General features: G+C 61.1%; 37 protein-coding genes (1 of these 37 running past the window's edge). 19 read left to right on the forward strand and 18 right to left on the reverse strand.

Annotation, left to right across the window (positions count from 1 at the left end; translation table 11 throughout):
• Positions 1-139: 139 nt before the first annotated feature.
• The 4 genes from AC07VV_RS01195 to AC07VV_RS01210 all read right to left on the reverse strand — a co-directional run bounded on the left by AC07VV_RS01195 (position 140) and on the right by AC07VV_RS01210 (position 4,132).
• A complete protein-coding gene (locus tag AC07VV_RS01195) occupies positions 140-1,522 on the reverse strand; it encodes an LLM class flavin-dependent oxidoreductase (RefSeq protein WP_495034919.1) in 1,383 nt (460 codons plus the stop codon).
• 35 nt (positions 1,523-1,557) lie between these two features.
• Positions 1,558-2,403 (reverse strand): amino acid ABC transporter permease, encoded by an 846-nt coding sequence (locus tag AC07VV_RS01200; RefSeq protein ID WP_495034920.1) that lies wholly within the window; start codon positions 2,401-2,403, stop codon positions 1,558-1,560.
• Positions 2,400-3,221 (reverse strand): transporter substrate-binding domain-containing protein, encoded by an 822-nt coding sequence (locus tag AC07VV_RS01205; protein ID WP_495034921.1) that lies wholly within the window; start codon positions 3,219-3,221, stop codon positions 2,400-2,402. Before AC07VV_RS01205 ends, AC07VV_RS01200 begins: the two co-directional genes overlap by 4 nt.
• A 95-nt stretch (positions 3,222-3,316) precedes the next feature.
• On the reverse strand, positions 3,317-4,132 hold the full coding sequence (locus AC07VV_RS01210) for a helix-turn-helix transcriptional regulator (protein WP_495034922.1): 816 nt from the start codon (positions 4,130-4,132) through the stop codon (positions 3,317-3,319).
• Positions 4,133-4,226: 94 nt separating this feature from the next.
• On the opposite strand from AC07VV_RS01210, the gene AC07VV_RS01215 reads away from it, so the two are divergent.
• Complete coding sequence (locus tag AC07VV_RS01215) at positions 4,227-5,183, forward strand: threonine dehydratase (RefSeq protein ID WP_495034923.1); 957 nt, start codon at positions 4,227-4,229, stop codon at positions 5,181-5,183.
• Positions 5,184-5,286: 103 nt separating this feature from the next.
• A complete protein-coding gene (locus AC07VV_RS01220; protein ID WP_495034924.1) occupies positions 5,287-6,831 on the forward strand; it encodes a methyltransferase regulatory domain-containing protein in 1,545 nt (514 codons plus the stop codon).
• 52 nt (positions 6,832-6,883) lie between these two features.
• Here the strand turns inward: AC07VV_RS01220 and AC07VV_RS01225 are convergent, their stop codons facing one another.
• Positions 6,884-8,005 carry an alkene reductase gene (locus AC07VV_RS01225; protein ID WP_495034925.1) on the reverse strand — a complete coding sequence of 374 codons (1,122 nt, stop codon included), beginning with the start codon at positions 8,003-8,005 and terminating at the stop codon, positions 6,884-6,886.
• 113 nt (positions 8,006-8,118) lie between these two features.
• Positions 8,119-8,796, reverse strand: a complete 678-nt coding sequence (locus AC07VV_RS01230) for a type 1 glutamine amidotransferase domain-containing protein (RefSeq protein ID WP_495034926.1) — start codon at positions 8,794-8,796, stop codon at positions 8,119-8,121.
• Between the two features lie 211 nt (positions 8,797-9,007).
• Here AC07VV_RS01230 and curR point away from each other — a divergent pair, with 211 nt between their 5' ends.
• Complete coding sequence (gene curR, locus AC07VV_RS01235; protein ID WP_495034927.1) at positions 9,008-9,592, forward strand: TetR family transcriptional repressor CurR; 585 nt, start codon at positions 9,008-9,010, stop codon at positions 9,590-9,592.
• Between the two features lie 4 nt (positions 9,593-9,596).
• Here the strand turns inward: curR and AC07VV_RS01240 are convergent, their stop codons facing one another.
• A complete protein-coding gene (locus AC07VV_RS01240; protein WP_495034928.1) occupies positions 9,597-10,853 on the reverse strand; it encodes a PucR family transcriptional regulator in 1,257 nt (418 codons plus the stop codon).
• Positions 10,854-11,101: 248 nt separating this feature from the next.
• On the opposite strand from AC07VV_RS01240, the gene AC07VV_RS01245 reads away from it, so the two are divergent.
• Genes AC07VV_RS01245 through AC07VV_RS01255 form a run of 3 tightly spaced genes read left to right on the forward strand, consistent with a single transcriptional unit; the run spans position 11,102 to position 14,439 of the window.
• Positions 11,102-11,371, forward strand: a complete 270-nt coding sequence (locus AC07VV_RS01245; protein WP_495034929.1) for a YtcA family lipoprotein — start codon at positions 11,102-11,104, stop codon at positions 11,369-11,371.
• A 9-nt stretch (positions 11,372-11,380) separates the two neighbouring features.
• On the forward strand, positions 11,381-12,433 hold the full coding sequence (gene mdtN, locus AC07VV_RS01250) for a multidrug transporter subunit MdtN (RefSeq protein WP_495034930.1): 1,053 nt from the start codon (positions 11,381-11,383) through the stop codon (positions 12,431-12,433).
• Entirely contained in the window at positions 12,430-14,439 is a 2,010-nt protein-coding gene (locus tag AC07VV_RS01255) for an FUSC family protein (RefSeq protein ID WP_495034931.1), read from the forward strand. Before mdtN ends, AC07VV_RS01255 begins: the two co-directional genes overlap by 4 nt.
• Here the strand turns inward: AC07VV_RS01255 and AC07VV_RS01260 are convergent.
• Together AC07VV_RS01260 and AC07VV_RS01265 are read right to left on the reverse strand one after the other, a co-directional pair.
• A complete protein-coding gene (locus tag AC07VV_RS01260) occupies positions 14,436-15,374 on the reverse strand; it encodes an AraC family transcriptional regulator (protein WP_495034932.1) in 939 nt (312 codons plus the stop codon). The genes AC07VV_RS01255 and AC07VV_RS01260 overlap by 4 nt on opposite strands.
• 21 nt (positions 15,375-15,395) lie before the next feature.
• On the reverse strand, positions 15,396-16,229 hold the full coding sequence (locus AC07VV_RS01265; RefSeq protein WP_495035914.1) for an oxidoreductase: 834 nt from the start codon (positions 16,227-16,229) through the stop codon (positions 15,396-15,398).
• Positions 16,230-16,418: 189 nt separating this feature from the next.
• Between AC07VV_RS01265 and tspO the strand changes: the two genes are divergently transcribed.
• From tspO to AC07VV_RS01280, 3 genes are all read left to right on the forward strand, one after another.
• Complete coding sequence (tspO, locus tag AC07VV_RS01270) at positions 16,419-16,862, forward strand: tryptophan-rich sensory protein TspO (RefSeq protein WP_493066254.1); 444 nt, start codon at positions 16,419-16,421, stop codon at positions 16,860-16,862.
• Between the two features lie 10 nt (positions 16,863-16,872).
• Positions 16,873-17,841 (forward strand): alpha/beta hydrolase, encoded by a 969-nt coding sequence (locus AC07VV_RS01275; protein WP_495034933.1) that lies wholly within the window; start codon positions 16,873-16,875, stop codon positions 17,839-17,841.
• 139 nt (positions 17,842-17,980) lie between these two features.
• Positions 17,981-18,451: a hypothetical protein gene (locus tag AC07VV_RS01280; RefSeq protein WP_458555819.1), complete on the forward strand. Its 471-nt coding sequence runs from the start codon at positions 17,981-17,983 to the stop codon at positions 18,449-18,451.
• A 269-nt stretch (positions 18,452-18,720) separates the two neighbouring features.
• Here the strand turns inward: AC07VV_RS01280 and AC07VV_RS01285 are convergent, their stop codons facing one another.
• On the reverse strand, positions 18,721-19,638 hold the full coding sequence (locus tag AC07VV_RS01285; protein ID WP_495034934.1) for a LysR family transcriptional regulator: 918 nt from the start codon (positions 19,636-19,638) through the stop codon (positions 18,721-18,723).
• A 157-nt stretch (positions 19,639-19,795) separates the two neighbouring features.
• Here AC07VV_RS01285 and AC07VV_RS01290 point away from each other — a divergent pair, with 157 nt between their 5' ends.
• A complete protein-coding gene (locus AC07VV_RS01290) occupies positions 19,796-20,827 on the forward strand; it encodes an alcohol dehydrogenase catalytic domain-containing protein (protein WP_495034935.1) in 1,032 nt (343 codons plus the stop codon).
• Positions 20,828-21,077: 250 nt separating this feature from the next.
• Here the strand turns inward: AC07VV_RS01290 and AC07VV_RS01295 are convergent, their stop codons facing one another.
• The 3 genes from AC07VV_RS01295 to AC07VV_RS01305 form a co-directional block, all read right to left on the reverse strand.
• The gene (locus AC07VV_RS01295) at positions 21,078-21,695 is read right to left on the reverse strand and encodes a LysE family translocator (RefSeq protein WP_495034936.1); all 618 of its coding nucleotides are present in this window, start codon (positions 21,693-21,695) and stop codon (positions 21,078-21,080) included.
• A 217-nt stretch (positions 21,696-21,912) separates the two neighbouring features.
• Positions 21,913-22,380, reverse strand: a complete 468-nt coding sequence (locus AC07VV_RS01300) for a hypothetical protein (protein WP_495034937.1) — start codon at positions 22,378-22,380, stop codon at positions 21,913-21,915.
• Positions 22,381-22,503: 123 nt separating this feature from the next.
• The gene (locus AC07VV_RS01305; RefSeq protein WP_495034938.1) at positions 22,504-23,154 is read right to left on the reverse strand and encodes a hypothetical protein; all 651 of its coding nucleotides are present in this window, start codon (positions 23,152-23,154) and stop codon (positions 22,504-22,506) included.
• Between the two features lie 477 nt (positions 23,155-23,631).
• On the opposite strand from AC07VV_RS01305, the gene AC07VV_RS01310 reads away from it, so the two are divergent.
• Positions 23,632-23,994 (forward strand): DUF6124 family protein, encoded by a 363-nt coding sequence (locus AC07VV_RS01310; protein WP_096820603.1) that lies wholly within the window; start codon positions 23,632-23,634, stop codon positions 23,992-23,994.
• A gap of 231 nt (positions 23,995-24,225) precedes the next feature.
• Positions 24,226-24,561 (forward strand): hypothetical protein, encoded by a 336-nt coding sequence (locus AC07VV_RS01315; RefSeq protein WP_495034939.1) that lies wholly within the window; start codon positions 24,226-24,228, stop codon positions 24,559-24,561.
• Positions 24,562-24,641: 80 nt separating this feature from the next.
• Here AC07VV_RS01315 and AC07VV_RS01320 read toward each other — a convergent pair whose 3' ends face one another.
• Positions 24,642-25,622, reverse strand: a complete 981-nt coding sequence (locus AC07VV_RS01320; RefSeq protein ID WP_495034940.1) for a GlxA family transcriptional regulator — start codon at positions 25,620-25,622, stop codon at positions 24,642-24,644.
• 106 nt (positions 25,623-25,728) lie between these two features.
• On the opposite strand from AC07VV_RS01320, the gene AC07VV_RS01325 reads away from it, so the two are divergent.
• Positions 25,729-26,523: an SDR family NAD(P)-dependent oxidoreductase gene (locus tag AC07VV_RS01325; protein WP_495034941.1), complete on the forward strand. Its 795-nt coding sequence runs from the start codon at positions 25,729-25,731 to the stop codon at positions 26,521-26,523.
• Positions 26,524-26,629: 106 nt separating this feature from the next.
• Here the strand turns inward: AC07VV_RS01325 and AC07VV_RS01330 are convergent, their stop codons facing one another.
• From AC07VV_RS01330 to AC07VV_RS01345, 4 genes are all read right to left on the reverse strand, one after another.
• Positions 26,630-27,742: an alkene reductase gene (locus tag AC07VV_RS01330; RefSeq protein WP_495034942.1), complete on the reverse strand. Its 1,113-nt coding sequence runs from the start codon at positions 27,740-27,742 to the stop codon at positions 26,630-26,632.
• A 153-nt stretch (positions 27,743-27,895) separates the two neighbouring features.
• Positions 27,896-30,133, reverse strand: a complete 2,238-nt coding sequence (locus AC07VV_RS01335; RefSeq protein ID WP_495034943.1) for a xanthine dehydrogenase family protein molybdopterin-binding subunit — start codon at positions 30,131-30,133, stop codon at positions 27,896-27,898.
• Positions 30,130-30,603, reverse strand: coding sequence for a (2Fe-2S)-binding protein (locus AC07VV_RS01340; RefSeq protein WP_495034944.1), 474 nt, complete (start codon positions 30,601-30,603; stop codon positions 30,130-30,132). The genes AC07VV_RS01335 and AC07VV_RS01340 overlap by 4 nt, the downstream gene beginning before the upstream one ends.
• Positions 30,600-31,865 carry a c-type cytochrome gene (locus AC07VV_RS01345; protein WP_495034945.1) on the reverse strand — a complete coding sequence of 422 codons (1,266 nt, stop codon included), beginning with the start codon at positions 31,863-31,865 and terminating at the stop codon, positions 30,600-30,602. The genes AC07VV_RS01340 and AC07VV_RS01345 overlap by 4 nt, the downstream gene beginning before the upstream one ends.
• Positions 31,866-32,177: 312 nt before the next feature.
• Here AC07VV_RS01345 and AC07VV_RS01350 point away from each other — a divergent pair, with 312 nt between their 5' ends.
• From AC07VV_RS01350 to AC07VV_RS01375, 6 genes are all read left to right on the forward strand, one after another.
• A complete protein-coding gene (locus AC07VV_RS01350; protein ID WP_495034946.1) occupies positions 32,178-33,377 on the forward strand; it encodes an MFS transporter in 1,200 nt (399 codons plus the stop codon).
• 100 nt (positions 33,378-33,477) lie between these two features.
• On the forward strand, positions 33,478-34,383 hold the full coding sequence (locus tag AC07VV_RS01355; RefSeq protein ID WP_495034947.1) for a LysR family transcriptional regulator: 906 nt from the start codon (positions 33,478-33,480) through the stop codon (positions 34,381-34,383).
• A 567-nt stretch (positions 34,384-34,950) separates the two neighbouring features.
• Positions 34,951-43,959, forward strand: coding sequence for an amino acid adenylation domain-containing protein (locus AC07VV_RS01360; RefSeq protein WP_495034948.1), 9,009 nt, complete (start codon positions 34,951-34,953; stop codon positions 43,957-43,959).
• Positions 43,956-48,068 carry a non-ribosomal peptide synthetase gene (locus AC07VV_RS01365; RefSeq protein ID WP_495034949.1) on the forward strand — a complete coding sequence of 1,371 codons (4,113 nt, stop codon included), beginning with the start codon at positions 43,956-43,958 and terminating at the stop codon, positions 48,066-48,068. Before AC07VV_RS01360 ends, AC07VV_RS01365 begins: the two co-directional genes overlap by 4 nt.
• Positions 48,065-57,163 carry a hybrid non-ribosomal peptide synthetase/type I polyketide synthase gene (locus tag AC07VV_RS01370; RefSeq protein ID WP_495034950.1) on the forward strand — a complete coding sequence of 3,033 codons (9,099 nt, stop codon included), beginning with the start codon at positions 48,065-48,067 and terminating at the stop codon, positions 57,161-57,163. The genes AC07VV_RS01365 and AC07VV_RS01370 overlap by 4 nt, the downstream gene beginning before the upstream one ends.
• Positions 57,160-57,671, forward strand: partial view of a hypothetical protein gene (locus tag AC07VV_RS01375; RefSeq protein WP_495034951.1) — the 5' portion only. 175 nt of this gene lie beyond the right edge of the window; the window shows 512 of its 687 coding nt (coding positions 1-512); the start codon lies at positions 57,160-57,162; the stop codon falls past the right edge of the window. Before AC07VV_RS01370 ends, AC07VV_RS01375 begins: the two co-directional genes overlap by 4 nt.

A 57,671-nucleotide genomic window follows, 5' to 3' on the forward strand; every position in this document is an offset into this window, starting at 1 on the left:
AGGCCCGGTGAGGCTTGAGCCAGAGCGGTTTGCCTTGATCGATGCCATCTCTTTGATGGCACGGCTTCTTCCAGATCAGATACAAGTGGACACGAAAAAATTCACCACTGATTTCGTTTTTTGCTGTTGGCGGGAGGTGTTACTGCGTTCGGTCGAAACGAAACGATGCCCCATAAGCCGAGGCCGGCAAGTGACTCGACCCATCGTCGCGCAGCCTTGAGCGAAAGGTTCCGCGCTGAGGTTCGGTGCGATACAAGCCGCGCTTCTGCAACTCGGGAATGATCAGTTCGACGAAGTCTTCAAGGCTGCCTGGGCTGATCAGCGGATTGAGCATGTAGCCGCTGGTGCCGGAAATCCGCGCGTGTTCTTCGATGCGATCGGCGACTTGCTGCGGTGTACCGACGAGAATCAGGTCACTGCCGCGGGTGACGCTGGCGAAGCGCTGTTTGACATCACCCGCCGTCAGCGGCTTGCCACTGCCATCGGGGCGCATCACGTAAGAGGTCAGGCCTTCGGTGTGTGTCGAGAGCGCATCGCTGTCGGCGTAGCGGCTGATATCGATGCCGGTGTCACCGGCGTAGCTGACCAGTTGTGCCTGCAAGTGATAGTTGCTTTGCAATTCGTCGTATTTGCGCTGGGCCTCGATTTCGGTTTTGGCCGTGACGATGCGCAACACCGTCAGTGATTTCACATCTTCACGCTGACGGCCGCGTGCCTGGGCCTTGGCCCAGATGTCTTCCAGACCCTGGCGGATTTCCTGCGGGTTGGATTTGGCAATAAAGATCAGCTCGGCATGCTTGGCCGCAAACTCGCGACCCCGTCCCGACCAGCCCGCCTGGATCAGCAACGGCGTGCGTTGTGGCGAGGGAGAGGTCAAATGCGGGCCGGCCACCCGATAATGCGTGCCTTCGTGATTGATCGGGCGCACCCGGTCACCTCTGGCATAGAGCTGGCGGGCCTTGTCGGCGACCACGGCGTCGTCGGCCCAACTGCCTTCCCAGAGTTTGTAGGCCACATCGAGAAATTCCTCGGCGCGCTCATAGCGGTCATCGTGCTTGATCATTTGTTCCAGCCCGAAATTGCGAGCGGCGCTGGACAGGTAAGACGTGACGATATTCCAGCCGACCCGGCCATTGGTCAGGTGATCCAGCGTGCTGAAGCGCCGGGCGTGGGTAAACGGATGTTCATAGCTGGTGGTCACAGTGACACCAAACGCCAGGTTTTCCGTCACGGCCGCCAGCGCCGGAATGATCATCAGCGGATCGTTGGCCGGTGCTTCCACGGCCCATTTCATGGCCGCATCGGCATTGCCGCCGAAGACATCGTAGAAGCCCAGCACATCACCAAAGAACAGCATGTCGAGGTGCGCCTGATCGGCAATCCGGGCCAGGTTTGACCAATAGCCCAGCGAGTTGATTGACAGTCGTTCGTCAGCCGGGTGCGTCCAGAGGCTCGGCGCACCGCCGCACCCGACACTGGCTTGTTCATAGAGCGCAAACAGCAGAGGTTTAGGGTCGGACATCTTGGTTCCTGCAAGAAAATCATTGAACGGGCGAGTCATCGCTGATGCTTGAAGCCTCTGCCGTAATGGCGTTCGAGGCGATGCTGGATCAGTTCGAGACCGATGGATAACAGCCAATAGATGACCGCTGCGGTGGTGAGCATTTCGATGTAGCGGTAGGACGAGCGCCCGTACGACTGCGCCAGGAACATCACTTCCCAGACGCCCATGACCGAGATCAGCGATGAATCCTTGAGCATCGAGATGAACTGGCTGGTGGTCGGCGGAATGATCGTGCGCATGGCTTGCGGCAGGATGATGTGCACGAATGTCGCTGCCGGTCTCAGGCCCAGTGCGGCCGCCGCTTCACGTTGCCCTGGAGCAACAGCGAGGATGCCGGCGCGAAAAATCTCGCTGAGATAGGCGCCGTAGTTGAGCGACAGCGCGATGATCCCGGCGCTGATCGCCCCCGGCACAATCCCCAGTTGCGGCAGACCCAGGTAGATCAACAGGATCTGGATCAGCAACGGTGTACCGCGAAAGAACGAGGCGTAGAAGCTCGCGATGCCGAATGCCACAGCGCTGTGCGACAGGCGCGCAAGCGCCGTGATGAAACCCAGCAGCAACGAAAACCAGATCGAGCACAAGCACAGGAAAATCGTCAGAGCGGCGCCCTGCAAAAAGCCGTTCGGCCCCAGATGCAGGCCGACGAGGTTCGGCCATTTTTCCAGAATGATCGAAAACTTCAGATCGAAGCGCATGAAAAACAGCACGCACAAGCCGAACAGCGCCGCCCACGTCAGATACAGGCGAGTGCGAAAGCCGAATAGCGGACGTATCAGTTGCGGCTGTTTTTCCGGGGTAAAAGTGGCTTTGGCCGGATGAGGATTGAGGGCTGTCATTGGCTGATATCAGAACCGATCCACTTGCGGGATATTTTGCTCAGCGTGCCGTCAGTCTTGAGTTGTGCGATGACCTCGGTGACTTTCGCGTTCCATTGCGGATCGCCTTTTTCGACCGCTACCACGTTCGGCTCGGCATACAGTGAGTCTCCGGCAATCTTGAAGCGCGGATCCTGGGCGATGCGTTCACGCGCGGTGATGAGGTTGGTGACCATGGCATCCAGGCGCACGCCGGTGCCCAGTGCCAGATCCTGGAAGGCGACGGTTTCGTTGTCGTAAGGCGCGATCTGGACACTGTCGAACGGATAGCTCAACGGCTTGTCCTCGGCACCTTCAATGACCAGATCCTTGTTCAGATAGGCCTCATAAGTCGACGCACTGATCACACCGACTTTTTTGCCGGACAAGTCCTTGCCCGTGACGATGTCCTTGTCCTTTGCATTGACCACGATCACCGCCGGTGACTGGTAATACGCCACCGGAAAGTCGAACACTTCGGCCCGCGCCTTGCTCGGTGTCATCGAACACACGCAGATGTCGTAACGACCGTTCCAGTGCCCGGCGGCAATCACGTCCCAGGACGGCGTTTCGAGTTTCAGCCTGACCCCAAGACGCTCGGCGACAGCCTTGGCGACATCAACATCGAAGCCGTCGAGTTGGTTCTGGTCATTGAGAAAAGAGAAGGGCGGGTAGCTCTCCATCAGGACGCCGGTCAGCTCCCCTTTTTGCGTGACACGATCAAGAATGGGCCCCGCGAAAGCGACAGAACAACTGGCGGCCAGCGCCAGGCCGAGGGTCAATAGTGCCGGGGTCTTCACGTGCGAGTGCTCCAGTCAGAAAAAATCTGATTAGATTAAAACGCACTATAAAAAATGTTTGTACTTCGTTTTTGGAATATTGATCTTGCTTGAGGCTATATGGATGTCCGATAGCTGCGCAATTGCGCCGGACTCACGCCAAGTCGCTGTTTGAACGCACTGGTCATGTGTGCCTGAGAGTTGAAGCCGCAGGCGAGGGCGATCTCTGACAGGCTGGCGGTCGAGTCTCGCATCAACGCTCGGGCCCGGGCCAGGCGTCGGTCGATCAGGTAGCTATGGGGGCTTTTGCCGGTGGCCTGCTTGAAGGCGCGAATGAAATAGCCTTCGGACAATTCCAGCAGTTGCGCCATGGTTTGAAGGCCGAGCGGGCCGTCGAGGCCGGCGTCGATGAACTCGTCGAGCAGGCGCATTCGGCTGCCGGTCATCGAGCCTTGGGGCGACGGCGTGTCTTTGCCTTCGGCGCGCTCGGCCAAGGCGAGCGCCCAGGTTTCCCAGTCATCGTCCACTGAGGCATTCAACAACGCACGGCGCATTCGCGAGGCGAGGAAAATGGCCTGCGGGTCGATGCGATTGTTGAACGGCTGCTCACCCGCCAGCGCGATACCGTCGGAGCGGACCACCCGCAGGTATTCACCGCCCATGGGCGACTCGGACATCACGTCACAACCAACGGGCACAAACGCCAGACCATTGGGCATGGCATCGAAGGGGCGTACCCGGTCGCTGCCGATGGCATGGACGCCGCGCTGGCTGTCGAAGGCAAAACCGATTGCCGACTGCGCCGACACATAGCGCGTCGCGTAGGCAGCGCCGGGCAGCAATTCGATCGCCCACGGGCCGGCCTCGATACGACGCACCGGTTCTGGAACGACGGCTGGCTGCTGGCGGTTTCGATGGCTCATGAACGCCATAGTAGTGAAGTGCGGACGCAAAAGTCAGGTCAGTTTTTTGAAAGCCGACGTGATGTGCCTGTGCCTAGACTGAGTGACGCCCAAGGAGATTCCCATGCACACATTCACTCGCGAAGACATCGAACACGCAGCCCGTCAGGTTTACCAGGTGATGCCGGCCACCGCTCAGTATCGCTGGCCCTTGCTGGCCGAGCGGCTGGGTTGCACGGTGTGGGTCAAACACGAAAACCACACACCGACCGGCGCGTTCAAGGTGCGCGGCGGTATCACCTTCATGCACTGGCTGCGGCGTGAACATCCCAACGTCAAAGGCATTGTCTCTGCGACTCGCGGCAATCACGGCCAAAGCCTGGCGCTGGCGGCGCAAGCGGTAGGGCTGAAGGCATTGATCGTGGTGCCGCAGGGCAATTCGCTGGAAAAGAACAATGCCATGCGCGGCTTTGGCGGCGAAGTGGTCGAGTACGGACGTGATTTCGATGAGGCCCGTGAAGAGGCGGCGCGTCTGGCGCTGGAACACGGACTCTATCTGGTGCCGCCGTTCCACACCGAACTGGTCAAGGGCGTGGCGACCTATGCGCTGGAGCTGTTCAGCGCGGCCCCGGATCTGCACACCGTCTACGTGCCGATCGGTTGCGGCTCGGGCATTTGTGGCGTGATCGCCGCTCGTGATGCGCTGGGCCTGGACACCCAGGTGGTGGGCGTGGTGTCCACGGAAGCGGCGGCCGCCAAGCTGTCCTTCGAGGCGAAAATGATCTGCGAGACAGCCTCGGCCAATACCTTTGCCGATGGCCTGGCGGTGCGCAAGCCGATTGCCGAAGCGTTCGATATCTACGGCGCCGGCGCAACAAGGATCGTCGCGGTCAGTGAAGACGAAATTGCCGAGGCCATGCGCGTGTATTACACCGATACCCACAACCTCGCCGAAGGGGCCGGTGCCGCTGCGTTGGCGGCACTCATTCAGGATCGGGAAAGGATGCAGGGCAAAAAGGTCGGGGTGATCCTGTCGGGCGGGAACATCGACCGGTCGGTGTATGCGCGGGTGATTGGTTGACCGATGACGGCTGGCTGCGGGGCATGGTTTTTCCGCTTGTGATTCGTCCTGACTACCCCTTATAAGATCGGCTTTCACTTTCGATATGAAAAGGGTGTCACGCATGAGCAATGCCTGGAACGAAGGTTATTTCACGGACGAGGGCTACACCTACGGGTATAGCCGCGAGATCAATCCGGTTTTCCAGCGTTATTGTTTGTTGCTGCGCGGGTTTGCCACGCTGGAGAGTACCGACGGTTATCACTGTGAATTGGGGTTTGGCCAGGGCGTCTCGATCAATATCCATGCGGCGGGCAATCCGGGCACCTACGTCGGCACGGATTTCCATCCGGGCCAGGCGGCCAATGCCATCGCACTGGCAACGGATTGGGGCAGCGATGCGCGGCTGTATGACGACAGCTTCGAGCAGTTGCTGGCCCGCACGGATCTGCCACAGTTCGACAGCATCAGCCTGCACGGTATCTGGACCTGGGTCAGTCGTGACAATCACAAGCTGATCGTCGAGTTTGTCCGTCGTCATCTCAAGCCGGGCGGTCATGTGTACATCAGCTACAACTGCTTCCCGGGCTGGTCGCCGCTGGCGCCATTGCGTCAATTGTTCAGCCTGCATGATCGCTTCGCCACGCAAACTTCTGCGCGGCCGGAGCAGCGGATCGACGCCGCGCTGCAATTCTCCGAAGCCCTGCTGGCCGCCAACCCCAACTATGCCAACTCGGCGCCGAATCTGGACGCCAAGCTCCAGAGCATCAAAGGCCAGAATCGCCAGTACGTCGCCCATGAGTATTTCAACCGCGACTGGAATTGCATGTACTTCACCGACGTGGTCGATGCCCTGGCACCTGCCAAACTCGATTACGCCACAACCGCCGTGCCGCTGGACTCGGTGGACCCGCTCAACCTGAGCGCCGAAGGCATGGACTTTCTGGAAGGCATCGAGCATCCGATCATGCGCGAGCAGGCGCGCGATTACTTCGTCAATCAGAACTTCCGCCGGGACCTTTACATCCGCGGCGCCAACCGGTTGTCCGCCACCGAGCACCGCGAACGCATGCTCAGTACCCGTTTTGTCCTGTTGCAACTGGCAGACAGTGTCGCGGGCAGCGTCACGGGGCCCGCAGGCTCCGCCACGTTGCAGGCAGATATCTACGGCCCGGTGCTGGATGCGCTGGCGGACGAGGTGTATGTACCGAAAACCTTGCGCCACTTGCTGGAGGCTTCGCCATCGTTGAGTTATGGCGATCTGGTACAGGCGATCAACGTGTTGATCGGTATGGGCGCCGTGGCCCCGTGCCAAAGCGAAGCGGCCGAGAAACTGGTGCAGACAACCTGCAACACCCTCAATCTGCAGCTGTGCAGACGCTCGCTGTTCGATCACAAGATCCAGGTGCTGGCCAGCCCGGTGACCGGTGGTGGCGTGACGGTCAGTCGCTTCCAGCAACTGTTCCTGATATCGATCAAGCAAGGCAAAAAGCACCCGGCCGAGTGGGCGCTTCTGGCGTGGGGCATCATCGGCGGCCAGGGTGAAGGCCTGCTGAAGGACGGCAAGGCCCTGACGACTGCCGAAGAAAACATTGCCGAACTGACCGAGCAGGCCCAGGCATTTGCCGAGCGTTCGCTGGTGGTACTCAAGGCGTTGAAAATCGTCTAGCGGCGAGAGAGGGCGGGGCAGGTATCAGGCAACCTGCCGCCGCGCGGTGTGCTTACTCGTAGACCGGGTAATCCACGTAGCCTTCGGCATTACCGCCATACACCGTGCTCGGGTTCAGCGAATTGAGCGGCCAGTCATTGGCGAGCCGCGCGGGCAAGTCCGGGTTGGCCATGAACGGGCGGCCGAAAGCCACAAGGTCCGCCAGCCCGGAGTCGAGCAACCGCGCACCTGATTCTGCGTTGTAACGCCCGGCGTAGATGATTGCGCCGCTGAAGGTATCGCGCACGGCGCGACGGAACGTTTCCGGCATGGCCGGTGCATCGTCCCAGTCGGCTTCGGCGATGGACAGATAGGCAATGCCCACGTCCTGCAGCACCTTGATCGCTTCGATATAGGTGGTGTGCGGGTCATCCTCGACCATGCCCAGGTAGGTACGCGCCTCGTCGGTGGTGGTGAACAACGGCGCAAAGCGCACACCGACTTTTTCCTTGCCGATGCACTCGGCGACACCACCGACCACTTCACGCAGAAAACGCAGACGGTTATGCAGCGAACCACCGTACTGATCGGTACGCAGGTTGCTGTGGGCAGAGATGAACTGGTTGACCAGATAGCCATTGGCGCAGTGCAGTTCGATGCCGTCGAAGCCGGCGTCCATCGCATTGCGCGCAGCCTGGATATACAGCTGAACCAGTTCCTGCACCTCATCCGAGGTCAGTGCGCGAGGTGTGGACGGAGGCACCAGAGCACCGCTACCAGGTGCTGTCTCGATGAAGACGCTGACCCGATCGGTCGCAACGGCGGAGGCCGACACCGGGGCTGCGCCGTCGGGTTGCAAGGCTGTGTGGGAGACGCGCCCCACGTGCCAGAGCTGGGCGAAGATCACACCCTCCCGGGCGTGCACAGCCTCGGTGACTTTGCGCCATCCGGCGATTTGCTCAGGAGTATGAATGCCGGGTGTCCACGCATAACCCTGGCCTCGGGGCTCGATCTGGGTGCCTTCGGTCACCAGCAAACCGGCGCCGGCACGTTGCTGGTAATACTCGGCCATCAACTCATTGGCCACGTTGCCCGGCTGTGTACTGCGCTGACGGGTGAGGGGCGGCAGGACAATCCGGTTTTTCAGGGTGTGACGACCCAGCATGGCGGGTTGGAAGAAGCTGCTGTTTTTCATGGGTGTACCTTGTCTCAGGGCTTATTAGACCAGTCGACTATTGATTGGGCGAAAAAAAAACACCGCGTCATACGGACACGGTGTCCGGATCGGTTGCGGCTGGATCGAAGGCCTTAGCCGAGCAGCTTCAACAGTTTCTCGGCGACGGCCGCAGAGCTGGCGGGGTTCTGGCCGGTCACCAGTTGCCCGTCGGCCACCACATGAACGTGCCAGTCAGCCACTTTGGAATACCGCGCGCCGAGACGCTGGAATTCGTCTTCGATCAAGAACGGCACCACATCCGTCAGGCCGACCGCCGCTTCTTCGGAATTGGTGAAGCCGGTCACTTCACGATGCTGGATCAACGGTTTGCCGTCAGCGTCCACCACGTGACGCAGCACCCCCGGCGCATGGCAAACAAAGCCATGGGGTTTGTTGCTGCGAGCGAACGCTTCGATCAAGGCAATCGAATGCTTGTCTTCGGCCAGATCCCAGAGCGGGCCGTGGCCACCTGGATAAAACACGGCATCGAAATCCTCGGCGCTGACATCGGCCAGGCGTCCGGTGTTTGCCAGCGCCTGTTGCGCCGCCGAATCCTTGCGGAAACGGTCGGTTTCGGCGGTCTGTGCGTCGGGTTCATCGCTTTTCGGATCAAGCGGTGGCTGGCCGCCGGCAGGGGAAACCAGCGTGATATCGGCGCCGGCGTCCTTGAAGGCGTAGTACGGGGCGGCGAATTCTTCGAGCCAGAAGCCGGTTTTCTTGCCGGTGTTGCCGAGTTGATCGTGGGAAGTCAGAACCATCAAGATTTTCATAGAGCACCTTGGGTGGGTCGGGTGTCGTGGCTGTGCGAGGGATTCGCACACGATCGACACCGGGGAGAAGGTTGGTCGGGGCGCAGCATAGTTTCCAATTAGACCAGTCGTCTAGTAATTTTTTATCCGCATGTTTTTCATGGACCGGTGTGGCAAACTCCCGTTCCTTCGAGTTAAACGACTGGTCTATTGCCTGGTAATCTGCGCCCCGATGAAACCGACCTACGACGACACCCGCCAACACCTGCTCGACACCGGCCACCGGATGATGGCCGAGAAAGGCTTCACCAGTGTCGGCCTGAACGAGATCCTGCAAACCGCCGGTGTGCCCAAGGGCTCGTTCTATCACTACTTCAAATCCAAAGAGCTGTATGGCCAGGCGCTGCTCGAGGACTACTTCGTCTGTTACCTGGCCGACATGGAACAACGCCTGACGCTGCCCGGTCTGAATGCCCGCGAGCGACTGATGGATTACTGGCAGGGCTGGCAGGACCGCTGCACGCTGGAAGGGCACGGTGACGAGTGTCTGGTGGTGAAGCTCAGTGCCGAGGTGGCCGATCTGTCCGAAGCCATGCGCCTCACCTTGCGAGATGGCGCCGAGCGCGTGGTGGCGCGCATCACCACTTGCATCGAGCAGGGCCAGGCCGATCAATGCCTGCCCGACGGCGATGCCCGGCAACTGGCGGAAACCCTGTATCAGCTTTGGCTGGGTGCCAGCCTTTTGAACAAGTTGCAACGGACCGGGCAGTCGCTGGCGACATCGATGGCGACCACCAGGCGACTGTTGGGCGCCTGAACTTTTAGCGCTCCCGCACCTTGCTGATCGAAAACCGGCGCAATTTCAGCGCCGTATCCAGGCGGCTCACCCAGTTGATGTCATTCAGATCCGCGCCCAGCAGGTTCTCGATGCGCCCGGTCCGGTAATTGAGAGTGTTCGGGTGAATGCCGAGGGTCTTGGCGGTCTGGGCGCGGTGACGGCCACTTGAGAAGAACGCCTCCAGCGTCAGCAGGAGGTCGGGTTCATGGCTGAGCTGTTCGATGAGCGAAATCAGGTACCTGAGGGTGTTGTCATTGCTGCGTACGCTGTCTTCGATCAGCACGCTGGAATAGCGTCTGACGAGTTGTTCGGCCCCGTTGAAGGGGAAGAGGTCGATCGCCTTGATCGCTTCTTCTGCCGTGCTGATCCAGCCGGCGATACCTTGATTCAACAGACCGATACCCACGCCCCGCAGTTGAGGCAGGAGCGCGGGCAGTGACGCAGCGCTTTCGGCCATTCGCTGGTCGCATTGGGTCAGGGTTTCGCCCTTGATGCCCGGCAGCCAGATAACCAGTTTGTCGCGGTACCAGACGCGGATCAGTTCCTTGACGGGAATCTTAAGGTGCCGGGAAACCTGCAGGGTCAGGCGGTCGAATTCGTCTTCGCGCTGCAATGGCTGGACAGGGCGCAAGGGCAGTTCCAGTGCGAGTGCCACCCGGGGCGTGCTGGCGTCCAGGCCGAGTGCCGACAGAGTGTCCTCAAATCCCTCGGTATCCTGCGGCGAGTGCAGCAGGAAGTGATAAAGACGCTGATGCAGATGTTCCCTCCAGCGGACTTTCTGAATCTGTTCTTCCAGATACGCCTGGACCACTTCTTCGGCAATATCGTCGAAGAAGTCGAACATGTAGCCGGAAATCTGCAACAACAACTCTTTGCTCAATGCATCATCGTCTCTGGCAAGTTCCAGATAACCGCTCCAGATTTCACGCACCCCCAGACTGAAGCCGCGCATCAGCGATTGTAGGGGCACGCCTTGATGGACTCGCCTGCAACCGATCTCCTTCAGCGTACCGCGAGTGTCCTGCGACAGCCCCTCGCCGGTCAGCAGCGTTTCGCACCACAGGCGCGCGGTGTAGCTCAGGGAGTTTTCCAGATCCTTGCGAGCTTCGGGCGTGAGGTCCTTGTAGCCTGCCATCCCGTTGAGCTGGCTGTTGATCTTCGCGGTGAGCAGGGAAGGGGTGTTCGCAAACTCGCGGGTGATCGTTGCAAGTCGAGCGCTGAGGGTGGGAATGGGCGTCATTGCGTTCACCTTTTTGCGCCTGAAAGTGTCGGTTTCACTCGCCGGCGAGTGTCTGTGCGCGCTCTATACTCTTACGTTCACCAAGCCAGTTCAACAACGCTTTCAGCCCGGTTTTCCGGTTGTTCACAGTCACAACGAAGTTATGTTTTTTTCCAATATCGGGGCCGTGGTCGGATCGGTAAGGTGCGCAGGTCAATTCCTTGCCCAGAGGTTCCGGTTTGCGTCAGTCGTCACTTGCGGAGGTAAACATGCCTTCATTCGATCCCGTCAGGCTGGCACTGATACCTGTCGTTCTACTGCTCAGCGGATGCTCCACGTCCCCCTCGCTTGTACTGTTCGGTGCGGCTTTTCCTGACTGGCTGTTCTGCATTGTCGGCGGCGTTCTGGCGACCACGGTAATCCACGTGATACTGGGCAGATATTCACTGCGCGAACGCATTTCTCCTCTGGCACTGAGTTACCCGGCACTGACCGGACTCCTGGCGATGCTGTTGTGGCTCGTCGTCTTCCACGGATGAATGCCCGCCATGAATAAACCCACCGCAAAACCGCATTCAAGCCGTGTGCCGGCGCTGCTGATCGTTCTGGCCGCTTTTCTGGTGCTGGGTTATGTGCTCTGGCAAACCGAAACCCGGCCGAGTACCGATGATGCCTATGTGTACGCCGACACCATCGATGTCGTTCCGGAAGTGAACGGCCGGATCGTCGAGATGCCGGTGCGCGACAATCAGTTGGTCAAGCAGGGCGATCTGCTGATCCGCATCGATGCACGTCCGTATCAGGACGCACTGGATCAGGCCAGGGCGCGGCTGGTGACGCTGAATCATCAGATCGGTTTGACCCAGCGCAGTGTGAACGCCCAGCAATACGAGGCCGCATCGGCTGTGGCATCGGTCGAACGGGCCCGGGCGCAGGCCACACAGTCCAACGACACCCTTCAGCGTCTGGAGAAGTTGCTCGCCAAGGGCTACGTATCCGTGGAAGCGGTGGATCAGGCGCGAACGGCGCAGCGTTCAACGGCCGCTGAACTCAATGCCTCCAGATTGCAGGCGCAACGAGCCGGGGCTGCCGTCAGTGGCGTGGATGCGCTGGTGGCGCAGCGGGCCGAGGTCGAGGCGCAGATTTCCCTGGCTGAACTGAGTCTGGAGTTCACCGAAGTGCGGGCGCCTTTCGACGGGCGTATCGCGTCCTTGCGCACCACGGTCGGCCAGTTCGCCTCGGCCTACAAACCGATCTTCACGCTGATCGATACGCGCCACTGGTACGTGGTGGCGAACTTTCGCGAGACCGATCTGAAAGGCATCAAGGCTGGCACGACCGCCACGCTTTATCTGTTGGGCGACACCGGCAAGCGCTTTCAGGGGCGGGTCGATTCGCTCAGTTTCGGTGTACTGCCGGATGACGGCGGAACCGTGATCGAAGGCCTGCCGCGGGTCCAGCGCACCATCAACTGGGTCAGGGTTTCGCAGCGTTTTCCGGTGAAGATCTCCGTGCAGGATCCCGACCCGGAGCTGTTCCGCATCGGCGCCTCGGCCGTCGCGGTACTGCGCCCTGACGAACCGGCCAAGGCCGGCCAATGAGTCGCTCGGCGGAAGACTGGAACAGGGGCGGCCTGGAGCGTCTGTATCGGTTTCTGGTCGATGAACTTCAGCCCTATCCTGGTCGTGTGAACCTGTTGCTGCGCACGCTGCTGGGCAGTGCGCTGGTGATCATCATTTCGATGACCCTGCAGGTTCCGTTGCTGGCGCTGTCGTTGATCGTGGTCTTCTACGTGACGCAGACCAACGTGGTGTTGACCCGCATGGTCGGGATGCTGTTTCTGGTCGGCGCAACGCTGGCCATCGGCTTGACCATCCTGCTTCTGAAGTTCACCTACGGATACCCGCTCCTGAGGATTCTGGGGGCGAGCGTGCTGTTTTTCTGCAGTGCGTATCTGATTCGTGTGACTCGGATCGGTGTGGTGTTTTTCGTGGTCGGCATAGTGGTGATCTATGCCCAGACCTTCGTCGACCTGACCGATCAGGCCGAGGCCGTTTTGCGTCTGGTGCTGTGGGTGTGGGTGGCGGTCAGTTACGCTATCGGCCTGACGTTGTTGGTCAACACGTTGCTGCTGCCGGCGGAGCCTGTCAGGCAATTGCAGAATCATCTGCGCTCCCAGTTGCTCACGGTTGCCCGGTGTCTGAGTGGCGAGCAGAGCTCGGCGGAGTTGGGTGCCGCCGCGATTCAGCGCAGCGTGTTGGCTTCGCAACAACTGTTGCGGTTCGCCTGCATGCGCGACGCCGATTTTCGCAGTCAACAGGCGGCGCACCTGGCGCGCATCAGCAGTATTTCCCGGCTGTTGACGCTGGCCGCTCAACTGCCGCCGCCAACAGCGAATGCTCTGGCGACCGAGTTGTTGCGTCAGGCTGTGCTTGATCTGGAGGCTTCTCTGGGCACGGGGCAGGCCCCCGAAGGGATGTCCGTTCTTGGCCAGATCGATACGAGAGGATTGCCCGGCGTTTACGAGGAAATACGCCTGGAGTTGCTGTCTTTTCTGAGTGTGGAGAAGGCTGATAACCCTCAAGGCACCAAGGCTCAGGGTGCCCCGATGTTGGTGCCAGATGCCTTTGAAAACCCGGTCTACACACAGTTTGCCGTCAAGACGCTGCTGGCCGCGTCGCTTTGCTATCTGTTCTACATGGGCACGGACTGGCAGGGCATCCACACCATCATGCTGACCTGCCTGATCGTTGCTCAACCCAGCCTCGGCGCGACCGGGATGCGTGCGATGTTGCGTGTCGGTGGTGCGCTGGTGGGCAGTGCTCTGGCGCTGGCAATGGTGATTCTGGTGGTTCCGCACATCGACGGGATCGTCGGCCTGTTGTTCATGTCGTTGCCGGTGATCGCGCTGGGTTCCTGGATCGCCGCCGGCTCTGAGCGAATCAGCTATGCCGGTGTGCAGATCGTATTCACGTTTGCGTTGGCGTTGCTGGAGCAATTCGAGCCCAGCACCAACCTGACGGAGATTCGTGATCGCATCATCGGTGTGCTGCTGGGTGTCGGGATTTCCCTGTTGATTCACGCCTTTCTGTGGCCCGAGGCGGAGGGTGAAACGCTGCGTCAGCGATTGGCGGCGCTGGTTGTTCGGCTCGCGGATTCGCTGAAAACCAGACGAACAGCCGATGAGGCACCCCGTGATTTGCGGGTGTGGAGTGAGTTGGCCGACAGCCAGGCGATGGTGGCCAGAGTGGCGCTGGAGCCCGGTTGGCAGGTCGCCGAGAGTCATCAGGAAGTGCTGGTTTTTCGTATGCAGGAACTGCTGGTACGGCTTCGCACCATCGCCATGGCAATCGATGCACTGCAGGTGGAGTTGGCTCACGGTCAGTCGGAAGGCGAGGCTTGGCTGGCATCGCTCGAACTGTGCAACGAAACGGCCGCCGTGCTGGGTGACTACGCGCAACAACTGAAAGGTCAGCAGGGCTTTGCGGTCGCGAGCGGGGAGTTGGCGCGCTTGCGGGAATACGCCAGCGCAAGGCTGGCGGACGATGAACTAAAAGCGCGTTTTCTTCAGTTACTGGCGAGCGTGGAAAACCTGCCTGCCCGTTAATGCGACGAAACATACTCCGAAGGCGTAGTCGGCGCAGGCAACGCGTACGTCGCCTTCATCCACTCGATCTCCGCCTGCGGAGTCCTGCCAAAAAAGCGTTTGAACTCACGACTGAATTGCGAGGCGCTTTCATAGCCCACGTTGAACGCCGCTGCCGAAGCGGTCATGGCGTTGCGCAGCATCAACAGCCGCGCCTGATGCAAACGTGTCGACTTCAGGTATTGCATGGGTGAGGTGTCCGTCACGCCGCGAAAGTGCAAGTGAAAATTCGGCACGCTCATGCTGGCTTCGTGGGCGAGTTGCTCGACGTCCAGGCGCTCCTGATAGCAGCTGTGAATTTTTCGGATCGCTCGAGTCACCTTGCCGAAATGCCCTTGTCGATTGAGCGCGGCACGCATCGATCCGCCTTGTTCGCCCGTCAGAATGCGGTAGTAAATTTCCCGCAGCAGCGATGGCCCCAGAATCTGCGCTTCGCCCGGAATGCTCATTGCTTCAAGAAAACGCAACGTCGAACTGCGGAGCTTGTCGTCCATCGGGGAAGCGTACATGCCCTTGGGCTGCGCGTCGTTTGGGCCATGAAGGTCATCCACTTGCTGCATCAGCTCGCTGGCCAACTGGAAATCGAGGTGCATGTAGATCGCGAGCATCGGCTCGGCCTCGGTGGCATCGGTTTCCATGGTGAAGGGGATGGGCACGGACACCACCAGATAATGCTGGGCGTCGTAGACGTAGACGTCATCGCCCAGATAACCGCGCTTCTGGCCCTGACAGAGAATCACGATGCCCGGGTCGTACAGCACCGGTGTGCGGGTCAGTGGCCGGTTCGAGCGCAGGAAACGCACGCCTTCAAGCGCACTGAGGTTATAGCCCTCGACCGGTGCGAGGGTTTCCATGAGCTGCACCATGCGCGAGGTGCCTGCGTCGGCCTGCTTCATTGCGTTCTCTCGGTTGGCCATTCAATGGTCGGTGGAGCGAGTCAACGCTTCCCACTGATCGATTTCGCTGGCGGCATGTTTGAGCTTTTCTCGCACCAGGCGCAACGCGTCACTGCCCAACAGCACGTGCGCCGGCGGTGTGGGGCTGGCGATGATCTGCAACATCGCCTGGGCCGCTTTTTGCGGATCGCCGAGCTGCTTGCCGCTCTTTTCTTCGCGCGCCTTGCGCACCGGATCAAAACTGTCGTCGTAGTCGGCAATGCTGCGCGGTGTGCGCTGCATCGAGCGACCGGCCCAGTCGGTTCGAAATGAACCCGGCGCAACGGCAGTCACGAAGATATTGAAAGGCGCCAGCTCCTTGCTCAGCGTATCGGAGATGCCTTCGAGCGCAAACTTGCTGCCGCAGTAGTAGGCGATGCCCGGCATCGTGATCGTGCCGCCCATCGAGGTGATATTGATGATGTGGCCGGCCCGCCGCTTGCGAAAGAACGGCAGGAACGCCTTGATCACGGCGACCGCACCGAACACGTTCACGTCGAACTGGCGGCGCATCTCCTCCAGTGGTGACTCTTCGAAGATGCCTTCGTGACCGTATCCGGCGTTGTTGATCAACACATCGACCGGGCCGTGGGTGGCTTCAACCTGCGCGATGACGCCATCGATCCGGTCGAAGTCCGTGACATCCAGCATCACCCCGTAAGCGTTATCCACGGAGAGCGACTGAAAGGCGTGCAAGTCGGCTTCCTTGCGCACGGTGCCAATGACGCGATGGCCGGCTGCGAGCGCTTCTCTGGCCAGAGCATGGCCGAAGCCGCTGCTGACGCCGGTAATGAAAAGGGTTTTGGTGGTGGTCATGACGGGCTCCGGTGAATGGGGTTTCAGCTCATGGTATCCATCGAAGAAACGCTCACCTATGTCGGTTTGTCTTTGAGCATTGCCTATTCCTATCAGCGATGCGAGATAACGGCCGATGAACTTTTTACATGGCTCCGGGCATCCAAGCAGGAACAGACCCAATGAGCTGATATCAGCCAAGGACAGACGATGACTTTTCTGATTTTCCTGTTGGCCTGCGGTGCGGCAGCGAGCACCGGGATGATTTTCCAACCGGGCCCATGGTACGAATCGCTGAACAAGCCACGCTTTACACCGCCCAACTGGGTGTTTCCCGTTGCCTGGACAACGATCTACCTGTTGCTCGCGTGGGTCGGTTATCGTCTGACCCTGACGCCCGGCAGTGAAACGGTTCTGGCCTTGTGGGCGGCGCAAATTGCATTGAACACCTTGTGGACGCCCGTGTTCTTCGGTGCCCATCGTATCTTCGCCGGCATGCTGATCATCACGCTGCTGTGGCTGGTGGTCGCGGCGATGGTGGTGTTGGCATTGCGCCTGGATGTGATTACCGGTTTGATTCTGTTCCCTTATCTGGCATGGCTGTGTGTCGCGGCGGCGTTGAATTTTTCCATTCTGCGCAACAACCGCGAATAAATAGGACGAAATGAAGACATCAATGGACTGGCCCGCAGACGAAAACGAATTAGCGCAATTGCGCGCGTTCAACAAGAAGCTTGCCCGGCTGCCGCGCTTTCGCATCCGTAATCGCATCACGCCGCGGGTGATTCAGATGCTGCTTCGCCTCAGCCAATTGGGCGGCGCGAGAAAGTTGCTCAAGCACGGGCTCAAGGCAGAACGCAAAGTGGTGGGCGCCGATGGCGCTTCAGTGCCAGTGCGGATCATTCGGCCAAAGACAAAAGCCAAAGGCGTGGTGCTGGATTTTCATGGCGGCGGCTGGGTCATCGGCAACGCGCAGATGAACGACCACCTCAACATCGCCATGGTGAAAGCTTGCGATTTGGCCGTGGTCTCGGTCGATTATCGGCTGGTGGTCTCGACACCGATTGAAGGCGTCATGCAGGACTGCCTCACGGCGGCGCGCTGGCTGCTGAGCGATGACTGCCATGAATTTGCGAACCTGCCCGTCATCATCGTGGGCGAGTCGGCCGGCGGCCACCTCGCCGCTGCGACCCTGCTGCAACTCAAACAATGGCCGGACATGCTCGAACGGGTGCGCGGGGCGCTGCTGTACTACGGCGTCTACGACCTGACCGGAACCCCCAGCGTGCGCGAAGCCGGACCCGAGACCTTGCTGCTGGATGGGCCAGGGATGGTTGAAGCGCTGCAAATGCTCACTCCGGGATTGAGCGACGAAGAACGCCGGCAGCCGCCGTTGTCTCCGTTGTATGGTGACTTTACCGGGTTTCCGCCGGCGTTGATGTTTGCGGCGGAGCTGGATCCGCTCAGGGATGACACGCTTGAACTGGCTGAGCGTTGGGGGAGGGCGGCGGAGGTTGAAGTGCATTTGTTGCCGGAAACGGCGCATGGGGTGATTCATTTTCCGCTGGGGGTGGCGGGGAGGGTGGTTGGGTATAGCCGTGCTTGGGTTGGGGGACGAGTTGCTGAGGGGTGAGTGTTTTAAGGAGGGCTGATTTCGGCCGCCACGAATGTCCGCTATCGGCCAGAAGCGGCCTGTCACGATCGTCAAGGTTTGACGACAACGAGTGGCTCTAGCACTCTGTTTAGTTCCCATTCATTCACTAGGCTCCCCCATGACATTAGCGACCGTAGTGCTGCTCGACTCCTGGCCACAGCCAAGTACGTCGCCCGAACCCGTGGTGTTCGCCACGGATACGCAGCTATGTTTACGGTATTGCACCGCTGGGGAAGAAGTAGCGGTGGTTCATTTTCCGTTAGTAAAGAAAATCCAGTTCGGTTCGCCGAACGACGAGGCTTTGGGCGGCCATCCGCTTATTGGGCTAGGCCTTAAGCATTACCAAATTCATCGAATAGATAATTCGCCTTGGCTAGCAGAGCTTGAGCAGAGAAGCGCCGTTCACCCTCGACACGATAAACAGCGGTTCATGAAAGATGCTATCCATTACGTCTTTACGTTTCAGGACTCTACCTTGGAGTGCATCGTAATCGAGGGGCAGTTCTGGCCCCCAAAAGTACAAGTCTTTACCTCGGAGCAAGAAGCAAAGGATGGCTGGCGCAAACTGGTAAATGACGTGGGTGCATGAACTTAATCGTCAGCAGGGGATGGCTGCTTTGGGTCGAAAACAGTCGCTTTTGGCTGATAGCCGACGTTCACGACTGACCGCCTTCGGCCAAAAGCAGACGTTCAAGGACGACTGCTTTCGAGCCAAAGCTGTCTCTAGGGAGATCGCTCCATCAGCGTAGGGAGCCTCAGAAAAGGGGACTGATTTATTTTCTGTTAGCCGCAGAGAAATAAATCAGTCCCCTTTTTCCGAGTTACAACCAGCCCGTCGCCTCTTAGCCGCAAGGTCGTCTATTTGCCGGACCGCGTTTCAGTCAGCATATTGATCAACGCTCTCAAACCGGATGGTACATGGCGATTCGCCGAGTAATAGAGGCACAGCCCCGGGTGCGCGGGACACCACTCTTCCAGAACTTGTTTGAGTCGGCCGTCCTTGAGCGCATTGGCTGCAAGATGGTCGGGCACGAAGGCGATGCCTACTCCATCGATTGCTGCCTCCACCATCAGCGGTTGATCAGTCAACGTGAGAGGGCCGGGAGCGTTGATCCTTTCGACAGCGCCATGGCGCTCAAACTCCCATCGGTAGATTGCACCACTTTCAAACCGGAAGCGGATGCAATGATGGTCATACAGATCTTGCGGCACCCTTGGATATCCGCGTCGCTCGAGGTACTCGGGCGACGCCACTGCCGCAAAGCGGACCTCTCCCATGACTGGGATGGCCACCATATCTTTTGGTACAGCTTCCGCTAATCGGATGCCCGCATCAAAACCATCGGCAACGATATCGCTCAGCTTGCCATCACTGAATATGTCGAGATGGACGCGAGGATACTCGCGCAAAAAGCGCGCAAGCACTGGCCACAGTACCAACCGGATGGCGCCCTCACTGGCATTGATTCGCACCGTTCCGCTCGGAGCGTGGTCATTGCCCTCCAGCTCCCGAACGGCTTCTTCAACTGAGGCCATTGCCGGTCTTAGTTTTATGGCCAGGCGCTCTCCCGCCTCGGTCAAGGAGACGCTTCGAGTCGTCCGGTTGAAAAGGCGGACGTTCAACCGTTGTTCGAGAGCCTTGATCGAGTGACTGATCGCCGAGGGCGTCATGTCGAGATCGATTGCGGCGCTGCGGAAACTTCGGTGGGCTGCGACCGCCAGGAATGCGGCAAAGGCCGACAGGTCATTGCCCTTGGATTGGTGAATTACTTTCATCATGGAATCAAATATTGACCAGATTGTTGCGACAGTCAATGAGCCATAGACTCGAATGAAGCTGCAGCATCGCGAGTCCGAAATGGCCGGTGTCGCTCTCAGAGCATCTCGTCCGCAGCCCTAACAGTAATGACCACCTGATCGAAAGGAACATGCGATGAAGATGAAGGCAGTTGTGATGACCGGCGCGAACAAACCCTGGGAGGTTCACGAGGTTCCCATGCCCAAGGCAGAGCCAGGGCTGGTCCTGGTGAAAGTTCACGCCTCCGGCATGTGCTACACGGACGTATGGGCAACTCAGGGGGCTGGCGGTGACATTTATCCCCAGACCCCGGGTCACGAAGTGGTCGGCGAAATCGTCGAAGTCGGTGCGGGCGTCCACACGCGCAAGGTTGGAGACCGAGTCGGCACCACCTGGGTACAGTCCTCGTGCGGTCGATGCCCGTACTGCCGCCAGAACCGCCCGTTGAGTGGCCAGACGGCGATGAACTGCGTTTCGCCGCGAACGACTGGTTTCGCGTCGCAGGGCGGGCACGCAGAGTACATCGCAATTTCTGCGGAGGGCACCGTACTGTTGCCCGATGGGCTGTCCTACACGGACGCCGCGCCCATGATGTGCGCGGGTTATACCACCTGGAGCGGTCTGCGAGACGCGGAGCCGAAACCGGGTGACAGGGTCGCGGTGCTGGGTATCGGCGGGTTGGGCCACGTCGCCTTGCAGTTCTCAAAGGCATGCGGATTCGAGACCATCGCGATCACGCATTCCCCAGACAAGCACAAGCTTGCGACCGACTTGGGTGCAGATCACGTCGTCACCAATGCCGAGGAGCTCTTGGCAGTCGGTGGCGCCGACGTGCTGCTGATCACCACCAACGACTTCGAAACCGCCGAAAAAGCGCTCGCGGGGGTCAATCCTGACGGTCGCATCGTCCTTTGCGGGCTCGACTTCAGCAAGCCGTTCTCGATTCCGTCCGAAGGCAAGCCATTCCATATGATGCGCCAACGGGTGGTTGGCTCCACGCATGGAGGACAGCACTACCTCGCCGAAATTCTCGACCTGGCCGCGAAGGGTAAGGTCAAGCCGATTGTCGAAACCTTCTCGCTTGACCAGGCAACGGAGGCTTATGAACGCCTGTCCTCCGGGAAGATGCGATTCCGTGGTGTGTTCCTGCCTCACGGCGGAAATTGATACCCAGAGCGGTTCCGGCGACCGGGCGGTCGCCGGAACCGCTTTCATCAAGAAACATGGGGACTGAAAAATGGCGGCTGGGAGAAGAAAAGGGGACGGATTTATTTTCCATTTTCCGAAAAAGGGGACGGATTTATTTTTTGGAAAATAAATCCGTCCCCTTTTTTTCCTTTTTTGGGCGATCCTTGCGATGAAATCCTCAGAAATCATAGCAAGGGTTTTCGGGTTGGATAGAGACTCAATCCTAGACCTATTGAACCAGCTGCCGGATCCCTAGAGACAAAATCAAACCACCGCATAATCGATCAATAGCTTTTTTCCTCTTTCGATACGCTGAAGCGATCTGAGGTTGCGAAAGAGCGATTGCGACCATTCCATACCAAGTCATCGAAACCACCACTACGACTGCCAGCATCGACAAAAACGTGCTTGGTGAAACGTGGGTGGGGGCTGCCGCTGAGAAAATAGCGGCATAGAAGGCCATGGATTTAGGGTTGCCAATGTTCGTAACGACCCCCTGAATGAATGACTGCCGAAAATTTCCGAGGACAGCATTGTTACAGGGGGTAAGCGCGCTATTCCCAGCCTTGAGTAGCAGTCGGAATCCAAACCACATCAGATAGGCTGCCCCCAGAACTTTTACGATCAGCGCTGCCCAAGGAAAAGCAGCAAATACAAGACCGATACCTGCGATTGCACAGGTGGCCCAGAATAAATTGACCAATACGATACCTGCTACCAAGGCCAAAGCTTCTGACCGCGTAGCAGCTACCGCTTTGTGGACTACTGCAACGAAATTTGGCCCTGGAATAACGACACCAGCCAGGTAAACCAAAAAAACTGTCAAAACGGCGGGACCATCGATCATGTGCATTCCTGTGCGAGTGTTGTGGCCGGGGACGGTCATCATTCAGTTCAAAGCCGTCCGTTGCTTCAACGTACAACGAAATAAAAATTCGATACAGGGCTTTGAGCGTAGTTGTGTTTTTACACACTCTGGGCCGAAAGCTGCCAGTCACAAAAGGCTGCTTTTGAGCCCAAGCGGACGTTCGAATTAATCCGCGTTCAGTCCTTGGTGCCAGAGCTTATGAAATCGTGTCCCAATAGAAATGAATGTACTCGTTGTCATACTCTGCGAAAAGTGAAACGATGAAGTCCGTCTTCATTGAGTACATCAACAACGCTCCGACAAAACCTGTCGGCTCATGCAGCGGTTGCTTGAGCGGTGCAATCAAATCAATCGTCCGGTCCACAATCATCTGATTGAAAACAGCTTCCGAGATTTCCTCAAACTTAGCGTCGGATACGTGCTGTGGGAAATGGCTGTCACTTTCAGGTTGGCAATCTAAGTACTCCGCTTGGAGCCAGAATTTCAGTCCGTTTTCACCATGCCGTTTGGGTGCGCGAGTTATCCTGATGGTCTCCTGCGACTCAGGATGTCGAAAGGCGTCGTTTGGATAGGTGACGTAGTAGAGACCGCGACAAACACTTTGTGCAGCCCTACAAATCTGCTGTTCCCTTGAAAGCTGATCAAAGTCGCTTCTGTCGAACATGTAAATACCTGAGGTTTACTTCGTGCAATTGGGCTATAGCGCGCGATAGTAGCAAAATAGTCTTGCTGATTTTTTCAGGAGGCGTCTGCTTTTGGCCGAAAGCTGACGCCCGAACAATGGGAACTACTCCCCATCAACCTGCTTCAGCCAGTTCCAGAATGGATCGTTCGATTCCAGCGCATCCATGCTTTCAGTGTGGGGAACGAGTTCTGACGCTCTTGCCGGGATATTCAGCCCAAGCGTTCGCTCTACATGGGCCCGCAACAGAAGAGGCGGGGGCGGGTAATCGTCATCGCCGTATTCTTTTTCACGCACTTCTTCAGGCGTCAGCTGGAATTGTTCTGGCCAGCAGAGTTCGTCATACCCGATAGCCAGCAGGCGCAATAGATCCTGCACGTTATCGGTCAACACACAGAGCATGTCGGATCCTGACCCCGAACCTAGATGGACAATTCGTTGTTGCCCGTTGTCGTCCCGCCACAGTCCGGCCCACGAACCATCGCCACCGGTTCTCAAGAATATCGATAGTCGGTGATTCACTTCGGGATCGTCACTTCGGGTCCATAGCGCGGTAAAGGCAGGATCCGGGACGTAGAAAGTTGTCGTGGCGATATCGCTGTTTTCAGGTTCCGGATGCAGCGTCATGTAGCGCACGCCATCGCGGTGTATCCGGACACAGCCGTGTTCTTCCAATAGATGAAGGGCTTGCACCAGTAGTGGTGGCATCGGATTACTGATGGGGAAGGCCGCGCGGATTTCCTCGGTGAACTTCATTTCTTTCTTGATCCAGGTGTGTGTTGACGAAGGGTAATGGGGATGACGATAAACAGACCATCCCTCCCATGAGATCTTTAAAAAACAAAGGGCGAGGGCCGCTCTTGATCCACCCGTTTAACCACCCCAAAGAAACCTGTTTAAAAGACACCACCCGTTACGCCCTCAAGGCTACATCACCTTGCGTCATTGCCTACGACTACGCCAGAATCCGCCGGCTTGTGCGTCCAGGGCGCGGGTCTTATCGTTCCATGGTCACTGAAAAACAGTGATCGGGTTTGGTAGCCCGGTTTACCTGTCGCATCGCAACACCAGTTTGCAGGGACTCTTTCGTCCTCTGTTTTATGGTGGCCATGCGTAGGGCGTCTTCGGGCGCGCCGGGTATCCAGGTGACCGGTCTACCAACCTCCGTATGGCCACCACCCTCGTTTGGTAGCGAGGTTGATGGCTCCACTTTCTCACCCTGGAGTTACATCTATGATCAAACCAACACCAAATCCACCCGAAACCGACCCGGTTTCCCCCTACCAATTCCCCGATTCCCGAACCCTCAACGAAGCCGCCGAACGCGCCCTCGACCACTACCTCACCCCACAACAACGCATCATGGGCAGCCACCACAAACACGACCCGATGTTCCTGGCCAACCCCGCCTACAACAGCGAATCCCTCCTGGCCAACGCCAGCGAATCCCTCGGCTCCGTCACCGAAATGCTCAACAACTTCGCCGCCATCCTGGAACCCGCCCACCGCAAAACCGCGCTGGGCATTGCGCAGGTGGTCATGGTTGCGGGGCTGGCGGTGAATCAGGCGTTGGATCATGTCGAGGTGAAGACCTGATCGGCTGATTGCTGTCGCTCAATAGCCGGAAAGAAAATGGCCGAGGTTGTCAGGCATAACTGACGACCTCGGCCATATTTTTATTTTTTCAGCACACCTCAAAACAAAGGCAACAAAACAAAGATGCCTCTCTGACCGCTCCCGGCCCGATGATAGAATCCGGTTTTTGAAAAGGGAGTTTCATCTGTGGTGGCTGGAAAAAAGAATTGCCCCTATTGCGCAGAAGTCATCATGGCTGACGCCATTTTATGCAAGCACTGCCAATCCAACCTTGGGCAGAAAGTACGGATTGCGCCGGAAGCGGCACCACGGTCAGAAGGAAAAGTGCGCCTCCCCAGCAAACTTCTCGCTGGAGTCATGACTGCCGTCGCCTTGTACTGGTTTTTTGGTGTTTATCTCAGAGACAAGCCGCAAGACAACGAAGAAGCCCAAGTCCAGGATGCCATCGACCGATGCCGCCAGGAGGTAGAGAGCTACTCCGGCCCGGCACTCGGAAAAAGCGTAATCGCAGATGCCTGTCAGAAGCTGGAACACGAACTGCGTAAGAGTTTTAGCCGCGCCCCCTAGAACAAACCGATTACGAAGCCCGCCGTTGAGCGGGCTTTTTTATTCTTGGGATCAGACCGGCATCCAGTTCGACAGCCTTGTCAGTCAGCGAGCTCTGAACTTTCTACCCGCTTGACCACCACTTGGCGCGCATCCCGCCGTACCGCCTGCGGAGGCACGCCGAATCCTCGAATGAACGCTTCTCGCATATGGCGCCGATCACGAAAACCGGATTCGCTGGCAACCACATCGAGTGAGTGTCGGCTCTGTTCGATCATCAATCGAGCAGCCTCCAGACGCAGGCCTTCGATTGCTTTTGCGGGAGACTGTCCGGTTTCTGCGCTGAATATGCGGGTGAATTGGCGAGGGCTCAGGTGTGCCACACCGGCCAGTTCCTCGACGCTGAGCGGTCGGCTCAAATGCTGCCGTGCATAGTTCAGTGCGCTTTGGATGCGGTCGGATTTGGGTGCGAGGTCGAGCATTTCCGAATGCTGCGACTGCCCGCCGGAGCGGTGCTGGTGCATCACCAGTTTGTGCGCCACCGAGCGGGCGACGTCGGCGCCCAGATCCTTCTCCACCATGCCGACGGCAAGGTCGAGGCCGGCGGTCATGCCCGCCGAAGTCCAGAAGGGGCCGTCGACGATATAGATGCGGTCGACGTCGACGCTGATTTCGGGGTGACGCTTCTGCAAGGCCTGCGCGTAGGCCCAGTGGGTCGTGGCGCGGCGTCCGGTCAACAGACCGGCTTCGGCGAGGATGAAGCCGCCGGTGCAGATGCCGACGGTGCGCCGTGCCTGATTGCCGGCCTGGCGTACGAAGTCGAGCACAGCGGAGGCTGTATCGGTTTCTACCGGATCGTTGACCCCGACAACGATCCAGGTATCGGCCAGTCCGGGTGCTTCGAGCGGGCGAGTTTCCATGGCCAGCCCCAGTGAGGAGCGCACCATGCCGCCGTCCGGCGAGAAGTTCTCGACGCTGTAGAAGGGCGCTTCGGCGATCTGATTGGCGAACTCGAAAACGGCTTGAGTCGCCAGGGAGAGCACCTGAAAACCGTCGGTGAGCAAGTAGCCGATGCGATGCATGGTGATTTCTCGGTTGTCCTGATTCACTACCTTATACGTCATTTGAGATATGGCCAAGCCGTCGCATTCTGTTCTCCGGTACTTCCCACAACCCTGGAGATTCGACATGACTCAATCCCGCCTCGGCACCGCCCTGATCACCGGCGCTTCGTCCGGCATCGGTGCCATCTACGCTGAACGCCTGGCCCGTCGTGGCCATGACCTGATCCTGGTCGCGCGAAATCGCGATCGCCTGAATGTTTTGGCTGAGCGCCTGAGTGAAGAGACTGGTCGCCACGTTGAAGTTCTAGCGGCCGACCTGTCCGAAAGGGCCGATCTGGCACGGGTCGAAGCGCGGCTCAGAACGGACGCCAACATTTCTCTGCTGGTGAACAATGCCGGGGTTGGCGCGACTCAGCCTCTGCTGGAGTCGGACGTCGACAAACTCGAAGACTTGCTCACGCTCAACGTGAACGTGCTGATGCGACTGACTTACGCGGCTGTTCCAGGCTTCGTCGCCCGCGGCGGTGGCACGCTGATCAACATCGCCTCGATCGTGGCCATCGCCCCGGAGGTGTTGAATGGTGTTTACGGCGGCTCCAAGGCTTTCGTCCTGGCGTTCAGCCAATCCTTGCGTCACGAACTGGCGGACAAATATGTCCGGGTCCAGGTGGTGCTGCCCGGCGCAACGGCCACCGAATTCTGGAGCGTGGCCGGAACACCGCTGGAGCATCTGCCGGAAGCGATTGTGATGCGGGCGGACGACATGGTGGATGCTGCGCTGTCCGGCCTCGACCAAGGCGAGTTCGTCACCATCCCGGCGCTTCCTGAAATCGCCGACTGGAATGTCTACGAGGCGGCGCGGCAGAAGCTGATGCCTGATCTGTCGCGCAGTGAGCCGGCTGCACGCTATCGCAACTGATGCAAAAAAGGGGACGGATTTATTTTCTGAAAATAAATCCGTCCCCTTTTCCCATGCCAGCCAGACAGACAGGGATCCCAATGGGCGCACAGGTTGTCATGGAAAATCAGGAGTGAACCGGGTAATCCACGTAGCCACGCTGGTCGCCACCGAAGAAGGTGCTCGGGTCTGGGGTATTGAGCGACAACCCGTCGCGAATTCGCCTTGGCAGATCGGGGTTGGCCAGAAACGGTCTGCCGAACGCGATGATGTCCGCGCGGCCATCAATCAGGGCCTGTTCCGCCGTCTCGGGGTCGTAGCCTCCGGCGATCATCAGCACGCCGTCCCAGGCCGCACGCAACTGACTGATGATGGCGTCCCAACGCGGATCGTAGTTCTCATCCTTGACGGTGCCTACGACGGCGGGCTCGACCAGATGCAGGTAGGCCAGTTTCCAGCGATTCAACGAACGCACGATATAGCCGAACGTCGCTTCAGGCGTCTCATCGCCCATACCCATGAAGCGCCCCATCGGCGTCAGACGAACGCTCACGCGCTCTTCACCGACTTCGTCGACCACGGCGGCGACCACTTCCAGCAACAGGCGTGCACGATTTTCCAGGTTGCCACCGTACGAATCTTCGCGCTGGTTACTGTTGCTGTTGATGAATTGATCGAGCAGATAGCCATTGCCCGCGTGAATTTCCACGCCATCCATCCCGGCGTTCAGCGCATTGCGCGCGGCCCGGCGGTAGTCGCTGATGATGTCGGCGATTTCCGACGTCTGCAGTGCGCGCGGTACCGGAACATCTCCCCAGATACCGTTGCCATCCGCGTCGACGATGAAGGTCTTGCCCGGAACGGACAATGCGCTCGGGGCCACCGGCAATGCGTTGTCGGGTTGAAAGCTGGGGTGCGATACGCGACCCACATGCCAAAGCTGCATGAAGATCAACCCGCCGGCCTCGTGTATCTGGCTGCTGACTTCGCGCCAGGCTTGCACCTGTTCATCGCTGTAGATTCCAGGCGTCCAGGCATAACCCTGGCCCTGGCGGGAAATCTGCGTTGCTTCGGTGATGATCAACGCGGCACTCGCGCGTTGGCGGTAGTACTCGGCGTTCATGGCCGTGGGAATGTCGCCGGGTTGTCCGGCGCGCGAGCGGGTCAACGGCGCCATCGCCACTCGATGGGGGAGTGTGTAGGGGCCCAGGGCGATAGGGCGGAACAGGTGCTGCGTCATGAGTGTTCTCCAGTCTTTGAAAAGCGTCGGCAGAGGGTGTCGGACGTTGGGTTGGGTCTGGCACCGGATGGCCTTACGTTAAGCGGCTGCTCAGCGCTTGATAATCCATGCGTGTCGCTACGCTGCATTGCGTGAAGTGCAACGCTGCGACGTTCAGGACGGTTGATCCGAGCGGGTCAGAGGAAGGTTCAACCAGCGCCGGCCGGTGGCGTTCGCCACGGCATTGCCGATGGCCGCCGCCATGGGGCCCTGGACTATTTCGGCAGCCCCCAGAAACGGTTGTCCCGGTTGGTCGAGCAGATGAACGTCGACCTTTTTCGGCACCTGCGGGAAGCGCAGGATCGGGTAGCCACTCCAGTCGTAGCTGCGTATGCCACCGGCGTCGTAGGCGACTTTTTCATACAGCGTCCAACTGGTGGACTGGACAATCCCGCCTTCGACCTGATTGCGCAGCCCATCGGGATTGACGATCTGTCCCACGTCCACTGCCGTGACGACATGATCGATCTGCACTTCGCCGGTCTGCGGATGCACCCGAAGACGTACAGCGATGGCGCAATAGCCCATGATGTTTTTGTAGCGAGCGAATGCGAAGCCGAGGCCCGTGCCAGGCTCGCTGCTTTTTTGCGGCCAGTCGACGGCGTCGCGAACCTGTTCCACCACGGCCCGTGCCCGGGGATCCGTCAGGTGCGCAAGACGCAAGGCAACCGGATCGACCCCGGCCCTGGCGGCGAGCTCGTCCAGGCACGCTTCAATCGCGAAGATGTTGATGTGCGCGCCCAGCGAGCGCATGGCCGAGGTGCGAAACGGCATCTCGGTGACGAAATTCATGTTGATGCGTTTGGAGGCCAGCGCGTACAGCGGCACTGCATTGCGATCGCCGTCGCCTTCAGGTTGTGCGATCGGCAACGAAGGCGCGGAGACGAAGGGTCGAGCCAGAAGTCGCGCAGGAAGCAATCGTCCGGCATTGACGATGCGTTCGTTGTGCGGTGTTGTCCACAGTTCATAATTCCAGTCCTGCATTCTTCCGTGTGCATCAAGGTTGGCTTGCACTTCGGTGACCATCGCTGAACTGTAAGGCTCCCAGAGGTTCTCCTGTTCGCGCATCCACTGCACTCGCACCGGCGTGCCCGGCAGGCGCATCGCAATCAACGCCGCGTCGGCCGCTGCATCGTCTGCGCCGTTGTGGCCGTAACAGCCGGAGCCTTCGGTATGGATACAGCGAACGCGCTCTGGCGGTAATCGCACCATTTCGGCGATCCCGGTACGCAGGGGATACACACCCTGGGTGTGGGTCCAGACGGTGAGGGTGCCGTCCTTGAACCAGGCCACGGCACACGACGGGCCGATGGAGCCGTGCATCAGGTACTGCTTGGTCACGCGTGCGCGATAGCTGTTGTCGGTCGTACCCTGCGGCGTGCCCTCCTGGCTGATGGGGTAGCGGCGTGAGGGGAGGCTCTCCAGCAACGCATGAATGTCTTGCGCCTCGGGTATCGCCTGCCCGCCAGTCCAGCGCGCCGATTCGTATCCGCTGCGCATGGCTTTGATTGCTTGCCACTCGTCACGCGCCACTACGGCCAGATAGTTGCCGTCGCGAATTACCTGCACCACACCGGACAGCGTTTTGATTGACTGCGCGTCGAAGGCTTCCAGCGTGCAGCCTGGCCGAGGCGGGCGAATGACCCGGGCGTGCAACATGCCCGGCAGCCGTATGTCCTGGACAAACGCGGCGCCGCCGCTGACTTTGGCCGGAATATCCAGCCGTTGCAGTGAATGGCCGATCACCTTGAATGACGTCGCGGACACGCTCGGCGATTCGGGCTTGGCGTAGAGGTGAAGATCAACGTTTCTGACCGCATCGGCGTAGGACATTCTTTGTCCGGTGGGGCCGTGAATGATGCCTTCCCGAGTCGTCAACCGGGCAGGCGCCATCTCCCAGCTTCGCCCGGCCGACGCCAGCAGCAGCTCACGCACCTGTGCCGCCGCGTTGAACAGCGCGGTTCCGCTGTCGAAAATACTGTGGCTGCCGGCGGTGTAGCCCTCGTTTGGCGTCAGTGCGGTGTCGGCGGTAAGCAGGTTGATCGCTGTCGGGGACACCTCCAGACGTTCAGCGGCAATTTGCAGCAAGGCTGTTTTGACGCCGGTGCCCAGTTCAACCTTGCCGGTGTAGACGGTGATGCCTTCAGGGCCGACGCGGATCCAGGCATCAAGCCAGGGGTTGGTGCGCAGGCTGCCGGGAAGGTCAGGCGCCAGCACCACGGTGCCAAGCGTATCGACTTCGGTGTCCGCCCAGGCATGGCGCGTTGCGGGCACCAGGGTAAACGCTACCAGCAAGGCGCCTCCACGCAAGAACGCGCGGCGACTGTGATCGACCTCTTTGACTCCTGTCATGGCGCGCTCCCGTTTTGCCCGGCCACCAGGCTGATCGCTTCGATAATCCGCAAGTGAGTGCCGCAGCGACACAGGTTGCCTGCCATGTGCTCGCGAATGGTCTGTTCGTCCGGATGTGGGTTGCTTTCCAGCAACGCCTGCGCACGCATCAACATGCCGGCAATGCAGTAACCGCACTGGGCCGCCTGTTTGTCGATAAAGGCTTGCTGCAAAGGACCGGGGTGTTCGACGGTGCCGAGGCTTTCGACCGTTCGGACTTTTTTGCCATCGAGGCCCGCGCAGGGTGTCAGGCAGGAAAAGACAGGCTTGTCATCGACGATGACGGTGCAAGCGCCACATTGCCCCAGGCCGCAGCCGTACTTGGCGCCGTTCAACCCCAGATGATTGCGCAGCGCGTAGAGCAGCGGCATGTCAGGTTCCAGCTCCAGGGGCTGGACGGCGCCGTTGACGTTGAGCGTGAGGTGGGTCATTTCGTCTCCTGACGTAGCGCTTCGAGGGTGGCAGAAAGGTCGGTCCAGGGCTGGTCGGGTCTGGCTTGTCGACGCAGGTATGTCGCCAGGGCTGTGAGTTGATCGTTGTCGAGGCTGGCAGCAAACGGCGGCATCACCGGTCCGGGCAAACCCGGTGTTGTCGGGACACCTTCGAGTACTGTTTTCAGGAAGTTGCGCGGGTGTAAGGCTTGCAGCGCTGAGGTGCGATCCAGCGACGGACGCCCGTCGATTTCGCGCATAGACGCCGCGGTGGCATGGCAGCCGGCGCAGGCGCTGGCGAACAGCAGGGTGCCCGTGGACTGATCGGAGGGGCCTGCATTCGCCGTTGTGTTTTGAATTTCGGTGATCGCTTTTTTTGCCGGCAGGCTCAGCAGATACACGGCAATCGCCTGTGCCTCACCGATCGGCAGGCTGGCCAGACCGAGGCTGACCGGGCGCATCGGGCCGGCCGCCGTGCCGTGGCCGTCCACCACTTCTGCCCGCAGATAGCCCACCAACTGATCGTTGCTCCATGCGTTTGCACGGTGAGCCATGCCGAGCAGCGACGGCGCTTCCCAGCCGTCAACAGCACCGCCCGACAGGCTTTCGCCGGACTTCTCGGCACCGATCAGGTTCAACGGAGAATGACAGCCTGCGCAATGGCCGGGCCCTTCGACGAGGTAACGCCCGCGATTCCATGCATCAGACTGCTGCGCCATCGGCGTCAGTGGTTTCGAATGCAGGAACAGCAGATTCCAGAACGACACCAGCGGGCGGATGTTCATCGGGAAATTCATGCGGTTTTCCCGGGCCGGCGAGTTCACGGCCGGGCCGCTCATCAAATAGGCATACGCATCGGCGATGTCGTCTGCGGTCATGCGCCGGTAGTGAACATACGGAAAGGCCGGGTACAGGAAGTGGCCGTCGCGGGAGATTCCTTCACGCATCGCCCGTTCGAACGCCGGCAGCGACCATTGCCCGATGCCGGTCTGCGGATCGGGTGTGATGTTGGTGCTGTAAAGCGTGCCGAACGGCGTCACCAGGGCCAGTCCCCCCGCCAGGTATTGTCCGCCGGGACGTGTATGACACACCGCACAGTCACCGGCCTCGACCACTCGCGCACCGCGCTGCAGTTGCTCTGAACTGAATGTTCGCGGGCGCTCGACGGGCGCAATCGCCGGGTGCCACATCAGTACGACGGCCCCGATTGCACCGAGCGAGGCGAGAACTGCTGCGCTGATCCATAGAGGCCTGGATCTCAAGAGGCTGCTTTTCATGAGGGTTTGACACACGAGAGGCGCGCGGCGGGCATTGATGACGGATTCGGGATCATGAACAGCTCCTTGTGCGACCGGGGGAAGGGCGCCGATGGGGAGCCCTGCGCCAGGTGCCCAAGGGTAGAGAAGGCGCTGGTGTTCGAGTATTGCCGGGCCGCGCAATAGCGTATTGCGCCAACCGCAACGCTCTGGGTGTTGCGGATGGCGCATCACTCAATTGCCCGAAGGATGGATTCTCGGTGTCGACCGGAGCCCTTAGCCTTGCCATCACTTTTACGAATCAGATGAGGTGTCACCATGCTCACGGGTAACCCGGCTGCGGCGGCCAAGGCCGAACAATCCGCTTCACTCTCCGGCCTGATGGTCGCGTTCCTTGCGTTTTGCTGTGGCGCGGTCGTGGCCAACCTCTATTACGCTCAACCTATTGTCGAACTGATCGCGCCGCAGATCGGTCTGTCCAGCGCCAATGCCAGCCTGATCGTTTCACTCACTCAAATGGGTTATGCGTTGGGTCTGTTGTTGCTGGTGCCGCTGGCCGATCTCATGGAGAACCGACGTCTGGTGGTGGGGTTCACGCTGGCGGCGAGCGTGGCCCTGATGTGTGCCGGCCTCACGCATTCGCCGTCGATGTTCCTCGTTTTGTCGTTGCTGATCGGTCTTACCTCGGTAGCGGTGCAGATTCTGGTGCCACTGGCAGCGCATCTGGCGCCCGAAGCAACCCGTGGCCGCGTGGTGGGTAACATCATGAGCGGTCTGTTGCTGGGCATTCTGCTGTCGCGTCCGCTGTCGAGCCTGCTGGTGGAAGTGTTCGGTTGGCGCGGGGTGTTTTTCAGCGCGGCGGCACTGATGGCCTTCATCGCCCTGATCACTGCGATTGCGCTGCCGCGTCGTGTTCCGACGCATCAGGCGACTTACGTGGCGTTGATCGGCTCGGTGTTTGCGCTGGCCCGTCGTCATCCGGTTCTGCGCCAGCGCTCCTTGTATCAGGGATTGTTGTTTGCCAGCTTCAGTCTGTTCTGGACCCTCGCGCCCATCGAGCTGATGCGTCACCACGGTTTCAGCCAGGTACAGGTTGCGATTTTTGCATTGGTCGGTGCCGTCGGTGCAGTCGCAGCGCCGATTGCCGGACGCCTGGCCGATGCCGGGCATGGCCGGCGCGGGACACTCGTTGCACTGCTGCTGGCACCGGTCTCATTGTTGATCGCCGCGTTGCCCGGCAGCAGTTACATCTGGCTGGTGGTCTGTGCGGTGCTGCTGGATTTCGCCGTGCAACTGAACATGGTGCTGGGCCAGCGTGAGGTTTACGCCATCGATCCGCACAGCCGTGCGCGCCTCAATGCCGTGTACATGACCAGCATTTTCGTGGGCGGGGCGTTGGGATCGCTGGTGGCGAGCCCCCTCTACGAGCAATTCGGCTGGCACCTGTCTGCCGTCACCGTGGCATTGCTGCCGGCACTGGCCCTGGCGATGTTCCTGGGGCGCAAGGCAAATGCCTGAGGAACTGGCATCGAAGAGTCCGAGGGGGCACGGTCATACAAGACGCCTGGCGTTCGGTGATGCACAATCATCGCCGTTCCTTTTTGACCGGGTTGCGCTTATGGACAAGTTACTGGCACTGAAGATGTTTGTTGAAACCGTGCGGTGCGGCGGATACTCCTCTGCGGCGCGCAAACTCGGTATTTCGACTTCATCGGTGACTCGCCAGGTCGCGGGGCTGGAACACGAACTGGGTGCCAGTCTCCTCAACCGCACGACACGCAACACCAGCGTGACCGTCGCCGGGCAAAACTATTTCGAGAAAGCCGTGGCCATTCTCGATGCCATCGACGAGGCTGACGCGGTCGTCGCCGACCGTGGAAGCGAGGCGCAAGGGCGCTTGCGCATCAGCGTTCCGGTGGAGTTTGGTCGAAGGATCATCGCCCCCCATCTGGGCCGATTGCTCGAGCGACATCCGGGACTGGAATTGAGCATTTCGTTGAGCGATCAGGTCAGCGACCTGCTGAGCGAGCAGATCGATGTGTCGGTGCGTCTCGGGTCGTCTGTGGTCAGTGAAGACATCGTCAGCAAGCGGGTCGGTGCGTTCGAACGCTGGGTGGTGGCCAGTCCGGATTACCTGAGCCGTCACCCGGTGCCGTGTCATCCCCGTGACTTGCTCGAGCACTCCTGCCTGCGCTTCGATTACGGTGGCCCGCACCAGAACTGGACGTTCCAGGGTGATGAAGAAACCCTCCAGCTGAATGTGCACGGCCGCCTGCAAAGCAACAATGCCGACATCCTGCGAGAAGCGGCAGTGGCGGGTGGCGGGGTGACATTGCTGGCCGATTGGCTGGTGCGCGACGATGTCGCTGCAGGCCGGCTGACACGATTGCTGGCACGTTATGAAATCAATCCCGGCAGTGCGAGCAGTTGCATCAATGTGCTGTATTTGCCCAATCACCGGGGTTCAAGCCGGATCAATGTGTTCATTGATTTTCTTGAAGAGATTCTTGCGCCGGGTTCATAGACCTCACGTACGACATCCATGTCCCTTTGATGTCGTCACAATGGTGCAGGAAATCTCCGATATTTATTTCGCACGTTTCCTACATTTTGTTTGCCTCTCCAGCAAAAAACGTGGTTATTATCCGGCGGCGCTTCGGGTCACAAACCCGGCGCCAGAAGATTGCCGTGCGTCTACAGACCCGGCAGTCGCAGCCGATCGGGACCACCCTGGCGCTGTCACCCACCGCGCAGGTTGTTCCTCGTCGTTGACCCTCAAATGGAAGTCGAGGTTTCAATTGATCACGCGGTTTGCAATCGACGATGCAATGAGCAGGGCGACGGACGTCGTCAACGATTCTGTCATCTCCCCAGCTGCCTGCGCGGACCGCGCCGCGGTGTTCTTCGCCAGCCTTTCTCCCCCCGGTTTCCTGTGTGTGCCTGCGTGCGACGCGAGTCTGCATGCGCGTGCCGCGCCATCTTCCTGAATTCGAATGACCGAACCGGTACCTGATACCGGGGCCTGACTGGCAGGGCGCGTGCTGTCTCTGCCTGATCACAAAAATAATGCAGTCATGGACGGTAGCCTCCGATGCTCGACAACACTTCCTTGCGTGGGACGAATCCCGCGCAGCCCGACGTTTCATCCTCGATTCCGTTCGACACCGATCTGTGCGTGCACGGTCTGTTTGAAGCGCAGGTGCTGCGCAACCCCGAGGCCATTGCCGTACGTTGGCAGGAAGAGGCGCTCAGTTACCGCGATCTCAACACCCGCGCCAACCGCCTGGCCCATCACCTGTGCAGCCTTGGAGTCGGGCCGGACGTGCGGGTCGGGCTCTGTATTGAGCGTTCACTGGAAATGCTGGTTGGCGTGCTCGCGGTGCTCAAGGCCGGTGGCGCCTATGTGCCGCTGGATCCGGCGTATCCGACGGCGCGGCTGGCGCACATGCTGGCCGACAGCGCGCCGCCGGTGGTGCTGACCCAGAGCCAGGCGCGGCATGTCTTGTTGGCCGCGCTTGAACAATCGGCCACTGCACCGACGGTGCTCGACCTGGGCGATTCAACACATTGGGCTTCACAGTCACCTGACAATCCCGATCCCTACGCGACAGGCCTGACACCCCGGCACCTGGCCTACGTGATCTACACCTCGGGTTCGACCGGCACCCCGAAAGGCGTGATGGTCGAGCATCGCGGGCTGATCGCGGTGAGCGCTGCCTGGGCACGACTCTATGCCTTGGGCGAGCCGATCAATCACCTGCAAATGGCCGGTTTTTCCTTCGACGTGTTCAGCGCCGATCTGATTCGTGCGTTGGGGTTTGGCGGCACGCTGGTGCTGTGCCCTCGGGACACTTTGATGGACCCGCCGGCCCTGTATCGCCTGATGCGCGAAGAGCAGATCGGTTTTGCCGACTTCGTCCCGGCGCTGCTCAATCCCTTGCTGGCCTGGGTCGAAGAGACCGGCCATGACTTGTCGTTCCTGCGCACCGTGGTCTGCGGCTCGGATATCTGGACTGCCCACAGCGCGCGGCAATTGCGCAGGCTCTGCGGTGAGCGGGTGCAGATCGTCCAGGCCTATGGCGTGACCGAAGCGAGCATCGACTCCACCTGTTTCGAATTCACCGACACCAGTCAGGTCGACGCTGTACTGCCCATCGGCCGGGCACTGCCCAATACCCGGATCTACCTGCTAGACGAGCAATGCTTGCCTGTTGCCGAGGGGGTCGCGGGCGAGTTGTACATCGGTGGCGTCGGCGTGGCGCGCGGTTATCTGAACCTGCCGCAACTGACCGCCGAGCGTTTCATCGACAACCCGTTCGTGGCGGGCGAACGCTTGTACCGAAGCGGGGATCTGGCGCGTTACCGCACGGACGGTCAACTGGAATTTCTCGGCCGCAACGATTCCCAGACCAAGCTGCGCGGTCTGCGTCTGGAGCTGGGAGAAATCGAAACCCGGCTGGCGGACGTTGCGGGCGTGCGTGAGAGCGTGGTGCTGCTGCGTCAGGACGGCCTCAGTGAACCTCGACTGGTCGCTTATTACTGCGAAAAACCGGGCACAACGCTGAGCCCTCGTTCCCTGCGTGAGCAGCTGCAAACCAGCCTGCCGGACTACATGGTACCGACCGCATTCGTCCGTCTGGATGCGCTGCCGCTGACCGCCAACGGCAAGGTCGATCGGCCGAATCTGCCAGCTCCGGACGTCGAGGCATTCGATCAGCAGGAATACCAGGCGCCACAGGGCTCTTTGGAAACTGCGCTCGCCGCGATATGGACCGAAGTGCTCGGCGTCGAACGGGTCGGGCGTGAGGATCAGTTCTTTGCCCTCGGTGGTCACTCGCTGCTGGTGATGCGCGTGCTGGCACAGGTTCGCCACACACTGGGGCTGGAAGTCGCGCCTTCGACGCTGTTTGCCGCGCCCGTTCTGGCAGCGTTCGCCGAACGGCTGCAGGCCAGTCAGGCTGCGGCTCGTCCAGCCATTGCGGCCCTTTCACGGTCGGGCGCGCAAACGTTGTCGTCTGCCCAACAGCGCCTGTGGTTTCTGGCACAAATGGAGGGTGGCAACGCGGCGTATCACATGCCGCTGAACCTGCGTTTGCGGGGTTCGCTGGACGTGGCGGCGCTAGAACGCAGCTTCAATCAACTGGTGGCGCGCCATGAGGCGCTGCGCACCACCTTCATCGCCGTTGAAGGGGAAGGGCGGCAGCAGGTTTCACCGCCTGCCCACAGCCTTCGACTGACCGTAACCGATCTGCAAGGGACTGATGCTCAACAGCGTCTCACTCGGTTGATCGACGAGGAGGGCGCCCGGCCGTTCGACCTGAGCCGTGGCCCGCTGATGCGCGTAAGTCTGGTGCGACTGGCGGCGGATGACCATGTGTTGCTGCTGACCCAGCACCACATCATCTCCGACGGCTGGTCGATGGGCGTGCTCACCCGCGAGCTGGGTCAGCTGTACGCAGCGGCGTTGCAGGATCGCGACGATCCGCTGCCGCCATTACCCGTGCAGTACGTGGATTACGCCGTGTGGCAGAAGCAATGGCTGACCGGTGAAGTGCTGGAGCAGCAAAACCGCTATTGGCGCGAAACCCTCACGGGCGCGCCGGTACTGCTGGAGTTGCCGACGGATCACAAGCGTCCACCCGTGCAGGATTACCTCGGCGGCTTTGTCCCACTGGTCTTCGACGAAGCGTTGACCGCACGCCTGAAAGCCCTGGGCATGCAGCAAGGCACCACGCTGTTCATGAACTTGCTGGCCGGTTTTTCGCTGCTGCTGTCACGCCTGTCGGGGCAGGATGATGTGGTGATCGGCGTGCCATCGGCCAACCGTCCGCAGCAGGAACTGGAAGGGTTGATCGGCTTCTTCGTCAACACCCTGGCCCTGCGCATGACCCGATCGGGTTCGCCGTCGGTGGCGCAATGGCTGCAACAGGCGCGGAGGGTCGCGCTGGGAGCTCAGGAACATCAGGACCTGCCGTTCGAGCAAGTGGTGGAGTTGCTCAATCCGCCGCGCAGTCTGGCCCACAGTCCGCTGTTCCAGGTGCTGTTTGCCTGGGAGCAGGATCAGGATTCCGATCTGCTGCTGACCGGGCTTGAAGTCACGCCGGTCGAGAGCAGTCATCACGTGGCCAAGTTCGATCTGCAACTGGCGCTCCATGAGCGAGACGGACAGATTGTCGGCGGTCTGGAATACGCCTCTGGCCTGTTTGAACGCGGCACTGTCGAGCAGTTTGGCGAGTACCTGCGTCGGGTACTGACGCAGATGGTCGAGGACAGCGAGCAGTCGCTGGCGGGGATCAAGCTGCTGAGCGCCGAGCAACATCAGCAGATTGTTCATGACTGGAACTGCACTGCACGCGATACGTCGTCACTGCCCGATTGCGTGGCGCGATTCGAGACCCAGGCTCGGCAACGTCCCGAAGCCGTGGCGCTGCTCGCCGAGCGCGAGCAACTGAGCTACGGCGAACTGAATCGAACCGCCAATCGTCTAGCGCATTACCTGATCGACCAAGGCGTCGGCCCCGAACATCGCGTCGGCCTGTGCCTGGAACGTTCGCCACAAATGGTCATCGGCCTGTTGGCGATTCTCAAGGCCGGCGCGGCGTACGTGCCATTCGACCCGGCTTACCCGAACGAACGTCTGGCGTTCATGTTCAGCGACGCCACGCCGACCTTGCTGTTGACGCAATCGAGCCTGATGGCCGGGCTGCCGGCTAACGAGGCGAAGATCTGCTGCCTGGACACTGACGCATCGCAATGGTCACAACACCCAACTGATGATCCGCAGGTCACGGTGAGCCCGGAACATCTCGGCTACGTGCTCTACACCTCCGGCTCCACCGGGCGCCCGAAAGGTGTGGCCCACAACCGTCGCGCGCTGGATAACCTGATCGCCTGGCAACTCGATCAAGGCACGACACCGCAGCGCGTGCTGCAATTCGCCTCGCTGAACTTCGACGTCTCTTTCCAGGAAATCTGCAGCACGCTCTGCCAGGGCGGCAGCCTGTTGCTGATGACTGAAGACAGTCGCAAGGACCTCGCCGCGCTGCGCCCGACCCTGGTGGCCGAAGGCGTGCAACAGGCGTTCCTGCCGTTCGCCGTGTTGCAGCAACTCGCCGGCCTGACCGAGGCCGATGCACCGATGCCGGCCGGCGGCTGCGAGATCATCACCGCCGGTGAAGCCCTGCAAATCAATGACGAGCTGCGCGTTTTTGTCCGTGGGCTCGGTGGCGCGCAACTGCACAACCAGTACGGGCCGACCGAGACCCATGTGGTCAGTCAGTTCAGTCTCGACTGCAACGAGGTTGAATCCTGGCCGGACGCGCCGCCCATTGGCCGTCCCATCGCCAACGCGCGGCTGTACGTGCTGGACGAGCATCTGAATCCGGTCCCGGTCGGCGTGGCGGGCGAGTTGTATATCGCCGGCGCCTGTCTGGCCCGTGGTTACCTGAACCGTCCGGACCTGACCGCAGAACGCTTCCTGCCGGACCCGTTCAGCGACGAACCGGGCACGCGGATGTACCGCAGCGGTGATCTCGCGAAGTTCCAGGCCGACGGCAACGTGCAGTACCTGGGTCGCATCGACCAACAAGTCAAACTGCGTGGCTTCCGCATCGAACTCGGCGAGATCGACAGCTTGTTGCACCAGCAACCCGGCGTGCAGGAAGCCGCCGTGTTGCTGCGTGAAGACGTGGCCGGTGACAAGCGTCTGGTGGCCTACGTGGTCGGCACCGCGACCAGCGAATCCCTGCGCGCCGAACTGCAACACCAGCTGCCCGAACACATGATCCCGAATGCTTGGGTCCGGCTTTCGCAATTGCCGCTGACCCGCAACGGCAAGCTCGACCGGCAAGCGCTGCCGGCACCGGAACGCAGCGCCGGGGCGACTTACGAGGCGCCGCGCAACGACATCGAACGGCAAATGGCCGAGATCTGGGCCGAAGTGCTCAAGTGCGAGCGGGTCGGTATCCACGACAATTTCTTCGACCTCGGCGGCCATTCGTTGCTGGCGACGCGGATGATCTACGCGATCAACCAGCGCATGGGCGCGCAACTGTCCCTGAGCAGCCTGTTTCAGACCCCGGTGTTGAGGGATCTGGCGGCGCAGGTTTCGCGTGAAGATCAGAACGTTGAACCGGCGTTCATCCAGATCGAGCCGGATCGCGGCAATCGGCATGAACCCTTCCCGCTGACCGATATCCAGCAGGCCTACTGGTTCGGGCGCGAGGCCACGGTCAGCCTCGGCGGCGTCAGCGCCCATGGCTATGAAGAACTGCGTATTCCCGGGTTCGACGCCGAGCGTTTCGAACAAGCCCTGAACCGCATGATTCTGCGCCACGACATGCTGCGCGTGGTGTTCCTCAGCGACGGAACCCAGCAAGTGCTGGCGCAGGTGTCGACCTATCGCATGCCCCGCAGCGACCTGCGCGGTTTACCCGCCGAAGAGGCGCAGCGCACGCTGGAAGCAACCCGCGAACGCCAGTCCCATCAGGTGCTGGACGCCAGTCGCTGGCCGCTGTTCGAGTTCAGCCTGTCGCTGCTCGATGACGGAATCACCCATTTGCACATCAGCCTGGATGCGCTGATCGTCGACGCCGCGAGCACGCAGATTCTCGCCCGCGAACTGATGGCGCTCTACGTCGATCCGGCGCTGGAGCTGGCCGAACCGGGCCTGACTTTCCGCGACTACGTGCTGGCCGAACAGCAACTGCGCAACGGCCGCCGCTACGAGCAGGCGCTGGGCTACTGGCGCGAGCGGGTGACCACTCTCGCCCCGGCACCAGATCTGCCGCTGGTGCGCCAACCCGAAAGCATTGCCAACCCGCACTTCACCCGCCGCGACCGCGACATGTCGGCTGCGCAGTGGACTCAGCTCAAGGCCGTCGCCAAGCAGTTTGCGGTGACGCCGTCGGTGATGCTGCTGACCGCGTTCAGCGAAGTGCTGGCGCTGTGGAGCCGCACGCCGCGTTTCACCTTGAGCCTGCCGCTGTTCAACCGCATGCCATTGCATTCGGATGTCGACGAAATCATCGGTGACTTCACCTCGCTGGTGCTGCTGGAAGTCGGCATCGATGGGACACAAACCTTTACCGACAAGGCCCGCGCGGTACAGGCGCAGCTGTGGCGCGACATCGACCATTCGGTGGTCAGCGGTGTGCGGGTGCTGCGTGAATTGTCCCAGGCCCGGGGCGTGCAGCAGACGGCGATGCCGATCGTGTTCAACAGCACGTTGTCCGAGGCGGCGCCGGAACTGGCCGAATTCAACCTGGCCGACGCGTTGAATGCCAAGCACATGCACAGCATCACCCAGACCCCGCAGGTGTGGCTCGACCACACGTTGCTGGAGCTGGAAGGACGCCTGTTGTTCAACTGGGACAGCATCGACGAGCTGTTCCCGGAAGGGATGATCGAGCAGATGTTCGTCGCCTACAACGCGCTGCTCGACAGCCTCTGCGAGCCGGCGGCCTGGGGCGCGAACACGCCACAACTGCTGCCGCAGGCGCGGTTGCCGGCGCCGGTCGACATTCAGCAAACGCTGCCATTGATGCACGAATTGTTCGAACGTCAGGCCCTTGTCACGCCGGATGCACTGGCGGTGATCGGTGTGCGACAGCTGACGTACTCCCAGTTGCGCAACGAGGCCCGGCAACTCGGCGCCCGACTGCAAGCGCAGGGCGTGGTAGCGAACCGGCTGGTCGCGGTGGTGATGGAGCGCGGTTGGGAGCAAGTGGTCGCGACCCTGGCGATTCTGTATGCCGGCGGCGCTTACCTGCCCATCGAGCCAAGTCAACCAGCGGAACGGCTGCGGCATATTCTGGAACGGGCAGAGGCGAGTCTGACCCTGACCCAACCGGCGTTGCTCGACAAAGTCGAATGGCCGGCGCAGGTTACGGCCATCGCGGTGACCGATGAAGTCTCAAACGATGCATTGCCACTGCAACCGGTTCAAGTGAGCGAAAGCGACCTCGCTTACGTGATCTACACCTCGGGCTCCACCGGCCAGCCGAAAGGCGTGGTGATCGACCATCGCGGTGCGGTCAACACCTTGCTCGACATCAACCGGCGTTTTGCCGTCGGCCCGACCGACCGCGTGTTGGCGATCTCGTCGCTGAGTTTCGACCTGTCGGTCTATGACTTCTTCGGCACGCTGGCCGTGGGCGCGGCGGTGGTCATCCTCGACCCGCAACTGACCCTCGATCCGGCGCACTGGCTCGAATTGATCAAGCGTCATCAGGTCAGCCTGTGGAACTCGGTGCCGGCGCTGCTCGGCATGCTGGTCGAGTACGTGGAGGGCGAGGGCGGCGCGTTGCCTGACAGCCTGCGGGTGGCGATGCTGTCCGGTGACTGGATTCCCCTGACCTTGCCCGAGCGGGCCTGGACCCTGCAGCCGGATTTGCAACTGATCAGCCTGGGCGGCGCCACCGAGGCGTCGATCTGGTCGATCTCTTATCCGGTGAGGCACGTCGACCCGGCCTGGCGCAGCATTCCCTACGGCAAGGCCCTCGATCATCAGCGCTTCTACGTGCTGGATGAAGCGCTGCAAGTCCGCCCGACTTGGGTCGCGGGGCAGCTGTACATCGGCGGCATCGGTCTGGCCAAGGGGTACTGGCGCGATGAAAAGCTCAGCGCGGGCAGTTTCTTCAACCATCCACTGACCGGCGAGCGGCTGTACCGCACCGGTGACCTGGGGCGCTTGCTGCCGGATGGCAACATCGAGTTCCTCGGTCGCGAAGACAATCAGGTCAAGGTTCAGGGCTATCGCATCGAGCTGGGCGAAATCGAAGCCGCGCTCAATCGTCATCCCGGCGTGCAGAGCGCGGTGGTGCGCATCCTTGGTAGCACGCTGGGCGAGAAACGTCTGGCGGGTTATGTGCTCAAGGCCGATCCGGCGTTGCAGGCCAGTGACTTCACCGACTACCTGACGGACAAGCTGCCGGCGTACATGATTCCGTCGTCGTTTACCTTCGTCGAAGCCTGGCCGTTGTCCTCAAACGGCAAGGTCGACAAGAAACGCCTGCCGGAACCAGAGCAAATCGTGGAACAAGGCCCGGCGCTGGAAGTCGAGGGCCCGCAGGAACAGCGGCTGGTGGAAATCGTGCAGGGCGTGCTCAAGCGCGAATCCATTGCCGCCAATGCCAATCTGCTGAACCTCGGCGCAACGTCGATCGATATCGTCAGGATCAGCAACGCCTTGTCCGGCGCCTTGCAGTTCCGCCCGCATGTGGCGCAATTGCTGGCCCAGCCGACGTTGCTGCATCTGCTTGGCATGTACCGCCAGAACCGGGCGCGGCAGGAACTACTCGGCAACGTCCAGCAGACACCGGAAGCCACGCCGGAAATCATCGAAGATCCGCAGCAGCGGGCGCAGTTCAAAGCCGAACAGCGCGGACGCCGCGACTTCGCTCAAACCTTGCCGGAGGTTGCACTGGACTTGCCGCAAGACCCGGCTTTTGCAAGGCGTTTGAGTGATTACCGCTCGGTGCGCCAGTTCGGCGAGCAGCCGATTGCGACTCAAGCCTTCGCGCATGTATTGGCGGCACTGGCGCAGGGGCAGCTCGATGGTGAGGTGAAATACCAGTTCCCGTCGGCGGGCGGCCTTTACCCGATTCAGGCCTACCTCTACGTCAAACCGGATCGCGTGCTCGGTGTGCCCGGTGGCGCGTATTACTACGATCCTCGCCAGCATCGCTTGCTGGCGCTCCAGAGTGGATTGCTCGACCCGGACACCTACGACTACTTCGTCAATCGCCCGGTGTACGAGAACGCCGCGTTCTCGCTGTTTTTCATCGCCGACATGGCGGCGATTCGTCCGTTGTACGGCGAGCGCAGCCGTGACTTCTGCCACATCGAAAGCGGCGCCATGGCGCAACTGCTGAGCATGACCGCCGTCGAGCAGGGCCTTGGCCTGTGCGGAATAGGCTCGGTCGAGGAGCAGCAACTGACGGCGCTGTTCGACCTCGGGCCAAGTCATGAATTGATCTACTCGATGATCGGCGGGCTACGCACGGCCGATGAGCAGCACCGCGCGCCGGTCGAGGCATTTGCCATCGAACCTGTGACCGCAAGCCAGGACGACGAAGACATGGAGGAGTTCGAAGTATGAATGCCGATCAATTGCTGGCGCTGTTCGCTCGCCATGGCGTGGTGCTTGAAGTGGACGGTGACAGGCTGCGCTGCAAGGCGCCGCGAGGGTTTCTCGCCGAAGAACTGACCCAGGCGCTCAAGCGTCACAAACAGGAACTGATTGTCTTGCTCGGTGGCCGGGATGACGCCGTGATTTCCCGCCGTGTTGGCGAAGAAACGGCATGGCCGCTGTCGTTCTCGCAGCGACAACTGTGGTTTCTCGATCAGCTGGAGCCCGGCAATCCGTTCTACAACGTGCCGACGGCGGTGACGCTAAAAGGGCAACTGAACGTCGCGCTGCTGGAGCGGGCGCTGAACGAACTGATTGCCCGCCACGAAGTCCTGCGCACGACGTTTTGCAGTGTGGAGGGCGAACCACGTCAGGTGGTGTATCCGTCGATGCCGCTGTCGTTGTCGGTGACGGATCTGCGCCAGTTGTCAGTCAGCGAACGTGAAGAAAAGGTCCGAATCGCCGTCGAGCAGGACGCACGGGCGCCGTTCGACCTGGCCACCGGGCCGTTGCTGCGCGCGTCGTTACTGCGCGTGGCCGACGACGAATACCTGTGGCTGTACAGCGTGCACCACATCATCGCCGACGGTTGGTCGATGGGCGTGATCCTGCATGAGGTCGCCACGTTGTACGGTGATTATCTGCGTGGCGAAACACCGAGCCTGGCGCCGCTGCCAGTGCAATACGCTGACTACGCCTGCTGGCAGCAACAGCGAGTGGGCGGTGCCGTGCTGGACGCTCAACTTGATTACTGGCGTCGTGCCTTGGACGACGCGCCGCTATTGTCGACCATGCCCACCGACCGCCTTCGACCGTTGGTGCAGCGCTATGTCGGCGCCACGTTCAGTTCCTCCGTCGATGGCGGCACCTTGCGCGAACTCACGGCGCTGGGCCGGCAAACCCAGGGCACGCTGTTCAACGTGCTGCTGGGCACATTGGCGGTGTTGCTGTGGCGCCACAGCGGTCAGCAGGATCTGTGCATCGGCACGCCGTTCGCCAACCGCAATCGCCCGGAAATCGAGCCGCTGATCGGTCACTTCGTCAACACGCTGGTGCTGCGCCAGCGCCTGAATCCGCAGCAGACCTTCGCCGAGCTGCTGCGCGAGGTGCGTGGCCAGATGCTCGACGTCCACGCCCATCAGGACGTGCCGTTCGACCGCGTGGTCGAGGCCGTCAACCCGCAGCGCGATCCCGGTCATTCGCCGTTGTTCCAGGTGATGCTGGTGCTGCAGAACACGCCGGGCAAAGCGGTGCAGATGCCTGGCCTGGAACTGGCGCCGTACGGCACCAGCAGTGCCACGGCCAAGTTCGATCTGGCGTTTGAATGGGTCGAGCGGGAAGGGCGGTTGGACTTGCTGGTGGAATACAACACCGACCTCTACGACGTTGCGACCATCGAGCGCCTGAGCGGGCACTACCGTCACTTGCTTGAGCAGATCGCCGCCGACGCCAAGCAACCGATCAATGCCTTGCCGTTGATGAACGAGGCTGAGCGTCAGCAGGTGCTGGTCGACTTCAACCGCACCGCACCACTGACGCAAACGGCGTCATGCGTGCACCAACTGGTCGAGGCGCAGGCCGCGAGCAACCCTCAGGCCTGCGCGGTGGCCTTCGAGGGCGAATCCCTGAGCTACGCCGAGCTCAATGCCCGGGCCAACCAACTGGCGCGGCACTTGCGCACGTTGGGTGTCGGCCCGGATGTGCGCGTGGCGGTGTGCATCGAGCGTTCAATCGAGTTGCCGGTGGCGCTGTTGGCGGTGCTCAAGGCCGGAGGCGCCTATGTGCCGCTGGATCCGGATTATCCGCTGGGGCGCTTGAGTCATATGCTCGGCGACAGCACACCGGCGGTGTTGCTGACCCTCGGCTCGGCGCACGGGATATTGCGTAAGGCACTGCAAGGTTCGACCTGGGAAGCGCCGATTCTCGACCTCGAAAAAGATGCCGCGAGCTGGGCGTCCTTGCCTGCCGACAATCTCGATCCGCGCCATGTCGGCGTCACCCCTGATCATCTCGCCTACGTGATCTACACCTCGGGCACCACCGGTTTGCCCAAGGGCGCGATGGTCGCTCACCGTGGCCTGAGCAATCTGCTGCTGTGGTGTTTGCAGGTCTGCGGCGAAGCGGGGGCGATGCTGCACAAGATCCCGTTCGGTTTCGATGCCTCGGCCTGGGAGACGTTCTGGCCGCTGGCAACCGGTGGGCGACTGGTGATTGCACGGCCCGGCGGACATTACGAACCGGCCTATCTGGCCCGCGAGGTGCGAGAGCAGCGGGTCACGGCGTTGGTGTTCGTGCCGGCGATGTTGCAGCTGTTTCTGGACGTCGAAGAAGTCAGCCTGTGTGCTTCGCTGACCGATGTGTTCAGCGGCGGCGGTGAACTCCCGCCAGCCCTGGCCCGGCGTTTTCAGGAGCGCCTGCCCCATGCTCGGTTGCACAACGTCTACGGCCCGACCGAAACCACGGTGATCAACAGCGTCTGGACCCTGGAGCCCGGCGCCGAGGTGCCGGCCCGGCAACTGCCGATCGGCCGGCCGATTTCCAATAACCGTTTTTACGTACTCGATGACCGCGATGAGCCAGTGCCGGTGGGCGTCACCGGGCAATTGCACATTGGCGGTGTCGGCGTCGCTCGGGGTTATCTGGGGCTGGCGCAGCTCAGTGCCGAGCGCTTTATCGACAATCCGTTTGTGACAGGCGATCGGCTCTATCGCAGCGGCGATCTGGCGCGCTATCGGCCGGACGGCCAACTGGAATTTCTCGGTCGCAACGACTTCCAGGTCAAGTTGCGCGGCGTGCGTCTGGAACTGGGCGAGATCGAAACCCGGCTCGAAGCGTTTCCCGGCATCCGCAGCGCCGTGGTGCTGATGGTCGGCGAAGCGGCGCAGGATCAGCGACTGGTGGCCTGCTGTGTGGTCGCCGAATCGATGGATGAAGCGGCGGTTCAGGCTTATCTGGCGACGACGCTTCCTCGTGCGGTGGTCCCCGGCAGTTATCTGTGGCTCGACGCCTTGCCGCTGACCGCCAATGGCAAGGTCGATCGGACTGCCCTGACGGAGTTGGCGGATGAGGAAATGGTCAATCGTCAGGTCAACCTGAGCAGCCCGCGCGATCATATCGAACTGACGCTGTACCAGATCTGGAAACGCCTGCTGCTGGTACCGCAGATCGGCATTCGCGACAACTTCTTCAACGTCGGTGGCACCTCCATCGCCGCAATCAAGATGGCTCATGAAATCAGCCAGGTGTTCGCGGTTGAGATGCCGGTGCGCGTGGTGCTCAGCTACCCGACCATCGAAGCGCTGGGCGGTTGGCTGCGTGTCGGGGCCAACCCGGCGGTGGCGCAGGGCAATCTGATCGAGTTCCGTCGAGGCACAGGGCAGCGCAACGTGGTGTGCATCCACCCGGCGGGCGGTACGGCGTTCTGTTATCTGTCGCTGGCCAAGGTGTTGCCGGATGAGGCCGGCGTATACGGCGTGCAATCGCCGGGGCTGAATCCGGGGGAGAACACCGAGCCGACGGTCGAAGCAATGGCCGAGGCCTATCTGCGGCTGATCGAACCGCTGACCGCTCTACCGTTGATCCTCACCGGATTGTCGTTCGGAGGGCTGGTGGCCTATGAGATGGCTCGGCTGTTGACGGCGACGGGGCATCGTCAGGTGACCGTGGTGCTGCTCGATACCCAGGGCAGCGACGATCCGGGTTTTCGCGAGCAGATCGGCACCGTGGACATGGCCGAGTTCCGCGACAAACTGGTGCGCTTCAACGGCATGTATCCCGGTATCGAAGATGCGCAGGTGGAGCGCTATTTCCACATCTACAACCACAACCGAATGGCGATGGCGGCCTATGAATGTGCGCCGCAAGCCCGGCGTGTGGTGCTGATCCAGGCGCGGGAGGATTTCAGCCGTCATCAATTGCATGAACTGCGCGGATTCTGGCGTCGCCGCGCGGGCCACGGCTATTTGGCGAAACTGGTCAGCGGCGGGCACTGGGACATGCTCGAAAGCGCGGAAATCCATCGGGTCTCGCAGATCATCCGTCGGGAGCTGCAACGCTTCGACGCGCAGGAGGCGAAATGATGAACGCGTCCAATGACATGACGTTGCTCGCGCGTTTTGCCGAGCAAGTGCGGCGTAATCCGCAAGCCCCGGCGGTGATCGATCAGTCGGTCACGCTGACCTACGCCGAACTGGCCAGCGCCAGCGAGCGCATCGCCCGTGGGTTGCTGGCGCGCGGCGTTGAACCCGGTCAGTCGCTGGCGTTGTGCATGCCGCGTTCATGGCAATGGTTAGCGGCCATTCTCGGCGCGCTGAAAGTCGGCGCAGTAGTGGTACCGCTGGATCGAGCCAGTCCGCTTAAACGCCGGGAGTTGATGCTGGCGGATGCGGCGTGTGTCGGCCTGATTACCCAGGATGAGCAATCGCTGTGGTCGCCTTCATTGTGGCAAACCAGCGTCGAGGCCTTGCTCGATCAACCGGACGTTCCGCCGCAAGCGCTGGCTGAAGACTTCGCCGAGGTGATGTTCCTGTTCTACACCTCGGGCACCACCGGCACGCCGAAAGCGGTTGAGGTTGGCGAACGCGGCTTGCTGCGCCTGGCGCACACCGACGGCTATATCGAGATTCGTCCGGCGGACCGGTTTGCCTGTCTGTCCAACCCAGCGTTCGATGCGTGCAGTTTTGAACTGTGGGCACCGCTGCTCAACGGCGGTTGCTGCGTGATGATCGCCGACGAGGACGTGCTGGATGCACGCCGTCTGGCCGAGGTGCTGGAGCGGACGCGGGTCGACAACCTGTTCATGACGGTGTCGCTGTTCAACACCTTGATCGCCGAGTGGCCGACGTGCTTCTCCAGCGTGCGGCAGGTGCTGATTGGCGGTGAGCAGATCAGCGCCGCTGCCGTGCGTGCGTGGTACCGCGCCAACCCTGAGAGCCAGTGCCGGATTCATAACGTCTATGGCCCCACCGAATGCACCACGTTTGCCCTGTGCTGGTCGATCAGCCGTGACTTTGCCGGCGACTCGGTGCCCATTGGCCGACCACTGCCGGACACCGGCGTGCAGGTGCTGGATGAGCAGCAACGGCCGGTGCCGGCGGGAGAGGTGGGCGAACTGTATTTGAGTGGCAGCGGCGTCGCCCGTGGCTACCGCAACCGCCCTGAAGAAACGGCCCGTCAGTTCGTCCGATTGCCCGACCTCGACGGTGGCGCACACGTCCATTACCGCACTGGTGATCTGGTGCGGTGCAATGCCGATGGTTTGATCGAGTGTCTGGGACGGGTCGACCGTCAGGTGAAGATTCGCGGTTTCCGGATCGAACCGGGGGAGGTGGAGCAGCGGATGCTGGAGCATCCGGGCGTGGCGCAGGTGTATGTCTGCACCCAGCGCCAGGCGGCTGAAGATCATCAGATGCTGGCGTTTATCGTGCCGCGCGGGGAGCTGGACTATCACGCATTCGAAACCCACTTGCGAGCGCAACTGGCGCCGTATATGCGCCCGCATCAGTTGTTCCTGCTGGAGCGCCTGCCGCTGACGGCCAATGGCAAGATCGATTGCGACGGTTTGCTGGGTCAGGCGCTGACCCCATGGCACTCAGCCTTGGTGGCCATGGAAAACGACAACGCTTCACCGGCGCTGGACTGGTTGCTGGGTCAGGCGCGTTCGCTGCTCGGTCAACCGAGCCTGAGCGCACAGGATGACTGGTTGGGCAGTGGCGGCGATTCGCTCAAGGCCATGCGTCTGCGCTCGGCGATTCGTAACCGTTGGCAGCGCGAGATCACCATCGACAGGTTGCTCAATGAACCGTTCTCGGCGTTGGCCGAGCAACTGACCGCTGAGCTGACGGGGCCTTCGATCTATCCGTCCGCGCCACCGATCTGCACGGCCCGACGCTTGCCGGCTACCGCCGAACAGCGGCGCTTGTGGCTGTTGCAGCAACGTACGCCGAACTCGACCGCTTACAGCGTGCCGCTGATTTTGTATCTTGCGGCAGGTGTCGATCTATCAGCGCTGGCCGAGGCTGTGGGACGTCTGGTGCTGCGCCATCCCGGATTGCGCACGGCGTTTGTGGCAGGTGCCGATGGGCTTGATCAGGTGATCGCCGAGCACGGCCCAGCCTGCCGAACCTTCGCCGTCGGGCATTTCACCGAAGACAACTGGAAGGCGTTCGCAGAACTGGTGTTCAGCACACCGTTCGACCTGAGCACCCCGAACCTGTTTCAGGCGTGGCTGTTACCGTTTGCCGATGGCAGCTGCCGGCTGTTGCTGAACCTGCATCACATCATCGTCGATGGCTGGTCGGTGAACCTGATGTTCGACGACCTGACGCAGCTCTACACCGATGCTGTGCAAGGTCGCGAAAGCCCTGAGCCGTCAGCACGCCTGACGACGCTGGAGTTTGGCCAGTGGCAGCGTCAGTGGGGCGTCGATCCGCATTATCGCGATCAGCGTCGTGCCTTGGCCGAGTTGCATCGTCGGCAGGAAGAACCGTCGCCCGCGCTGATGCCGATGCGCGACGTAACCCCGGACGCCAGACTGCACCGGGAACCGTTGGGCGCCGTACGCAGCACCGCCCTCGAACGCTTTTGCACGCAACAGCGACTGACCCGTTTCGAAGTGCTGTTCAGTGTCTTCGCCTGGAGCCTGTACGCCTTGACCGGTCGCGAGCGGCCACGGATCGCCAGCCCGGTGTCCAATCGACCGCTGGCGGAGTTCGAGGACAGCGTCGGCATGTTTGCCAACACTGTGCTGATCCCCACCGCCGTAGAGCACGTACTGACCCTCGGCGAGCAGTTGCGCAAGCAGACCGCCACCGTGCGTGAGGTGCTGGCGTTGCAGGACGTGACGCTGGCGGATCTGGTGGAAGATCTGCGGCTTTCATCGAATACCGCACTGTTCGATTTCATGTTCGTGCTGGAAAACACTGATTACGCCGCACTGGCCGACTCAAACCTGCACGCCACCCTTGAGTTCAACGAACACCTGCACGCCAAGTGTCCGCTGACCTTGTTGATGGTGGGCAGCGCTTCGCAGCTGGAGTGCTGGTGGGAATTTCAGTGCAGCTATTTCGATGGCGAACAGATGAGCACGCTGAACACGCTGTTCCGCCGTGGTCTGGACTTGTTGCTGGAAAACCCGGCGGCCACGCTCGACAGTCTGCTCGGTCCCTATCGACACGGTTTGGCTCCGGCCAGTGAAGGGCCGAAGGGCGAGCTGCCGTTCAATACACTTGCGGACTGGTTCGAGCATCAGGTGCTTTGCACGCCGGATGTGGTTGCGTTGGTTCAAGGTCAGCGCCGCCTCACCTATGGCGAGCTGAATGGACTGGCCGACGCTCTGGCTGCTGACTTGGTCGAGCGTCATCCGTTGCCGGCCGGAAATGCTCCGTTGCATGTCGTGCTGTTTCTCGATGCCTCGGTAGAACACATCGTCGCGTTGCTGGCGCTGGCCAAACTCAACCTGACGGCCGTGCCGCTGGATCCCGCTTACCCGATGGCGATCCAGCGTCAGGTGCTGGAGCAGGCGCAGCCGCATTGTGTGCTGTTCAGCGACGCGACCGAAACGGCGCTGGCTGACCTGAACGCGGGACGATTCGCCGTGCACCGGGTTGATCTGCGTTCGGAGACAAGGCCATTCAAGCGCCCACGTCATGCCGGTGAGCGACCGCTTTACACGCTGTTCACGTCCGGCTCGACTGGCACACCGAAAGGTGTGCAAGTGTCGGAGCGCACCCTGTGCAACCTGCTGCAATGGCAGCGTACGGAAGGGCAGTTGCCGGCGAAAGCGGTGACCTTGCAGTTCTCCATGCTGTCGTTCGATGTGTCGTTTCAGGAAATTTTCAGCACCCTCTGCGGGGGCGGCTGCTATCACCTGATCACGCCGCGCTGGCGTCAGGATGCCGAGGCGTTGCTGGGTTACTTGGTCGAGGCGCGGATCGAACGGTTGTTCCTGCCTTACGTGGCCTTGCAGCATCTGGCGCAAACCGCCGTGGCCCGGGGCATTTATCCGTCGGCGTTGCGTGAGGTGATCACTGCTGGCGAGCAATTGCTCTGCACGGACGCGCTGCGCAACTGGTTCGGCGGCATGCCGCAAGCTTCGTTGTTCAACCACTACGGCCCGACCGAAACCCATGTGGTCAGCGCCTTGCGCCTGCCGCCCGTGGCGCGGGACTGGCCGTTGCGCGCGCCGATTGGCCATGCCGTTGGGAATGCCCGGTTGCTGTTGGTCGATGAGCACGACCGCCCGGTGCCGAACGGCTGCCGTGGTTACCTGCTGGTGGCGGGGCCGATGGTTGAGCGTTGTTATCTGGCAGATCCTGCGTTGAATGCGGCGCGGTTCGTCGAGTTGGCAGAGGGTCGCTTGTTCTATCGCACCGGCGATCTGGCGTGGGCCGATGCCCAAGGCTGTCTGCATTACCTGGGACGTGACGATCAGCAGATCAAACTCAGCGGCCATCGTCTGGAGTTGGGGCAGATCGAAGCGGCGCTGATGCAGGTGCCGGACGTGGTCAACGCGGTGGTAGCGGTTCAGACCGATCCACCGCGACTGACCGCGTGGCTGCAACTCGATGGCGAGCCTGCGACGTCGCAACAACTGGACCGGCAGGTCGCGCAACGGCTGCCGGCCCATGTGCGAATCGATGAATATCGGCGGATCGACGTCTGGCCGCGCACCCCCAGCGGCAAGATCGACCGCAAGGCCTTGCCGGCTCTGGGCGAAGCGCTTGAGCGGCGCAGCACGCCACAACCGGTTGTTCAATTGACCGCACTGGAGCGGCAACTGAGCGAGCTGTTCCAGGCAGTGATCGGGCGGGACATCGAACCGGAGCAGACCTTCTTCGAGGCTGGTGCCACCAGCCTCGGCCTGATGCGCCTGCATGCGCGTTACGCTCAGGAACTGCCGCACAAGGTGACGATGGCCGACCTGTTCGAACACGTCACGATTCGACGTCTGGCGGCGCATCTGTCGACCGCGCCAGTGGCGCCGGTAGAGCGAGTACGACAAGCCGATGCAGACCATCAACCGATGGCGATCATCGGCATGTCGGTCAATGTGGCCGGGGCGCAGAACTTGTCCGAGTTCTGGGCGATGGTGGAGGGCAATGGGTTGGGCATCGAGCGCTTTGCCGCCGAAGACGGCCTGGTCGGCGCCCGCAGCCAACTGGCCGGCATGCTCGATTTCGATCCCGAGTACTTCGGCATCAGCCGCCAGGAAGCGCGGCTGATGGACCCGCAACAGCGGCACCTGCTGATGGGCTGTGTGCAGGCGCTGCAACACGCGGCCATCGTTCCGTCGGCGGACGGTCCGCGCATCGGCCTGATCGCCAGTTGCGGCGAAACCACGTACTTCCAGCAGATGCTGCGCGACACGGCTGAAGGCGATTTGCCGGACAGCTTCCAGATGGCGCTGCATCACGACAAGGACTTTCTGGCGACCAAAGCCGCGTATCACCTGGACCTCAACGGCCCGGCCCTGAGCGTGCAGGCGGCGTGCGGCAGCTCGCTGATTGCCGTGCACCTGGCCAGTTCGATGCTGCGTCAGGGCGACAGTGACGTGATGTTGGCGGCCGGGGTGTTGATCGATCCGACTCTGACCGATGGCTACCGTCATCGCTCGCAGCACATCTTTTCCGCCGATGGCCTGTGCCGTCCATTCAGCGACGACGCAAGCGGGACCATCGGCGCCAGTGGTTATGGGGTGGTGGTGCTCAAGCCGTTGGCCAGGGCGCGGGCGGATGGCGACCGGATCTACGCGTTGCTCGAAGGCTCTGCGCTGAACAACGATGGCCGGGCCAAGATGAGCTACACCGCGCCGTCAGTGGCCGGGCAGAGCGCGGTCATCAGCGACGCCTTGAGCCGCGCCGGATTGACTGGTGCCGACATTGGCTACATCGAGGCCCACGGCACCGGCACCTTGCTGGGGGACCCGATCGAAGTCGCGGCGTTGACCAAGGCCTTCGGCGAGGCGCCGGTCGGCAGTTGCGCGCTGGCCTCGGTGAAGAGTCAGATCGGCCATTTGGGGGCGGCAGCCGGGGTGGTGGGGCTGATTCGCGCAAGCCTCGCGGTGTTCCATGGCGTGCTGCCGCCGAATCTCGGGTTCGGCCGGATCAATCCGCAGATCGATCTTGAGCATTCGCCGTTCTACGTGCCGACCGCGTCACGGCCATGGCCGGAAGGGCGACGGCGTCTGGCCGGTGTCAGCAGTTTCGGGATCGGTGGCACCAACGCCCATGTGATTGTCGGCGCCGCACCCAAGGCGCAGGACTTGGCCGAGGAAACGCTGTCACTGCTGATGATTTCGGCCCACAGCCGATCCGAATTGCTGCGCGATATCGCAGCGATCGGAGAGTATCTGCAAGCGCATCCAGAGCAGCACACTGCGTTGCTGCGCCACTTGCAGTCAGGTCGCCGGCAACTGCGCTGGCGCTTTGCGATGGTCTGCCGGCCAGGTGATGAAATTCCTTTGCAGCCGACAACAATCAAAGAAATCACCGCGTCGGGTGCACAGATGATCGCCCGTGATCATTCACCGCAGGCGTTGCTTGAGGCCTGGTACGAAGGCGCAACTATCCAGTGGCCGCAGCGCTCGGCGCCGCCGCCGTGGGATTTGCCGCCAGCGTCGTTCGATCTTCAGACTTATCGGTTTCAACCCGCTGTCGAAATCGTTGCCCCCGTTTCGGCAGGCATCGAGCGGCAACCGCTGGCGCAGTGGTTCCATCAGCGGCAGTGGGTGCGTGTCCAACGCCTGAACACCAAGGCAATGGACGGCGCACGAGAAACGCTGATTCTTTGCAGCCATGAAGCGCCCAACTCGACGGTGCTGGAGCACCTGCGGGCTGTTTATCGACGCGTGGTTCAAGTGCGCGCCGGAAATGGCTTCAAGCAACTGGGTGCTGATCGATTCGAGCTTGATCCGCTGGATTCCGAAGCATTGGGCCGCTTGCTCACCGAAGTCGTAGAGCCTGAACTCGGCGAACTCGACTGGCTGCACACCTTGCCGCTGGCGGTGTCAGGCGCAGTCAACGAGCAGACTCTGGATCTGGCGCAGTGGGCCTGTCTGGACACGGTCAGCGCGCTGATGCAGGCCTGGGGGCAGACCGCACGGACGACACGCCTGCGGTTGTGGTTGATGTCGTGGCAGACGTGCCCGGTGGACGGCGAGGTTCGGCGTCCCGAATTGGCGGCACTGGCCGGGATCACCGAAGTGGTGCCGCAGGAATACCCGGTGCGTTGCCACTGGCTGGACTGGCCGTCGCCGCACCTTGATACGCAGGCCGGGGAGTTGGCGGCGTTGCTTGGCGATCCGGTCGCGTTGCCTCGGCGGATGGCGGTGCGTGACGGTTACCTGTGGCAGCCACGACTGATATCCCAGCCATTGCCGAGCCTGGCGACCACCTCCAGCCTGTTGCCGGACGACGGCACGTTTCTGGTGCTGGGCGGCACGGGCGGGATCGGTCGGACCCTGTGCGAACACCTGCTGCAAGCGCCCGCGCGGCGTGTGGTGTTGCTCTCCCGACAAGGTGAACTGCCTGCAAATCTGACGGCTTATGCGTCGCGAATCGACTGCCTTCAGGCGGACATCGCTGACCTGTCGCAGTGGCCGCAGGTAGGCGATCAACTGGCCCGGCGCTACGGTCAACTGACCGGGGTGATTCACGCGGCGGGTGTCGGCGCAGGCAGCCTGATTCGCCACCGCGATGCCCGGCAGATGGCCGAGGCGATGGCAGCCAAGACCCGCGGCATGCTGGCGGTCGAAAGCCTGATCGAACGGCTTTCGCCGGGCTTCGTCCTGTACTGCTCGTCGATGTCGGCACTGTTCGGCGGCGCGGGGCATCTGGACTACTCGGCGGCCAGCGGTGTGCTCGACGGCTTTACGCATTACCGGTCGGATTCGGCCAGTGCTTGCCTGCGCCTGGGGATCAACTGGGACATCTGGCGCGACATCGGCATGGCCACGACCAGCAATGGCGGGGACGCTGCGCACCAGGAACATCTGACGGTCGGCTTGGCGGCCGAAGAGGGTTGTCGGGTGTTCGATCTGGCGATGGCGGCGCAGTTGCCGCAATTGCTGGTTTCCACCACCGGCATCGACACGGCGCGGCGCTTCTATCCGGTTCGCCACGGCGCCGTTGCCGCGGCGGTTGCAGTGCCGAAAGGCGTGGATCTTTCCGTGCGCTTGCGTGAGTGCCTTTGCAAATGGCTCGGCGTGACGGATCTGGAGGACGACGATTCGCTGTACGACCTGGGCGCGGATTCGCTGACGTTGCTGGACCTGATCGACGAGTTGCAAGCGGCCACCGGCGAGGTGTTCCAGTTGTCGCAGTTCAGTCACAAGGTCAGCCTGAGCGAAGTGTTGGGGTTGGTGAAAGCCTGCTCGGTCGAGGCGCCAACTGCCACGCAGGGCAGTTGGAACGGCGCGGTGCGGATCGATCAGTGGCATGTCGGCGCCGGTCGCGAGTGGCTGTACCTGATTCACCCGGTGGGCGGTGATGTTCAGGCCTACCGGGAGCTGGTTTCGGCGCTGCCGGCCGATCTGGGGGTGTGCGTGATTGCCGACCCTGCGTTGCGTCTGCCGACGTTGCCGAACATCAGCATCGTCGAGCGAGCCCGGTTGTATCTGGAGGCAATCAAGGCCCACCTCCCGGACGGTTGCGTCTGGCGCCTGGCGGGCTGGTCGTTCGGTGCCTGGGTGGCGCAGGCGCTGTGTCTGCAAGCCAAGGCTGACGGTTTCAGGCAACCGCTGCTGTACCTGATCGATCCACCCGCGCCGGATGCCGGTGCGGAACTGGCCGGCATCGACGAGCGGACCATCGAACAGGTGTTCCAGCGTGAGTTCGCCCAGCGCTGGCCTGACGTTGAAGGGCAGGGGATGTCCGAGGAACGTCAGGCTTATCTGCAACGGCTGACAGTGTGCTGTCGCAACAATATGACCAGCATGGTCGATTTCCAGCCACCGGCGTTGGCCGCCACAGCGGTGCGGATGTTCATCGCCGGGCACGCCAACCCCTATGGGCTGGGCAACGCCTGGAGCATGGATGACCTGCAACGCAACTGGCAGGCATTGCTGCCGCAGTTGCAGAGTTGGCAGCGGCTGGACACCGATCACTACGGCATCGTGGCGGGACGTTGGGCGCGGATGCTGGCCGAGGTCATTGGCACGGAGGGGCCGTCGATATGAATGAGCCGATCTTGATGCCTCGGTGGTTGTCGACCTTGGCGCAGGTGCTGTGCGAAGAGCAGCCCGAAGTCTTGCTTCAAAGGATTTACAGGGTCGATGAACCGCAGTCGCTTCGGCGGGTTCATCGCTGGCAAGCCGACGTGGTGCTGCAGATGCTCTGCGAGGCACTGCCGGAACATCGGCCAGCGCTGCTCGCGCTGCAAAGCCTGCATCAACGGGCGGCGCTCGGCTTGTCCGGGCGTCAGGGCGAATGGCGGGCCACGCTCAAACCGGTGTTGCTGGCGCTGTATCGACGGGCGTACGCCTACGACGCGGCGTACGCCCAGGCCCATGCCAGTGCGATGACATACGGTCTCGCGCCGACCAACACCGCGATGATCGCCGAGCACTTCGGCGATGCCGAGGCGTTTGCGGTGTATTACGCGCAGTTGAATACCGAAGCCAGTGCCACGGCGTTTGCCCAGGCCCATGGGAGTGCCAATGTGGAGGTTTCGGCCAAAGCATTCGC

Source organism: Pseudomonas sp. GW821-FHT02C04 (assembly GCF_059421845.1).

Bases quoted from the DNA above. Each gene is read 5' to 3' on its own strand.
- AC07VV_RS01195 (WP_495034919.1), bottom strand. From the start codon at position 1,522: ATGTCCGACCCTAAACCTCTGCTGTTTGCGCTCTATGAACAAGCCAGT.
- AC07VV_RS01200 (WP_495034920.1), bottom strand. From the start codon at position 2,403: ATGACAGCCCTCAATCCTCATCCGGCCAAAGCCACTTTTACCCCGGAA.
- AC07VV_RS01210 (WP_495034922.1), bottom strand. From the start codon at position 4,132: ATGGCGTTCATGAGCCATCGAAACCGCCAGCAGCCAGCCGTCGTTCCA.
- AC07VV_RS01215 (WP_495034923.1), top strand. From the start codon at position 4,227: ATGCACACATTCACTCGCGAAGACATCGAACACGCAGCCCGTCAGGTT.
- AC07VV_RS01220 (WP_495034924.1), top strand. From the start codon at position 5,287: ATGAGCAATGCCTGGAACGAAGGTTATTTCACGGACGAGGGCTACACC.
- AC07VV_RS01225 (WP_495034925.1), bottom strand. From the start codon at position 8,005: ATGAAAAACAGCAGCTTCTTCCAACCCGCCATGCTGGGTCGTCACACC.
- AC07VV_RS01230 (WP_495034926.1), bottom strand. From the start codon at position 8,796: ATGAAAATCTTGATGGTTCTGACTTCCCACGATCAACTCGGCAACACC.
- curR (WP_495034927.1), top strand. From the start codon at position 9,008: ATGAAACCGACCTACGACGACACCCGCCAACACCTGCTCGACACCGGC.
- AC07VV_RS01240 (WP_495034928.1), bottom strand. From the start codon at position 10,853: ATGACGCCCATTCCCACCCTCAGCGCTCGACTTGCAACGATCACCCGC.
- AC07VV_RS01245 (WP_495034929.1), top strand. From the start codon at position 11,102: ATGCCTTCATTCGATCCCGTCAGGCTGGCACTGATACCTGTCGTTCTA.
- mdtN (WP_495034930.1), top strand. From the start codon at position 11,381: ATGAATAAACCCACCGCAAAACCGCATTCAAGCCGTGTGCCGGCGCTG.
- AC07VV_RS01255 (WP_495034931.1), top strand. From the start codon at position 12,430: ATGAGTCGCTCGGCGGAAGACTGGAACAGGGGCGGCCTGGAGCGTCTG.
- AC07VV_RS01260 (WP_495034932.1), bottom strand. From the start codon at position 15,374: ATGAAGCAGGCCGACGCAGGCACCTCGCGCATGGTGCAGCTCATGGAA.
- AC07VV_RS01265 (WP_495035914.1), bottom strand. From the start codon at position 16,229: ATGACCACCACCAAAACCCTTTTCATTACCGGCGTCAGCAGCGGCTTC.
- tspO (WP_493066254.1), top strand. From the start codon at position 16,419: ATGACTTTTCTGATTTTCCTGTTGGCCTGCGGTGCGGCAGCGAGCACC.
- AC07VV_RS01275 (WP_495034933.1), top strand. From the start codon at position 16,873: ATGAAGACATCAATGGACTGGCCCGCAGACGAAAACGAATTAGCGCAA.
- AC07VV_RS01280 (WP_458555819.1), top strand. From the start codon at position 17,981: ATGACATTAGCGACCGTAGTGCTGCTCGACTCCTGGCCACAGCCAAGT.
- AC07VV_RS01285 (WP_495034934.1), bottom strand. From the start codon at position 19,638: ATGAAAGTAATTCACCAATCCAAGGGCAATGACCTGTCGGCCTTTGCC.
- AC07VV_RS01290 (WP_495034935.1), top strand. From the start codon at position 19,796: ATGAAGATGAAGGCAGTTGTGATGACCGGCGCGAACAAACCCTGGGAG.
- AC07VV_RS01295 (WP_495034936.1), bottom strand. From the start codon at position 21,695: ATGATCGATGGTCCCGCCGTTTTGACAGTTTTTTTGGTTTACCTGGCT.
- AC07VV_RS01300 (WP_495034937.1), bottom strand. From the start codon at position 22,380: ATGTTCGACAGAAGCGACTTTGATCAGCTTTCAAGGGAACAGCAGATT.
- AC07VV_RS01305 (WP_495034938.1), bottom strand. From the start codon at position 23,154: ATGAAGTTCACCGAGGAAATCCGCGCGGCCTTCCCCATCAGTAATCCG.
- AC07VV_RS01310 (WP_096820603.1), top strand. From the start codon at position 23,632: ATGATCAAACCAACACCAAATCCACCCGAAACCGACCCGGTTTCCCCC.
- AC07VV_RS01315 (WP_495034939.1), top strand. From the start codon at position 24,226: ATGGCTGACGCCATTTTATGCAAGCACTGCCAATCCAACCTTGGGCAG.
- AC07VV_RS01320 (WP_495034940.1), bottom strand. From the start codon at position 25,622: ATGCATCGCATCGGCTACTTGCTCACCGACGGTTTTCAGGTGCTCTCC.
- AC07VV_RS01325 (WP_495034941.1), top strand. From the start codon at position 25,729: ATGACTCAATCCCGCCTCGGCACCGCCCTGATCACCGGCGCTTCGTCC.
- AC07VV_RS01330 (WP_495034942.1), bottom strand. From the start codon at position 27,742: ATGACGCAGCACCTGTTCCGCCCTATCGCCCTGGGCCCCTACACACTC.
- AC07VV_RS01335 (WP_495034943.1), bottom strand. From the start codon at position 30,133: ATGACAGGAGTCAAAGAGGTCGATCACAGTCGCCGCGCGTTCTTGCGT.
- AC07VV_RS01340 (WP_495034944.1), bottom strand. From the start codon at position 30,603: ATGACCCACCTCACGCTCAACGTCAACGGCGCCGTCCAGCCCCTGGAG.
- AC07VV_RS01350 (WP_495034946.1), top strand. From the start codon at position 32,178: ATGCTCACGGGTAACCCGGCTGCGGCGGCCAAGGCCGAACAATCCGCT.
- AC07VV_RS01355 (WP_495034947.1), top strand. From the start codon at position 33,478: ATGGACAAGTTACTGGCACTGAAGATGTTTGTTGAAACCGTGCGGTGC.
- AC07VV_RS01360 (WP_495034948.1), top strand. From the start codon at position 34,951: ATGCTCGACAACACTTCCTTGCGTGGGACGAATCCCGCGCAGCCCGAC.
- AC07VV_RS01365 (WP_495034949.1), top strand. From the start codon at position 43,956: ATGAATGCCGATCAATTGCTGGCGCTGTTCGCTCGCCATGGCGTGGTG.
- AC07VV_RS01370 (WP_495034950.1), top strand. From the start codon at position 48,065: ATGATGAACGCGTCCAATGACATGACGTTGCTCGCGCGTTTTGCCGAG.